We start from the raw sequence: 42,946 nt of genomic DNA, 5'->3' as shown, positions 1-42,946 counted from the left end.
CAATCCAGCCGCTCCGCCTGAGCCCCCCAGAACCCCTCAGGATCGCTCACCGACTGCGCATACATCTCATCATAACGCGACGCGTCAACATGGGCATTCGCCACCATGTCGGATGATGGTGGATAGGTTTTGGACATAGAATTTCCTCCCGAAACAATTGCCCTTAGGGAAAAACGGAAAGGCTCCCGAATGCAAGTCCACTTTGGTCTAGCATAGTCGGGAGCCCGGATTTTTTAGATCAGATGGCCAGGTATTCTGCGCGCAGCTCAGCGTTTTCGAGAACTTCGGCAGCGGATCCGTCAAAAACGATGGAGCCGGTGTCCAGAATGACCGCACGATCGGCCAGTTGCAGCGCGCGCACGGCGTTCTGTTCCACAAGAATGGTCGTCATACCCTGTTCCTTGACGTGGCGCAGGGTCTTTTCGATCTCATCCACGATGACCGGAGCAAGACCTTCGTAGGGTTCGTCCAGCAGCAGCACCTTGATGTCACGCGCCAGGGCGCGAGCGATGGACAGCATTTGCTGTTCGCCACCGGACAGGGTCACACCCTCTTGGTTGCGGCGCTCACCCAGACGCGGGAAGAGGTCATAAAGGCGTTCAATCGACCAGCCGATGGGGGGGGCGATCTGAGCCAGTTTGAGGTTTTCCTCAACGGTCAGGCCGGGGATGATGCAGCGATCTTCGGGCACGAGACCCAATCCCGCCTGCGCGGCCTCGTGGCTTGACATCAAGTGCAGCGGCTGGTGGTCCAGCCAGATCTCACCATGATTGACCTGAGGGTTGTCCATGCGGGCGATAGAGCGCAGCGTGGTGGTTTTGCCCGCCCCGTTACGGCCCAAAAGCGCGAGGATCTCGCCCTCGTGGACGTTAAAGTTGATGCCTTGGACGATATAGCTCTCACCGTAGTAAGAGTGCATGTCCCAGACTGAAAGGAACGCAGGGGCCGTTTCGGCATGGTTGGCGTTCTTGGAAAAATCCGGACGTACGTTCATGTGATGTCCTTTGTCGAGTGGTGGGGTGGAACCCCACCCTACGGAAAATTGCAGATGCAGGGTGGGGTTTGACCCCACCCCCTTTGGATCAGACCTGTTGCGTTTCGCCCAGATAGGCTTCTTGCACTTTCGGGTGGCCTTTGATGTTTTCTGGCGTGTCCTCAACCAGAGGTGTGCCTTGGGCCAACACGGTGATGCGATCCGCGAGCGAGAACACCACATGCATGTCGTGTTCAATGATGGCGATGGTGATGTCGCGCTTTTCTTTGATCTCTTTCAAAAGGTCGATCGTGTTGTTGGTATCGGCCCGCGCCATGCCCGCTGTGGGTTCGTCCAGCAGCAGCAGTTTCGGGTTTTGCACCAGGCACATGGCCATTTCCAAACGCCGCTTGTCACCCCGAGACATCGAGGCGGCATGCATGTCGCGCTTGTCGATCATGTTGACCTCTTCCAGCATCTGATGCGCTTGCTCGATCAGGCTCTTTTCCGAGTCCACCGATTCAATCGCATGCAGACGATAGGCCCCGTCACGCTTGGCAAAAAGCGGGATCATCATGTTTTCCATCACCGTGAGATCGCCAAAGATCTCAGGGGTCTGGAACACACGGGAAATACCCATCTGGTTGATCTCATGCGGCGAGCGGCCCAGCACGGAACTGCCATCAAACATCACCGATCCGGTATCGGGGATCAGTTTGCCAACCAGGCAGTTCAACAGGGTGGATTTACCGGCCCCGTTTGGCCCGATGATGGCGTGGCAGGTCTGCTCTTTGACGCTAAGATTGACATCCCCCAGCGCCTGCAAGCCTCCAAAGCGTTTGCCAACGTCTTTGACTTCAAGAATTCCCATCCGTCTTCTCCTTATTCCGCAGGCTCGGCTTTGGCCGATTTGGTGTTGTCGTCATCCTTTTTGCGGAACATGCCCGAGATGCGCTTGCCCAGCTCGACCAGACCGCCTGGCAGGAAGATGATGACCAGCATAAAGATCACACCGGTGGTGATGTGCCACTGCTTGCCAACAAAGAGGTTGGTCAGGAAGACAAAGGTGTCAGACATGCCATCGGGCATAAAGCTGAACCAGCCTTCCAGAACACCTTTGTTGATCTTGGACAGGATGTTTTCCATGTATTTCAACAGGCCAGCACCCAGAACCGGACCAATCAGCGTGCCGACACCACCCAGGATGGTCATCAGAACAACCTCACCCGAGGCGGTCCATTGCATACGCTCCGCACCGGCCAGCGGGTCCATGGAGGCCATGAGACCACCGGCCAGACCGGCATACATGCCCGAGATCACAAAGGCGGCCAATGTATAGGGGCGTGGGTTCAGACCGGTATAGTTCAGACGCTGCTGGTTCGATTTGATCGCCCGCAGCATCATGCCGAATGGCGAGCGGAAGATGCGGATCGCCAGATAGAAGGACAACAGCATGATGATGGCGCAGAAATAGTAGCCAATGTTGAAGGTGAAAACCCAAGGGCCCACCGCCATTTCAAAGCTTTCGCGCATTTCCAGACCAAACAGGCCCGGCACCGGAATGTTGCCTTCGGGAGTCTGGCTCACACCCAGGATCCGCGGATCGTCCAGCGCCAGTTGCAGACCGGTCTCACCACCGGTGATCGGGGTCAGAACCGAATAGGCCAGGGCAAAGCACATCTGCGCAAAGGCGAGTGTCAGGATCGAGAAGTAGATGCCTGAGCGACGCAAGGACACATAGCCGATGACCAGTGCAAACAAGCCCGAGATGATCACCGCCAGGATGATCGCCGGGATGACGTTCATGCTGAGCAGTTTGAACATCCACACCGCCGCATAAGATCCCACACCCAGAAAGGCTGCGTGACCAAAGGACAGATAGCCGGTCAGACCGAACAGGATGTTGAAACCAATGGCAAAGATGCCAAAGATGGCAAAGCGCTGCATCAGGTCAGGATAGCCCGCGTTGAACTGCGCCATGGCCGACCCTTCGGGGAAAGGGTTCAGGATGAAGGGGGCGAATATCGCCAATGCTGCGACGAACAACAGCAGGTTGGCGTCTTTCTTTTCAAGACCGAACATAGATCAGTCCTCCATCACGCCTTTGCGACCCATAAGGCCACGGGGACGTGTCAACAGAATGATTACGGCGACCAGATAGATGATGACCTGGTTGATGCCGGGGATGATGTCGATGACTTCGCGCATCGAGGCAAAGCTTTCGAGGATGCCAAGCAGGAAACCCGCCAGAACAGCGCCGGGCAGAGAGCCCATGCCGCCCACAACAACCACAACAAAGGACAGAACAAGGAAATCCATACCCATATGGTAGTTTGGCGAGTTGATCGGCGTATACATCACACCCGCTAGGCCCGCGACGGCGGCGGCCAGACCGAACATGATGGTAAAGCGTTTGTCGATATTGATGCCCAGCAGGCCCACGGTCTCGCGATCTGCCATGCCCGCGCGCACAACCATCCCAAAGGTGGTGAACTGCAAAAAGGCAAAGACCGCACCGATGATCAAGCTGGCAAAACCGAAATAGACCAGACGCCAGTAGGGGTAGATGATCGTATTCGCGTCAAAGCCGATGGCCGCGCCGAAATCGAACGAGCCCTTGAAGGCATCAGGTGCCGGGGTCGGGATCGGGTTCGCGCCATAGAAGTACTTGATGATTTCCTGCAAAACGATCGCTAAGCCAAAAGTAACCAAGATTTGGTCAGCATGAGGACGCTTGTAGAAGTGTTTGATCAGCCCGCGCTCCATGATCACGCCAATGGCGATCATGACCGGGATGGCAAAGAAAATGGCCAGCGGCACAGACCAATCAATGATCGCGGCCCCGGCGGCTTCGCCAAATATATCATTCACATAAGGAACCTGCACTTTCAGCGGGTTGCCAAGAAAATCGGTTTTGGTTTCGTCGATAACGACATGGCTGAGCGTCAGCAGCTTGTTCAACGTAACAGCGCAAAAGGCACCGATCATGAACAAAGCCCCGTGGGCAAAGTTCACAACGCCCAATGTGCCGAAGATCAATGTCAGACCAAGCGCGATCAGCGCATAAGCAGAGCCCTTATCGAGCCCGTTCAGGATTTGCAGGATTATTGCATCCATTGTCCCACCCTTGTGTCGGAGTGTGCAAAGAGAAAGCCCTCAAGGGGCTGAAAGAGGGTAGAGCGGAGAGAAAGGGCGCGCGGTGGCCGCGCGCCCTCCGTATTGCTTAGGCGCCCGCGTTGCAGCTGCCCAGCTCGCCGCCAAAGATCGAGGCATCATACTCGACCTGGCCACGTGGTGTGACTTCGACGATTTCGAGAAGGTCGAACTCGGATGTCGGGTTCTCTTTACCCTTCACGACCAGCACGTCTTTGAAGCACTGGTGGTCAGAGCCGCGATACAGCGTCTTGCCGTTGCCCAGACCGTCGAATTCAAAGTCTTCCAGAGCCTCGACAACGCCACATGGGTTGAATGTGCCGGCACGCTCACAGGCATCTGCATAAAGCAGAGTCTGAACGTAGCAGGTATGTGCCGCCTGAGAGGGTGGGAAGCCGTATTTGGTGCCGAAGGACTTAACAAAGGCTTTGGAACCTTCATCCTGCAGCGACCAGTGCCAGTTTGCGGAGCCAAAGATGCCTTTGATGTTCTCACCCGCACCACGTGCCATCAGGCGCGAGAAGAGCGGAACGATGATTTCAAAGTTATGGCCGTTGATCTGCTTTTCACGCAGACCGAACTGAACCGCGTTGGTCAGCGAGTTCACCATGTTGCCGCCGTAGTGGTTCAGTACCAGAACGTCCGCACCAGATTGCAGAACCGGAGCGATGTAGGAGCTGAAGTCGGTCTGTGTCAGCGGTGTTTTCACAGCTGCAACAGTTTCCCAGCCCATGGCCTCGGTGGATGTGCGGACCGCTTCTTCTGTGGTGTAACCCCAGTTGTAGTCGGCGGTCAGGTGATAGGCCTTACGGTCTTTGCCGTAATTGTTGGCCAGGATCGGCGCCAGGGCCGCACCGGACATGTACGAGTTAAAGAAGTGACGGAAACCGTTGGAGCGCTTGTCTTTACCGGTTGTGTCATTCGAGTGGGTCAGGCCCGCCATGAAGATTACGCCGGCCTCTTGGCACAGCGCCTGCACGGCCACAGCCACACCAGAAGACGACCCACCGGTGATCATCACCGCGCCGTCTTTTTCGATCATCGACTTGGCCGAGGCGCGCGCGGCGTCAGACTTGGTCTGCGTGTCGCCGGTTACGAATTCGACCTTTTTGCCCAGAATGCCGTTGCCCTGCAGAGCTTTGGAGCTGAACGTGTTCAGCATACCGCCGTCGCCGCCACCGTTCAGGTGCTCGACAGCAAGCTCATAGGCGCGCAGTTCGTCTGCACCCTCGTCAGCATAGGGGCCGGTTTGTGGAACGTTGAAGCCCAGGGTGACAGAGCCGCCAGTGGGTTCGTTGGTGTAAGCAGCCGCCGAAGAGGCGGTGAAGATTGTCGGCAGAGCGACACCGGCACCGGCCACGGCACCCGACTTGAGCACGCCACGACGTGTCAGGTTGGTCTTGGACATGAAAATCCTCCCATTTGTGAAAATGTGCATTCAGGCTCCTCTTCCCGAATTGCACGCGCACTTTTGTGCAAATTCAGTATGAGGCACGAAAAGAAAATTGCGCAACAAGCGGTTTTGTCGCAACGGTTTTTTTGTCAAGCGGTGAAAAGTAGACTAAGGTATTCTGTAAAGTTTTTTATATTGCGGCGCAGAAAGCCGCTGAAAAGACAGGGGAAACGTGTTGGCCAGAGACACCTTAACAGGAAGCCGCATCCGTGAAAGGCGGGTGGCACAGGGGATCAAGCAGGCTGACCTTGCGCGCGAGGCCGGAATTTCGGCCTCTTACCTGAACTTGATCGAGCATAATCGCCGCAGAATCGGCGGCAAGCTGCTTTTGGACATTGCCGAGGTGCTGAGCGTCGAACCGGCGCTGCTGACCGAAGGGGCCGGGGCGGCCCTGATCGCCAGCCTGCGCGAGACCGCATCGGACATCCCCCAGGCCAATGCGGAACTGGATCGGGTCGATGAATTTGCCGGGCGTTTTCCGGGCTGGGCACAGCTTTTGTCCGATTGCCGCCAGCGCATCACCGCGTTGGAGCGAAATGTCGAAACTTTGACAGATCGCATGACCCATGACCCGCATCTGGCCACATCTCTGCATGAAATGCTGTCGACCGTAACGGCGATCCGCTCGGCGGCCTCGATTCTGGCGGAACCCGGCGAGATTGATCCTGATTGGCAGGCGCGTTTTCACCGCAATATCTATGAGGACAGCGCGCGATTGGCCGAAACCTCGCGGGGTTTGGTGACCTATCTTGAGGCGGATGATGAAACCGCCACCGAAACCGGGGCCCCGCAGGAGGAACTGGATGCGGTGCTTGAGGCGGCGGGCCATCACGTGCCCGAACTGGAACGCGGTGCACCGGAACAGCAGGCCTTGGAGCGATTGGGCAAGGGGCTGTCGGCGGCGGCGCGCGGGCTTTTGCAGGCCTGGCTGCATCGATATGCGGTGGATGCCATGGCCCTGCCGATCGAGCATTTCGCCCCGCTGACCGAACGGTTTGGCAGCGATGTGGCGGTGCTGGCGCGCAGCAGCGGGGCCGAGCCGACCCGCATCATGCGCCGTCTTGCGGCCATGCCAACCGATATCCTGCCCGACCCGGTGGGGCTGGCGATCTGCGATGCCTCTGGGGTGCTGAGCTATCGCAAACCCTTGCCCGATTTTCCCATGCCGCGCTTTGGCGCGGCCTGTCCGCTCTGGCCGCTCTATCGGGCGCTGAACCGGCCCATGGTCATGCTGTCCTTGCCCTTGGTCCAGCAGGGTAGGGCGGGGGTCGGCGTCTGGGCCGAGGCCCTGGCCACACCGATTGGTGGCATTGCCGTCAACAGTGACCCGATCTTTGAGGCGCATATGTTGGTGCGCCCCATGCCCCTGGATCAGGACAACCTGCCTATCCCCGAAGATGTCGGGCTGAATTGCCGGGTTTGTTCGAAACCAGATTGCCATGGTCGGCGTGAACCCTCGATTTTGACCTCGTCAGGGTAATTGTCAGGGCAATTGGCCACAAAACGAACGGATAAAAAGAACAATTGGTCACACCTTATTATAGGACGGGCTTTTGACAGCGGCGGATGAATGGGCTTAGTGTAGGGGAACCTGCGTCAGGACAATCAAAAATCGCGACGCGTCAGGCTATTGGGGGGGATGCATGGCCGGGCATGTGCTTGTGATCGAGGACGAGCCGAATATCATTGAGGCAATCAGCTTTATCCTGTCCCGCGAGGGATGGCATGTGGCAACGCATTCCAACGGAGAGGATGCGGCAGAGATCGTGCGCTCGCGTGCGCCCGATGTTTTGATTCTGGATGTCATGCTGCCGGGCCGCTCGGGCTATGATATTCTGCGCGAATTGCGTGGCGATGCAGCGACCGAGAACCTGCCTGTCCTGATGTTGACCGCCCGCGGGCAAAGCAAAGACCGGGAAATGGCCGAACGCGCCGGGGCCAGCCGGTTCATGACCAAACCCTTTTCCAATGCCGAAGTGCTGGAGGCTGTGCGCGCTCTGGCACCGGCATGAGCGGCGCAGGCAAATCGCAAAACCAGCCCGCCGCTGCGCCGACCCCCAAGTCGGATAAGATCCCGCTTTTTGTTGAACGCCAAACCTATCGCCGCCGCCGTCTGGTGGACGGCGCGCGTGCCTTGCCGGTTTTGGGGTTGGTGCTGTGGCTGGTTCCTTTGCTTTGGGCGGTGCCAGAGTCCAAGACACATGCCTCATCCGGGTTGATCTATATCTTTGTCGTCTGGATTGGTCTGCCCTTGGTGGCGGGTATCCTGATCCAGATCATGAAGATCCGCCCACGTGTGCCGCGCAATGATGAGGGCGAGACATGACGACCCTCAACGCGCTGGCCGCGATTTCGATCCTTTATGTCCTGTTTCTATTTGCCGTGGCGTTCTTTGCCGAGCGTGCCTCGCGCCGGGGGCGGGCCAATTGGTTGCGCGCGCCCATTGTCTACACCCTGTCCCTGTCCATCTATTGCACCGCCTGGACGTTTTATGGCGCGGTTGGATCAGCCGCGCGCAATGGGTTCGAATATCTGACGATCTATCTTGGCCCGTCGCTGGTCTTGATCGGCTGGTGGTGGGTGCTGCGCAAGCTGGTGCGCATCGGGCGCGTGCAACGCATCACCTCGATTGCCGACCTGATTTCTTCGCGCTACGGCAAATCCAACCTGCTTGGGGTTGGGGTGACCCTGTTGGCGGTGATTGGCACCACCCCCTATATTGCCTTGCAACTGCAATCAGTGACCCTGTCTGTCGAAGTGTTCAGCCAGGCCTCGGGTGGAGAGCAAGAGCAGACAACCGCCTTTTGGGTGGCTGTGGGTCTTGCGGTTTTCACCGTGATCTTTGGCACCCGCAATCTGGATGCCAATGAACGCCATCACGGGGTGGTCATGGCCATCGCGGTTGAGGCGATTGTCAAGCTGGCGGCGCTGATGGCGGTGGGGATCTTTGTTGTCTGGGGGATTTCGGGCGGCGTGTCCGAAACGCTGGAGCGCATCGACGCCTCCTCGCTGGGCCATTGGGAGGTCAATGGCGGGCGCTGGGCCGGGCTGATGTTCCTTTCGGCGGCGGCGTTTCTGTGCCTGCCGCGGATGTTCCAGGTCATGGTTGTCGAGAATGACAATGACCAGCAACTGCGCATGGCGGCCTGGGCCTTTCCTCTGTATCTGATGCTGATGAGCCTGTTCATCGTGCCGATCGCGGTTGTCGGGCTCGACGTGCTGCCCGCAGGCTCAAACCCGGATCTGTTCGTTTTGACCGTGCCCTTGGAATATGGCCAGAACGCGCTGGCTTTGCTCAGCTTTCTGGGCGGTTTCAGCTCCGCCACCTCGATGGTCATTGTGGCGGCGATTGCGCTTTCGACCATGGTGTCAAACCATATCGTCATGCCGATCTGGCTGCGGGTGAACGAAAACGTGGTCAGCGTGTCCGGTGATGTGCGCAATGTCGTGCTGCTGTCGCGGCGCTTGTCCATCGGCGGAGTTCTGGCGCTGGGCTACCTTTATTATGCGCAATCGGGCGGCGGCGCGGCGCTGTCCGAAATCGGGCTTGTGGCCTTTATGGGGATTGCGCAGGTTCTGCCGGCGATGCTGGGCGGGATTTTCTGGCGCGGGGCAACGCGTTTTGGCGCTTTGGCTGGTTTGACTGTCGGCTTTTCCATCTGGGTCTATACGCTCTATCTGCCCAGTTTCGGCGCGGCGATTCTGCCGGAAAGCTTCTTTGACGGCGGTCCCTTTGGCCTGATCTGGCTACATCCCCAAGCGCTGTTTGGCATTTCGGGCATTGACCCGCTGCTGCACACGATGATCTGGAGCCTGACCTTTAATGCTGTCGCGTTCTTTGTCGCCTCGCTTTCGAGCTTTCCATCACCTTTGGAACGGCTTCAGGGCGCGCAATTTGTCAATATTCAGCAGGGCACCGGCGGCGCGCGCAGTTGGAGCCAGGGCTCGGCCGAGGCCGAAGACCTGATGGTCATGGCGCAGCGGATCCTTGGCTCGGCGGATGCGCAGCGGCTGTTCCTGCGCGAGGCCCGTCGTCAGGGATCGGACACGCATTTGCCTGCGCCCACCGCCGAATTTCTGCAAATTCTGGAACGCGAGTTGTCGGGGTCGGTCGGGGCGGCCACCGCCCATGCCATGGTCGGGCAAATCGTTGGTGGCATGAGCATTTCCGTCGAAGACCTCATGGCGGTTGCCGATGAAACCGCGCAGATGATGGAGTATTCTGCCACGCTTGAGGCGCAGTCGCAGGAATTGTCACGCACCGCCGCCCAACTGCGCGCCGCCAATGACAAACTGACCCGGTTGTCGGTGCAAAAGGATGCCTTCCTAAGCCAGATCAGCCACGAATTGCGCACGCCCATGACCTCGATCCGGGCGTTTTCGGAAATTCTACGCGATGGCGACGGGATCACCGCCGAAGAGCAAAGCAAATATGCCTCGATCATTCATGACGAGGCGATCCGTTTGACGCGGCTTCTGGATGATTTGCTGGATCTCAGCGTGCTGGAAAACGGGCAGGTCAGTCTGAACCTGGGCGAAGGCATGCTGAGCGATGTGCTGGACCGGGCCGAGGCAGCGGCGCTGGCCCATGATGACAAACGCGGATTGCAGATCAAACGGGATCGCGAGAGCGAGCAGGTCTGGCTGAACACCGACACGGAACGGCTGAGCCAAGTCTTTATCAACCTGATTTCCAATGCGCGCAAATATTGTGACGCCGAATCGCCAGCCCTGGCGATTGTGGTGACCAAGGGAGAGGCGCTGACCGTTGATTTTATTGACAATGGATCAGGCGTGGCCCCCGAAGCGCAGGACGTGATTTTTGAGAAATTTGCCCGTGTGAGTGATCAAAAAGCGGGCGGGGCCGGGCTGGGTTTGGCGATCTCGCGCCAGATCGTTACACGCCTAGGTGGAGAGATTTCCTATCTCTCCGGCCAGTCTGGCGCAGCTTTCCGCGTCATTCTGCCCTTGGAAAAAGCACTGGCCGCGCAATAAATCCTAAGAATTCAATGCGGCAGTAAAGTGCTTGGTAACCAAATCCGTCCATAACGATTGCAAAGACAGTTTACGACGGGTGCATTCTCAATATGGCAGATGGGGCACGACAGGACGTTCTGGGCCAGAAGGCGCAAGCGGCACAACGTGCGTTCGAAGCGCGCGGCATGTCGCCGTCCAAGGCGTTGCGCAGAGCGCTTTCGCGCACGGCCGACGTGTTGTGGGACCTTGCCTTGGTCACGCAGGCTGTTTCTGTCGAAATGCATGATCAGGATGGTGTGATTGATGGCCTTGGGGCCAAGGATCTGCTGGTTCTGCTGGATGGGCCGGATGGCGCATTGGGAATCGCCGCGATCGAACGCGAGGTGATGACCGGCATCATCGAGGTGCAGACCATCATGCAGGTCACGCAAATGCCCATTGATGAGGAACGGGTGCTGACCCCGACCGATGCCGCCATGATGGCCCCATTGCTGGATGGCACGCTGGATCTGTTGGTGCGCAATCTCGAAGATCATCCCATAACCGCCCAGCTTGAAGGGTATCGTTTTGGGGCCATGGTCGAAGATGCGCGCGCTGCGGGCCTGTTGCTGGACGCCTCCAGCTATCGCACCTTCCGCGCCGAAATTGATCTGGCCTTGGGGCGGCGCAAGGGCGCGCTGTCGATCTTTCTGCCAGAACGTGTTCCCACACAAAATACCGGGGCGGGGGCCGACAATCCGAATGCTCCGGGCCCGCATGAGGATGTGCTGGGCAAAATCCCATCGAAACTGGATGCGGTTCTGACCCGCGTCACCATGACCCTGCGCGAGGCTGAACAATTGCAGGCGGGTGACCTGCTGCAATTGCCGCCTGATGTTTTGGATCGGGTCGAGTTGATTGCCGGGCGAAATCAGGTGGTGGCCAAAGGACGGTTGGGCCAGATGCACAATCAGCGCGCGGTCCGTCTGACCTGGCCCGAGGCCGCAGCCCCCGCCATTCCCGATGCCGCGGCGGGCATGATGGGCGGTGATCTGGTCGAAGGGTTCGCCACCGAACCCGAGATGGATAGCCCAGCCCTGCCGGATATCGGTGGCGGCATGGGCGGCGAGGCCGAGCTGCCCGATATTGGCGGCGACTTTGGTGGCGGTTTTGGTGGCGACCTTCCCGATATCGGCATTGGCGACATGAGCACCGAAGATCAGATGTCTGACCTGCCCGATCTCGATTTTGAGGCTGATGCCGCCGCCTTTGACATGGATCTTGCCGCCGAAGGGGGCGAGGGCGAAATGGGCGAAGCTGCCATGGCCGACCTTGGCGATTTCGACTTTGCCTCGGAACCTCTGGAGATTGAGGAAAGCTAAGCTCTGTCCAAGAAAAGAAAAAGCCGGGGCTGTCCCCGGCTTTCCTATTTTTGCTTGGCTGATCCCCGTTACTGCGCGGCAATCGCATCCAAAGTCGGGCGCAGCCCGGCCAGATCATAGCCCGCATTGGCAGCAGTGCTCAGAATCTCGTCACTGGATTTCTGTGCCGCCTGAGACAGCGCCCAAACCACGGTGCAGCGCGTGCCCGAGGCGCAATAGGCCAAAACCGGGCCCTCGGCGCTGGCCAATTCCATCTGACGCGCCACGTTTTCCGGAGTCATGGTCTGGTGTGTCAAAGGCAAGACCTCAAACTCCAGCCCCGCGGCGCGCATGGCCTCCCCCATGGCGTCAGCCTGATGAGAGGGCGGGATCTCTGCATCCGGGCGGTTGCAGATGACGCGAACAAAACCCGCATCCTTGATCGTTTGCGCGTCTTCCGGGGAAATCTGCGGGGACACGAAATAGCTCGGTGTGATCTGGCGAATATCCATGGTTTTGACTTACTCCGCAGGAACAGGCCTGTCCAGCCGGGCGCGCAGGGCTGGGGCGAAAATCATGCCAGCCAGCATGGCTGCCACAAAAACATACAGACCCGGGCCGCCATAGGTCAGCGAAGCAATTGCCGGACCCGGGCACAAGCCCGCCAAGCCCCAACCGATGCCAAACATGATCGAGCCAGTGACCAGCCGCCCGTCAATCTTGGTCGAAGGGGGCGGGGGCAAGGGAGTGCCGACCAGCGACGTGACACGGCGGTTGCGGATCAGCCAGGCGATGGCCATGGGGATCATCGCGCCGCCCATGACAAAGGCCAGCGTCGGATCCCAATTGCCGAACACGTCGAGCCAGCCCTGGACCTTGGTGGTGTCGGTCATGCCCGAGATGAACAGACCGGCGCCGAACAAACCTCCGGCGATGAATGCAATGACAAGATACATCAGATCACTCCCAGAAGATGGCGAAAGATGATGACACCAATGCCGCCTGCCACGATGTAGAACCCGGTGGCGACAAAGCCGCGCAAGGACAGGCGGGACATGCCACAGACCCCGTGGCCAGAGGTGCAGCCATTGGCCAGTCGGGTGCCAATGCCCACCAGCAGGCCAGCGGCGATCAGAACCACGTAGTTATCGGTGACATGGGTGTCGACCGATCCGTAATAGGGCATCAGCAAGACCGGCAGCAGCACGACACCCGCCAGAAAGACCAGCCGTTCCCATTTGGTGTCGAGCCCGGAGCCATCGACCAACCCGCCGATAATTCCCGAAGCGCCCATGATCCGGCCATTGCCCAGCAGATAGACTGCCCCGCCGGTGCCGATCAGCAAGCCGCCGATCAGCCCCCAAATCCAATCCATTTCCATTGTTGCGTTCCCTTTGATCCTTGGGTTGCGCGTCACGCCCCGGTTCGCGGCGGGGTCGTGCTGCGTTTGACGGCGTGACCGCCGTCAGAGTTTGTTGACGGGCACCTTGAGAAAGACATCGCCCTGCTCATCCGGCTCGGGCATCTGCCCGGCGCGCATGTTCACCTGAAGCGAGGGGATGATCAGCTTGGGCATGTCCAGCGAGGCGTCGCGCGTGTCGCGCATCTCGACAAAATCCTCTTTGGATTTGCCCGCGCCCACATGGACATTGGCCGCCTTTTGCTCGCCCACCGTGCTTTCCCAGGCAAAATGATCGCGGCCCGGTGCCTTGTAATCATGACCGACAAAGATGCGGGTTTCATCCGGCAGGGACAGGATCTTCTGCACCGAGTCAAACAGCACCTCAGAGGAGCCGCCGGGGAAGTCGCAGCGCGCCGTGCCGAAATCAGGCATGAACAGGGTGTCGCCAACAAAGGCCGCATCGCCGATCACATAGGTCAGGCAAGCGGGGGTGTGACCCGGCGTGTGCAGCACATCCCCACGCATCTGACCGATCATCAGGCTGTCGCCCTCCTGAAAGAGCTGGTCAAATTGTGACCCGTCGCGCTGAAACTCGGTGCCTTCGTTAAAGACCTTTCCGAAGGTGTCCTGCACAACCGTGATCCGGTCGCCAATGCCGATCTTGCCGCCCACACGCTCCTGAATGTAAGGCGCGGCTGACAGGTGGTCGGCGTGCACATGGCTTTCGAGCAGCCAGTCCACGGTATATCCCTTGTCCTGAACAAAGGCGATGATCGCATCCGCCGACCGTGTATCGGTGCGCCCCGAGGAATAATCAAAATCCAAAACACTGTCGATAATGGCACAAGAGGTGCCATTGGGATCGCGCACGACATAGGAAATCGTATTGGTGGCGTCGTCGAAAAATCCGGTTACTTCAGGGGTCATGATCAACCTCTCTTTCTGTTTCGGAAAACATATACGATAAATAGAATATATTGCAAGACTGCGGTAAGATTTTTGCTGTCTGTTGACCTGTATCAAGGCCCGCATCGGTCCTTTTTGCCAGTATATGGGACGCAATGCGAAAGGATTGTACGAATGTCCCACCACAAAAACAAACTGTCTCTTTTGAACCGTTTGCGGGAACTGGGTGTTCGCCTGAACGGGATTGAGGACGCGTTGGAAGCGCCGCATTCCAAAGATTGGGAAGAGGCGGCCGTGGAGCGCGAAGACGAGGAAGTTCTTGAGCGTCTCGGACAGAGCGGGCAAGCTGAGATTGCGCGTATAAAAAGTGCACTCGCCCGTTTGGAGAGCGGAGATTACGGCATTTGTGTAAAATGCGGTGAAGAAATCTCGGAAAAACGACTTGAGCTTTTGCCGGATGCGGCGGCTTGTGTGAAATGTGCAGGAGGCCAGACTTAGGTCAGGCCCGGGCGCGTAATTGACGGATCCAGAGGAGGGGACCGCCATGATTGAAGACCTGAAAACAAGACTAGACGAGCTACACAGAGACCTGGAAGTGGCCAATGGTGATCAGCGAGAAGAGCTGCTGGACCATCTGGAACAGGTTGTCCTGGCTTTGGAAGACAAAGATGTCGACATTCCGGGTTGGGCCAAGGCCTTGATGGCGTCGCGTGTCGACGAGGCCGTTGAAGATATGTTCGACAATATGCCGGTCTGACCCCGGTCAGGCAGCTTTTGGGGGGCGTACCCCAACCAACACCACGCCGTGGCTGAGCAGCAGGCCAAGACTCGTTACCCGAGTCACTTTGGTCACGCTTTGCCCGGCGTTTTCCACATCTGATTGTGGAAAACTTGCTTTGAGACGCAGTTTGACGTCTAATTCGCCTAAGAAAAGCGCAAAAGCGCAGCGTTGACGGGGGGCACAGGCAGGCCGCATCTCTGTCAGCACAGGGCAGAAAGAGCAGACGCATGACGGATCTTGTCGGTTATGAGACCGTGGATGGCACCGCGATCATCAGCGTGTCACACCCGCCGGTCAACGCTTTGGGACAGCAGGTGCGCGCCGCGCTGATCAGCGTGTTTGCGCGGGCGGATAGCGCGGCGGATGTGCATGAGATTGTGCTGCTGGGTGAGGGCGCGACCTTTCCCGCCGGTGGAGAATTGGCCGAGCTGGACAGCCCGTCCGCCCTGGCCGAACCGCATTTGCGCGATCTTTGCACCCTGGTCGAAAACAGCGAAAAACCCGTTGTCGCGGCGCTGCATGGCACTGTGTTTGGCGGCGGGATGGAGCTGGCTTTGGCGGCGCATTACCGTTTGGCGCAGCGCGGCACGCGGCTGGGATTGCCTGAGCTGAAGCTGGGCTTGGTGCCCGGCGGCGGGGCCACGCAGCGCCTGCCACGTCTGGTTGGCGCGCCGCTGGCCTTTAAGATGTTGCTGGATTGCGCGGTCTTTGTCGTGGACCGCGCCCCGGGGCAGTCCTTGGTTGATGGGCTGTGCGATGGGGATCTGAAACAGGCCGCGCTGCAATTCTGCCAAAAGCTGCGCAAAGAGGCGGCGGGTCCAAGGCGGCTGAGCGATCTGCGCAGCGGGTTTGATGATATGCAGGCCTATCAGGGCGCGGTGGCGGAGCGCCGGGCCGCTGTGAAAGCCGGTGATGAGGCGGCGGGCCGGATCATTGATCTGGTTGAGGCCGCGCCGCTTTTGCCCTTTGAGATCGGGTTGAACATGGAGGAGGAGGCGCATGAAACCAGCCTCTCCTCGGACGCGGCCAAGGCCTTGCGTCACAGTTTCCTTGCCGAACATCGCGCCCGTCGCAGCCCGGCCCCGGTGCCAAATCAGGACGCCACCGCGCCCGAGATCAAGGTAATCGCCGTTCTGGGCGCGGGGCCTTTGGCGATGCAGATCACTGTAACGGCGCTGAACGCAGGGTTGGGCGTGCATTGGGGCGCGCATGAGCAAGGGCCGTTGCAAGAGGGCTGCAAACAGATCCGCGAGATTTTTGAGAATGGCATCAAAAAGGGCGGTTTGACGCGTGAGGTGGCGGATCAACGTCTGGCACGGCTGAAAACGGGTGAGAGCGCCGAGATGGTTGAGGGGGCCGATATGATCCTGCACGCGGCGCGCGGGCAGGGCAATGTGCCTGCACCGCGCCATATGGTGCGCGCGGTCGCTATGGCCGCCCCGGTGGACGCGCTGGGCCTGCGTTTTGCCCCGCCGGTCTTTGCCACGAAGCTGTTGGAGATCGTTCAGGGGCCAAATTGCACGCCGCATCAATTGGCGGCGGCGCAGGCCTTGGCCAAGGTGTTGGGCAAGGTTCCGGTCGTGGTGAGGTCCACGGGCGAGAGCATTGCCGGGCGTCTCAGCGCGGCTTTGCAGCGCGCGGCGGATGGGATGATTGATCTGGGTGCCAACCCCTATGACATCGACGCCGCCACGCTTGCCTGGGGCTGGACCAAACCGCCGTTCCAAACCCGAGACACGCTGGGGCTTGAGGCTCTGGCCACGGCCTCGAGGGGCGAGGGGGCGCAGAACTGGTCGGCGCAACTGGTCGAGCTGGGCCGCAAGGGCTGGGTCTCTGGGGCTGGGTTTTATGATTGGGGCGATGGCGGTGCGGTGCAAAGCGACGCTGTCCCACGCCTTTTGAACGGTACCCGCGCGCCCAAGGATTGGGCGCAGGAGGACCTGCAACACCTGCTTTTGGCGGCGCTGGCCAATGAGGGTACGCGACTGTTGACCGAGGGTATGGCAAGCCGTGCGGCGGATATCGACCTGGTTTCGCTCTTGGCTCTGGACTTCCCCAAGGAACATGGGGGGATCATGAAGACGGCCAGCCAGATCGGATTGTTCAAACTGTTCAAACTGTTGGAACGCGTCCGCCACCCGGACCGCGCCTTTTGGCAGCCTACCGCGCTGTGGCCGGATCTGGTCAAGAACGGGTGCAGTTTCGACGACGTATAAGTAACCCTCAAACACGCCAATGCTTCGCAGCGCTGGAAGTGCGCGGCGGCATTGGTCTTGCTGCTCTGGTCTGAAAAGCGGCGGCCGCCGTAACGGATCGGATCCGGGGCATGTCTAAACCCCGGCCTTTGCAGGGCGTCGCCCTGCCACACGCACGTATCACAGGCCCCAGCAAAGGGGGTGATCCGGATTTCAGTGGTCAACCGAGGGGGAGTTTCAGAGAGTTTGGTTAAGAGGGGCTGAGCGAAACGCGCGGATATAAGGCAACGCCCTGTCGTCGCCCGCGTCTCGGTTTAACCGAGAAAGACGCCAAGAATGACCATCATCAACCCGATGACCGAGAGGAACAGCGCCCCCATGTTCAGCGGAACCATCTTGGCCACCACGGCGCGCAGCTCTTCATCGGGTAGGTTTTGACCACGCGCGCGCCAGACAGACATGATACACCAGACCAGCCCTGCCAATCCGGCAAAGGACAGCACGGCACCTCCCCAAACAAGCCAGTCCATGTTTCCCTCATGTGTCTGATTACGCTGTCTGCGGCGTAAAGCAGCGCAAGGGGCGGCGCAACCCCTTGATGGCGGCGCTTTAGCCCTGTAGCAAAGGCCTGTCCGGTGATCGAGACAGATTTCAGGGCAGCCGTCCCGCGCAGCCGGCCGCGGCAAAAAACAGAACGGCACCCTTGGTGGCAGGCCCGTGTTTCGGGTGAAAACAGGAGATCGAGATGCAGGATTCAGGATCAGACAGCTATGGCGTCGCGGCGGGCGAGCTGAAGCAGTTCATTGAACGCATTGAACGGCTGGAAGAAGAAAAGAAAGAAGTTGCGGAGCAGATCAAAGAGGTCATGGCCGAAGCCAAGGGGCGCGGATATGACACCAAGGTGATCCGCAAGGTTGTGGCGCTGCGCAAGCGCGATGCCGATGATATCGCCGAGGAAGAGGCGGTGCTGGAAATGTACAAGGCCGCGCTGGGCATGGCCTGATCCAGTCTATTTGACGGTTTTATGAGCCGCGCAGGGGGTCCTGCGCGGCTTTTCTTTTGTTAGGCAATGATCTCTGCAGCTGTCTTGCGGGCGGCTTGCAAAAAGGTTTCGGTCTCGACGTTTGGCGGCGACAGGCGCGCCAATGAGACTGCGCCCATAAGATGTGCCAGCAGGGCTTGGGCTTTGGGGGCAGCGGCCGGACCGCCGATCACGGCGGCCAACACGGCCAGAACATGGGCAACCCCGTCTTCAAGCGGTTTTTGCAACTCGGGCGGTTGATGCGCGAGCTCGGATTGCATTGCCGCCAGCGGACAGCCTTGGGCCCGGTTTTGCACATGTTCTGGCGAGAGATAAAGCGCCACATAGCGCCCTAGCGCCGCGCGTTTGTCAGCCGCAGTTTCCGCCTCTGCCATATCTGACACAGCGGCGGTGATGGCATAGGTCAGAGCGGCGGCGACCAACGCATGTTTGGATTTGAAATGTCGGTAGAACCCACCATGGGTCATGCCAGCGGCTTTCATGATTTCAGACAGCCCGGTCGCTTCGATCCCGTTTTCGCGAAACAGCAAAGAGGCTTGGTGCACGATCCGGTCGTGGCTGCGTGATTTTTCCAATGCGGTGGCGCGGGCCATGTCGATCTCGGTTTTCGGGGTGGTTGACTATTTGGATGATAATCATAATCTTATTTAGATGACAAGAATCATCTAAGTGGCGTGCGGGGGAAACCCGCAACCGGGACAGTTCCACAAAGGCAACCATTCGTTGCGCTTAACACCTTGAAAGGAATGAAATTATGTCAGCACTCATGACCTCGACCATCCGTGTCAAAGATCGCGAAAAGCTTCAGGATTACTTGCGGCAAGTCAAAGCCTTGGGCGCGCAATATGGCGCTGAAATGCTGTTCAGCGGGCCAGCGCAAGGTCCAATTGCCGGGGTACAGGACCATGATCTGGTGGTGATCGTGCGCTTTCCCACCACCGAGGATATCGACGCGCTCTTTGGGTCTGAGGCCTATGCGCCGCTCTTGGACCTGCGCGAAGCCGCCGCCGATATGGTGATCCTGAAATATCAGGATGCCGCGTGAATTTGGGGTTTGACGCCTCTTTTGATGCTCTGAAAGGAGACAGCCTGTGTCGATCCTACCCGTCTATACCGCCATCGTCTTTGGCCTCTGCCTGAGCCTGATCACCCGCGCGGCGCGGAGCGAGGCCATCACCCGGACCGAAGCGCGGGCCAGCTATGCGTTGTTTGCCGGTTTCGCGCTCTGGGTCGGGATTGTCACCGTTCTGGGTCTGCAGGGCCTGCATGTGCGCTGGATGCAGGACATTCCGCTGCTATGGCAGGCGCTGGTGCCCATGGTGATCTGGCAGACCGCATTCCTGATATGGCCGCGCCTGCAACAGGGCATCTTGAAATCCGGTGCCGCAACCCCGGCCTGGATGTTGGCCCTGATCCAAACCTTGCGGATCGGGGCATTGGGCGGGATCGCCAAAGGGCTAAGCGGTGACATCCAATCGAGCTACGTCTTTTGGATCGGCATTCCTGATTTTCTCTTTGGCCTGTCCGCACCGCTCATGGCCTGGCTTTTGTGGCGCGGGCAGGTGTCGGCGCGGGCCTTGATCCTTTGGAACCTGATTGGTTTTGGGCTGATCGTGCTGCCAACCTTTGCGGTGATGCTCTATTGGATGCGCGAGCCGGGATTCGCGTTTATCTTTGAATTCCCAATGGTTCTGGCCCCCAGCATCGTGGTTTCCCTGTTTGTCTCGCTAAACCTGCTCCAGGCCTGGCTGGCGTTTCAAAGCCTGCCCAAGGGCGGTACGGAAGCCCCAATCACGGAGAAATGACGTTTACGCCGGGCATGCTGGCCAGCGTATACATGTCGTCATCATAAAGCTCGGTCAGCATATCCACATAGGCACTGTCCCATCCGGGCAGGTCGAGCTCTTCTTCGATCTCGTCCTCAAGCGCATATTTATCCAGAAACGCCGCCATCACCCGGCGTTTCTGCATTTCGTTGATATTGGGGTTTTCCTTTAAAAAGGCACGAAAGCGCTTCATGCCTTCGGGATTGATGATCTGACTAAAGATGTCGAAGGCACCGGTGATCTTGCGGGTCATTTCGATCCCGGCCAATTCGCGGATCACCTGGCCCCAGATCAGCGGGGTATCTTCGTTGCACCATACCGTGATAGGCATGTCGGGCAGGTGATCCCGCAGCCGGCGGATCATGTCGGACCAGCGCAGATGCATCGGGTCGACCCCGGCCATGAATTCGTGAAAATCCGTGTGCGGGGTGATGGCATAGACGGCGGGCAAAAAGGTCGCCGGGTCGCGCAGGCCCAGAAACAACTCAACCTCGTCACGCTCGAAAATCTGTTGCAGCACGCGCAGCCGGGTTTCCGCCTTTCTAAAGGCGAGTCCGCCGGAAAACATCAGTTTGGGCACGGAAAAGAACGTGTTGCTGGACAGCAAAAGCCGATCCACCTGCGTGTGTTCATCGTCCAGAATGGCATCCAGCACAATCTCGCGCGTGTCGTCCGATGTCCCGGAACGGTTGAGACTGTTCACCGCCTCAAGCAGGAATTTGCGGTATTTGGACGGGCCGGGAATCGAGACCCCCTCGTGACGCCAATCATCGGCATTGCGCAAAAGGCATTTGAGGATGCGATCGTCGTCTGTGCAAGGGAGACCGGCGTGTAGAATGACCTGCATGGGATGGTGCGCTCGTTCGGGGGCTTGTGCTGTGGGCTTGGGGGCTTTTTGTTGGCTCTTGGCTGCAGTATAAGCCTTTTCGCGCAGAGGTTAACAGCCCCTGTAACGACCAAGGAAAGGTGTGGCTTATGGCCTCTTCCAGCATGACACGCGGACCCGCAACAACCAAGGCGCGCCTGCGTTTGCCCAGCAAATGGTCGGTTGGGGCCATTGTGATTGCGGTGATCGTGATCGCGCCCATCCTTGCGGTGCTCGGGCTGGCGCTGTTTCCTCGCGAAAACATCTGGCCGCATCTGATCTCGACCACCTTGCCGCGCTATCTGCGCAACACGGCGATCCTGATGTTTGGCGTCGGGATTTTGTCGGCGATGGTGGGGACCGGGGCGGCCTGGCTGATTGCGCGCTATGAATTTCCCGGACGGCGCTGGCTGGAATGGTTGCTGCTGTTGCCGCTGGCGATCCCGGCCTATGTCGGGGCCTATGCGCTGGTGGATTTCCTGGAATATGCCGGGCCGGTGCAGACCGCCTTGCGCGAGGTGTTTGGCTGGAAAACCTCGCGCGATTACTGGTTCCCCGAGATCCGCAGCATGGGTGCCGCCATTCTGGTTCTGGCGGCGGCCATGTACCCCTATGTCTATCTGCTGGCCCGCGCCGCCTTTCGCGAACAAAGCGCCGCATCAGAAGAGGTCGCCCAATCGCTGGGGGCAGGGGCCTGGGGGCGGTTCTGGCGCGTTGGCCTGCCTTTGGCCCGCCCGGCCATCGCCGCCGGCGTCGCCATCGTGATGATGGAAAGCGTCAATGATTTCGGCACGGTTGATTATTTCGCCGTGCAGACCCTGACCACAGGCATCTTTACCGTCTGGCTTGAGGCCAACAATGCCGGCGGCGCGGCGCAGATCGCCTCGGTGGTGTTGATCCTGGTGATCATGCTGGTGGCACTCGAGAAAATCTCGCGCCGTCGCATGCGCTATTTCAACCTCTCAACCCGGCACCGCCCCGTGGCGCGCAAAGAGGTCAGCCGCGGATTGGGCGGGCTCATGCTGCTGGCCTGTTTCATCCCCTTCTTCATGGGCTTTTTACTGCCGGCGGGGGTGATCCTGAGCCATGCTTTGGACAATGCCGAAAACTGGCGTGATCCAGAGCTGTGGGAGGCGGGATTTAACACCCTGACCGTGGGCGGTACAGCCGCTGTGGTGACCGTCGCGGCAGGTGTCTTTCTGGTCTATGGCGTGCGCCTGACCGGGCGCAAATTGCCCCGTCTTCTGCTGCCCGTAACCACGATTGGATATGCGGCTCCGGGCGCTGTCTTGGGGGTTGGTATCCTGATTCCCCTCGCGGTGGTGGATAACGCCGTGGCGGATGGCATTCTGGCGGTCACAGGCGTTGATATCGGGCTGATTCTGACCGGCTCGGCCTTTGCGCTGATTCTGTCCTATTGCGTGCGCTTTTTTGCTATTGCTCAGGGCGCGGCGGATGCGGCCATGGGGCGCGTGTCGCCAAACCTCGCCTTGGCCGCCCGGTCTTTGGGCCGCAATCAGGGCCAGGTGCTTGGCACGGTCTATTACCCGCTGATGCGCGCCTCTGTGGCCTCGGCGCTGCTTTTGGTCTTTGTGGACTGCGTCAAAGAGCTGCCCGCCACGCTTTTGTTGCGCCCCTTCAACTTTGACACATTGGCCACCCGCGTGCACGAACAGGCCTCTCTCGAAGCCCTCGGAGACGCCGCCCCAGCGGCAATTCTGGTGATTTTGACGGGGCTCGCAGCGGTCGGATTACTTGCACGCGCAAATAGGTGATTTTGGGGCTTGCAAAGGGTAGGCGGTTTGTCCTATTTCGACCGAACGGTGCCCCTATAGCTCAGCTGGTAGAGCAACTGATTTGTAATCAGTAGGTCCGCGGTTCGAGTCCGTGTGGGGGCACCACTAAAATCAATCACTTATTCGAAGATTGACGTTTCGACTGTCGGAACGGGCGAGCACGTTTGGAAACTCCCCCAACTTAAGTAAATTCATTTGATACGGTTGCGTAGCGATGGCCCGTGGCTAATTTGCAAACTGTTCAGGGTTCTGCTCAAAAAACGGCCTTTTTGCATGTCTAGAATTCCGGGCTCTGTGCTCAAAGTAAATTAGAAGGGACCTTTCCCCTTGGCCGTTTCGGAACAAGGGAATCAGATGCTCTCACACGTAGTCGGCATTGGAAAGTGTACCCATATTTGTGAAATTCTTGGTTGCGTAGTTTTTTAACTATCTGTATTTGCATGGTTTTTAAAGAAGTTCAGACCAACCTGCTAAGAAAATTCACGTTAACCTTTAGAGGCCAGTTTTTAGGTCCTTTGATTTTGCGTCGGCATGTATGCGCGTCCCAAGATCAAGGTCAAAGGTACCGGAGACCTCAATATGAACCAACCATTAATACTTTTGAACCGCGCGGTAGTTAAGGAGCATTTTGGCGTTTCGAAGCGCTTTCTAGAATTGACTATCATGCGTCAAGATGGTCCGGCATTCATCAAAACTGGTCGCCTTGTTCGTTATCGGCCCGAAGATATCGAGAGCTGGATTGCGCAGCAACGGGTAGCGCCCAACGCGGTCTGATCGCAGCGTTATAACTTCGAAAGGACTGAACCATGCCTGAAAACTCAGACAGGGATTGTGAGTGCTATTCTCAATTTGCCGGCGAACTTGGAGTTGAAAATGCGCTCAGTGAAACGAGGAATCCGCGACAGATTTCGCCAATTCCGTTAGTACGGGCAAAAGTCGCGGCTGAAACTTATCCCAAATGCGCGCTAGGCCCACTTACACCTGCTGTAGATGCAGTCGTGCACCTGACCTCTGCACCCTCTGCACAGAGTATTTTTGCTGCTGCAAGCCTCGCGACTCAGAACTTAGCTGTCGTTGAAACTCTACAATCGGCAAAGCCTGTTTCGGTTTTTTTTTGCTGTCCGTGGCCGAATCCGGGGAACGTAAATCCGAGCGTGATACCCTTGCATTGCAAGGTGTTCGTAAATTTGAACGAGAAAGGCAAGATCAATACGCCCAAGAATTCAGAGCCTACACCCACGATACAGATTTATTCGCAAGTCAACGTCGGTTAACACTAGCAGAAACAAAAGCTAAAGACACAGCGCGAGCTGATTTGGAAGCATTAGGACCGGAGCCCCAGCCTTCTATCGCTCCTGAATTGTTGTTGACTGACCCGACAATTGAAGGGTTGCTCAAACATTATGAAACATCTCAGCCGTCGTTGGGATTGTTCTCGGACGAAGGTGGCCAGTTCTTGGGCGGTTACGGGATGTCATCCGACAACCGTCTCAAAGCCGCAGCAGCGATGTCCAAACTTTGGGACGGGGGCTCTGTCGATCGAACCAGGAGGTCTAGCACAGGACCCTCTCGTACATTTACTGATAAACGCCTGACTAGCCACTTGATGATCCAACCCAGAATTGCAGAAACGTTGTTGGCTGATGAAGAGTTGCGTGATCAAGGCTTGTTCTCTCGGATGTTGATCGCATGGCCGGTCAGCCACATCGGTCAACGCGTGATGTCTTTGACAACCGACAACACCTCGAAAGCTGCGTCACTGAGCCATTTGTCCACCTTTCACTGCCGAATAGAAGACCTGCTGGCGAAAGGTTTACCAAATCCACCTTAGCCCTGACTAATGCAGCGCGCGACTTGCTCATTCAATACTATAATTCAGTTGAAGAGAACCAAGCAGAAGGGCGGGAATTCCAGAAAATACGTGGTTTCGCGTCGAAGGCTGCTGAGCAAACCCTTCGTCTCGCGGGGATTTTGCAACTCTTTGAAGATGAGAGCGCTCAAACATTGTCTTTAGCGCATTTGACCTGCGCGATAGAGCTCATGGATTGGTACTTGTCTGAAAGCAAACGCTTGTTTGAAGCGACATCGGTTCCCGAGCCACTGCAAAAGGCGGAAAAACTGCGCAGATGGTTGTTTGAGAAATGGACCGAATGCTTTGTTGATATTCGTTCAATTGTGCGATTTGGCCCAAATTTCACCCGCAACGCCTCTTCGGCTCGTGAACTGGTCCAGATGCTTGAAAAAATCACTGGCTCCTTTGTCAGGATGGTCCTCAATTGATCAAAGGACAAGTTTCGAACTCAACTTGGCGGTTAAATCGGCCAGATGCGATCACCCAAGTTTGATGTCGCATCCGCCTTGGTTGCTACGCTCCAGCGCATGTCAGCGAAGTCGCAAAAGTCGCAAGCGTTCCCTCTTCAGGAAGAGCGCGGCAGTTAGGTGCAAGCAACCCATCCCCTCGCCGCCGTGCACCAGTCCGCTTTGGATCAAGACGCCTTTGAGGAACGGGCCGCAATTATGGAATTCGAGGCGCAACTTTCCCGGGCTAAAGCTGAAAAGTTGGCTCTTCAGGCGATCCTTGAACGCGGAGGCCTCAGGGGGGGCCTTTCTAGCGTTGCCAAGCATGGGTTTATTTACGCCATGTCTCATCGCCTTTTTTCGGGATGGATCGACAAACGGCCTAGATCTGTAGTTGCGCTATGCGAAATCGTCTTTATCGTGTACGCAACCGTTTCTAGACCCTTCATTGCTGTGACCAAACCGTTTCAAGTCTTTTTCAGTTATGCTACCGACGATTGGAACTCCGCAGTCGATAGTGAAGATCTGCAATTTGTCTTTAATCATCTCGAAGGCGAAACCAACCGGAGCCTCATCGGAAAAAGTTGCGCCCTTTGGCAGGACCGTAACAGGTTAAAATGGGGCGAGGCTTGGCGTAAAGAGCTGCACAAGACGGGCGAGACCTCGGCCTTTTTCATTCCGCTTGTATCGCATGCCTGGCTGTCCTCAGACTACTGTCTTTGGGAGTTTGAGATATTTAGAAATGCGACGAAATCCTGTGAAGGCCCGGGGCGCATTCTGCCGCTTTTGCTGAAACCGATGTCTGACGCGGATGTCGCTGCCATGAGTGACGAACAAAAAACCGCTTACGAGGCCCTTCGCGCCATCCAAATGCAGGTCTGGCCGGACTTGAAAAGCCTTCTGGACAGTGGCCCTAAACCGTTGCTCGCAAAACTCTCAAGGGAATTGAAAGACCGGATCATGATCCTGGATGCGACGCCAACCACGCTGCGTGAAACCAACGAGTCAAACCCAACTGCGCCACAACCCGCGCCGGTCAGCGCCATCAGCGTGGAAACGGTGCCGCCGATTTCGGGGGCGATCGATTATGGGCGCGATCAGGACAATGGCGTGCTGATGGAACTGGCGACAACGGGATATGCCAAGGCTCGCTTTGACGGTGGCGAAGTGTTGTTCCACCTGTCCGGCTTTTTCCTCAAGGTTGAGGCGACAGGGGGCACACCGACAAACCCGAATGCTAACTTCCTGCATGGTTGGTCAGGGCCTCTGGCGCAAGTTCATCAAGTCGGCGCGCTGCATTGCTATACTCTGATGGTCGAGGCGAACAAGACCCCCATGGCGGGGGCACCGCTGGCCGATCCCGATATGGGGCCGGTCACCCGCCTGTTTGATCTGGAACCGCATGAGGGCGAAGAGGTCTCCATCTCGGTCAAAGCTGTGCTGGAATGGGAATGCGTTCAGATCGCGACACCAGAGGTGGATTTGCCCAAGCCGGTGCAAGACATGCAGCGCAAGGTTGTGGATTTGCTCATGCGCAAACAGCGCGAAGACACGCCGCTAAAGGGGTGGTCAGATGCCAAGTGACAGCAAACTTAGCGCCGTTTCCATGCCGCTGCCCGAGGCAACGCAAAAGGCGATTGAACGCGTCACGACGATTGACACAACCGATTTTCTCGCCATGGCAAAGGCCGCGGGGTTGGACCCGGCCAGGGATTTTCGCGGCCAGGATCTGCGCGGGCTTGATTTTGCCGGCTCGGATCTGGACGGGTTTGATTTTTCCGGCGCGGATCTGCGTGGGGCCAGCTTTGCCGGTGCGCGCTTATCGGGGGTGACGTTTACAGGGGCCGATCTAAGGGCGGCGACAGGCTTTCGCGGAAAAAAAGGGGCTAAGTACAAAACCGCGCGTCTCAAGCCACAAAAACCACGTTTTCTTGAGATGTCCGGGCATGAGCACGATGTGAATAGCGTCGCGTTTAGCCCCGATGGCCGCCGCGTGGTCTCTGGCAGCAATGACGCGACCACGCGGCTGTGGGATGTGGAGAGCGGAACTCAGATCGCCTTGCTTTCCGGTCATAAGAGATTGGTATATGGCGTCGCGTTTAGCCCCGATGGCCATCGCGTGGTCTCTGGCAGTGCCTACAATACTCTGCAAGTGTGGGATGTGGAGAGCGGGGCAGAGATCGCCGTGCTCTCCGGGCATGAAGATTGGGTGAACTGCGTCGCGTTTAGCCCCGATGGTCGCCACGTCGTCTCTGGCAGCGATGACAAGACGTTGCGGTTGTGGGATGTGGAGAGCGGGGCAGAGATTGCTGTGCTGACCGGGCATGAGCACGATGTGAATAGCGTCGCGTTTAGCCCCGATGGCCGCAGTGTGGTCTCTGGCAGCGATGACAAGACGCTGCGGTTGTGGGATGTGCAGAGTGGCGCAGAACCTGTCGTGCTGTCTAGGCAAAAGGACTTGGTGTTTAGCGTCGCGTTTAGCCCCGATGGCCGTCACGTGGTTTCTGATAGCGATGGCAGGACGTTGCGGCTGTGGGATGTGACAAGCGGGGCTGAGATTGCTGTGCTGTCCGGGCATGAGGGCTTTGTGAGCAGCGTCGCGTTCAGCCCCGATGGCCGCCGCATGGTCTCTGGCAGCAGGGACTGCACGCTGCGGCTTTGGGATGTGGAGAGCGGGGCAGAGATTGCTGTGCTGTCCGGGCATAAGAGCTTGGTGAACAGCGTCGCGTTTAGCCCCGATGGCCGCAGTGTGGTCTCTGGCAGCGATGACAACACGCTGCGGTTGTGGTGGATCGATGAGGATCTGATCGCCGCGCAGAGCAAGCCATGACTGCGCAGCTCTTTCTCAGCCAAGCAGGCAGCGATAGCGCGGCTGCGCAGGCCCTGGCGCAGCGATTGCGCCAGACGCCACAAGGTCAAAGCGGGGCGCTCTCGGTCTGGCTGGATTTTGATGCGCTAGAGGCCTGACGCCCCTGGCAGCCGCAGCTTGAACAGGCCTTGCGCGGGGCCAGCGCCGGTGCGATCCTGGTGGGCAGTCGCGGCCTTGCCAATTGGATGCGGGCCGAGTTTGATGTGCTCAACAGCCGCGCGGTGTCAGAGCCGGGCTTTCGCCTTATCCCCATCCTGATGGGCGGGGCTGACACACAAACGCTGTCACCCTTTGCCAAACGTTTTCAGGCCATCCGCGATCCGCTGAACGACCCGGCGGAATTCGCGCGTCTGGTGGATGCCATCCTGGGAGTGGACAATGGGGCAGGGCGCGCGGCCCTGACCAAGCATCCTTTCCCCGGGCTATACGCCATGACCGAGGCGTGGAATGATCGCTTTTTTGGTCGCCGCCCCGAGACTGACCTGCTGCTTAAAGAATTGCAGCACAAGCCGATCTATTCCATCGTCGCCGATAGCGGCGCGGGCAAATCCTCGCTGGCGATGGCGGGTCTCGGGGCGGCCTGGCGTGGCGGTGCCTTTGACACGCGCAACCCTAGGCAAGACGCGCCGGTCTTTTGGAATGTTATCACGATGCGTCCGCGAAGCGACCCGCTCGAAGGATTGCGGCTGGGGCTGACCGAAGCGACGCAGGCCATGGGCCTAGAGCCGGACCAGCAAAGCGCGCTGCGCAAGCAGATCGATTTGGGGAACGCGAGTGAGAGCCTTTATGCGCTCGAATGTGGATTGCCCGCAGGACGAGTTCAAACCTTGCTGATCATCGACCAGGCCGAAGAGTTGGTGACAGCCACCCGTGATCGTGATCTGCGCCATGCCTTTGGCCGTCTCATCGCCGACATGCTAAAGATCGGAGCCAAAGACGCGCGGCTGCGGGTTGTGACGACGGTTCGGGCTGACTATGCGCGGCTGGTCGGCACGGTGCCCGGGCTCGGTGCGCATCTCAAAGCCGAAGACACTGTGCTCAAGCTCAATGTACCAAAAGGCGACGATTTGCGTGCCATGGTCGAAGGACCTTTACAGCTCGCACGTTTTGACGATGTCGCCCAGATTGACGCCTTGGCTGACCGCATCCAAGAGGATCTGTCCGATAGGGCCGGTGACGTCGCCCTCGCGCAGATGGCGCTGTCATTGGTCTGGCGTGACCGCGCGCAGTATGGCGGGAACCTGGTGACGGCCTATCAATCGCTTGGCCGGGTTTACGGCGCGCTTGGGCAAGAGGCCGAGCGGGTGGCCGAGCATGAGTTGACAGAACCAGAGCGCGACGCTTTGCTGCCCGTCTTTCTGCGGTTGTTGCAGTTGGGCGATACAGCGGGGGCCACCCGACGGATCGCATTCAAGTCGGAGTTCTCGCAAGACCAGCAACAGTTGATTGACCGGCTGGCGGGTGAGGAATGGGGCAGGCTGTTGCAAACGACGGGTGAGACCGTCGAAATCGCCCATGAATCGCTCTTTTCGCAATGGCCCGAGCTGCACCAATATGTGCAAGATCACGAAGCGGACGCGCGCAGCATGGGGCGGCTTATGGCGGCGACCGACCGCTGGATAAAAGGCGGGCAAGGCCGCGGGTTCTTGGCGCGGCAGGTCGATATCAAAGACTTTGCCCCTGTGGCCGCAAGACACCCTGAATGGCTATCCGAGCCGGAACGCACATTTCTGCACCGCTCGCGCCGCTTGCTAGCCACGGTTCGAGCCACCATTGCCGCGACGGTGTGTTTGGTCGTCGGGCTTTTGGGCTTTAGCCTGTACTATTTTTCAGAGGCTGTGGTTGCCCAAGCCAGCGCCAATCTTGAGCGCGAGGCAGGTGAACAGGCGCGGGGCGTTGCAATGACGGTGCTGGCCCGCACCCGGGCCCAAACAGATCCGTCCTCGGCTTTGAAACTGGTGATGAGCGCCTGGCCGGACGAACCGCCACTGGACAGCGCATTGGTATCGAACGCCAGACAAGCGATGGTGACGGCCTTTGCGCACACGAGTAGAAGTGTGGTGCTGTCCGGGCATGAGGGCAGGGTGACCAGCGTCGCGTTTAGCCCGGATGGCCGCGGCGTGGTCTCTGGCAGCTGGGACGGTACGCTGCGTTTGTGGGATGTGGAGAGCGGGGCCGAGATCGCTGTGCTGTCCGGGCATGAGAGCGGGGTGACCAGCGTCGCGTTCAGCCCCGATGGCCGCGGCGTGGTCTCTGGCAGCCATGACAATACGCTGAGGCTGTGGGATGTGGAGAGCGGGGAAGAGATCGCCGTGCTGTCCGGGCATGAGGGCGGGGTGGAGAGCGTCGCGTTTAGCCCGGATGGCGGCCACTTTGTCTCTGGCAGCCATGACAATACGCTGCGGCTGTGGGATGTGGAGAGCGGGGCAGAGATTGCTGTGCTGACCGGGCATGAGGGCTCGGTGACAAGCGTTGCGTTTAGCCCCGATGGTCGCCGAGTGGTCTCTGGTAGCTATGACAAGACATTGCGGCTGTGGGATGTAGAGAGCGGGGCAGAGATCGCCCTGCTTTCCGGGCATGAAAGCGAAGTGACAAGCGTCGCGTTTAGCCCCGATGGTCGCCAAGTGGTCTCTGGCAGCGACGGCGGTTCGCTGCGGCTGTGGAATGCAGAGAACGGTGCTGAGATCGCGACTTTAAATGAGCTGGATGAAAAAGTGACCTTAGTTTCATTTCACTCCGCCCCCTACCATGTGGTCTTTAGTAAATTGAACGGGGGAGTTCTGCAGTGGGATGGAACCTCTGAATCTGAGGCTGTTGCCCTGCTTGGCAACGAAGGCTCTGTACTAAGTTTCGCGTTTAGTTCCGACGGCAGCAGGGCGACCACTGGTAGCTTCGACACTAATTTATGGTTGTGGGATGCTGGGAGCCGTACAGAGATTGCTGTGCTTCCCGGGCATGAAGGTGATGTGGCCAGCGTCGCATTTAGTCCCGACGGCAGCAGAGTGATTTCTGGTAGCGGTGACGGAACGTTGCGGTTGTGGGAGGTGGAGAGTGGTGTAACGTTAGCTGTTATGTCCGGGCATGAGAGAGAGGTCACCAGTGTCGCGTTTAGTCTCGATGGTCGCCGCGTCGCGTCCGGTGGCCGTGACGGAACCGTGCGGCTTTGGTCTCAGCTTTTGATAGAAGGCAACGCGCTGCAAATTGCCTGTCAGTTGTTGCCGATCAGGAACGGAGCGCGCGATCTGTCGACCGATGACATTGCCGCAGAGCTGGGCCTGCCCGATCCGGAACCGCTGACCCCCTGTGACGATTACGATCCACCCATGCCGTTTCCCATCGTTTCAGACTGACTCAGGACAACGCCCCATGACCAACCTCAAAACACTGCTGTCGCAAGACCTCGAGTATCGAAACCTCACCGCCGAACGCGCCCGCAAAGCCAAATCCGCACGGCGCGTGAAAATCGCGTTTCGCTGGTGCCGATCTGGCTTTTTGCTGTCGACCCTGTGCGCCTCGCTCATCGGCGGTGGGTTGCTATTTGTGTCCGGTGCGAACAGTGCTGGGGGGACAGCCCTGTCAGACGAAACGCTCAGCCTAGTTTTGATCATTCAGGCCGTTCTGCTTGGCGTGGCAGGGCTTTACGCCTTCAATCTAAGTGCCCGAGATTATTATGGCACGGCGACCGAGGCACGGCTAAAGGCCGAGGAGTTGCGTTGGGAACTGCAGTATTTCGCGCTCAAACTAAGCGACGCGCTTTCCATTCTGCCGCAATTTGAAGCCAGGTTTCTGACCTTCCTTGACAATCAAATCAGGCATTTAGAAGGCTGCACAACCCGTCACAGGGCGTCGCTGCGATGGATCATATGGTTTGGTGCAGCCGCTACCGGGGTAACGGCGCTTGTCCAGGGATTGTCGGCAATTGCGTCTTTTTCGACCGTGCTGGTGGTCGCCGTGCTAAGCGCCTGTTTGCCCGGTCTGACGGTGTTTCTTGATGGTTGGACGGACCAACGCGAAGGCAAACTGCGCGCGAAACTCCACGATGACTCCTGCGCGGGACTAAAGCGGCTGCGTGCGAAAAGTGGACGCCTTAGCACCGCTATCCAAGCAAAAGATCTGGAAACGGCCAAGGCCTATGTTGATGATGTCATTGCCCTGCTGCGCTAAGACGCGGTTGGCTTTGCCACTGCGCGCGGTGAGGCAACTTCCTAAGGATTTGGGATCAGCAAAGTTAACTAAAGGTTGAGGGCCGCAGCAAAATCAATATCCTCCCCTTGAGTTTTCCGGAGCAAGCCCTTTTGACTGAACGCTTTACTGCCGTCTTGTCCTACGCACGGGTAGATGTGCGCGCACCCGCCGACCGCGAGGCTGTTCTGTCGGTCATCGAAGGCTTGGAGAGACAGGTTCATGCTGAAATGGGGTCCTCTGTCTTTGAGTTGTGGCGAGATATTGAGGATATCGATACGGGTGATGCATGGCGACCTGCGCTATATGAAGCGATTGAGCGCGCGCAGATCCTGATCATCTTGCTGTCGCGGGGCTGGCTGAGCTCTGACGAATGCTGGAAAGAGTTTGAGACGTTTTGCACGCGTCCAGAATTTGGCAAAGGTTTGATCAAGGTCTATCCGGCGGAGTTGCGTCCGGTGAACCATCACCGCCTTAACCAGCAGCAAAGCCAGCGGTTACAAGAGGTAAAGGCGCTGCAATTGGTCGATTGGACAGACTTGCTGCATGAACGCAGCGCTGTTCGTCATGAGGCGACCTTACGCGTGCTCAAACAGACCGCCCGTGACATCGAAGACACTCTGGCAAAACAAGAAGTCGCGGCCAAACAAGAGGTGGCGCAGGAACGAATGCGGCAAGGGGCGCGTGAAGAGGAGTTGAGTAAGCGCACAGCAGATGAGGAAGGTCGCGCTCTGTTTCAGAAAATGGTGCAGAACCGCAACGCAGTTCAGTCTCCGCCCAACGCTTCACCTAGTGTCAGCGCGATCGTGACTAAGGAACGCGTGTCTGCCTCCGAGGCCGAAGAGCCCAAAGAGAACCTGAACAGACGCCTTGCTTTCATGAGCCTTCTGGGCCTTGTAGGGAGCGCGGCAACGGTTTGGGGATACCGGGAATTTGGCTTAGCAGACCCCAAACCACAATTGAGCATTATCAATCTAAGCCAGGCTGCCGTGCTGTCCGGGCATGAGGGCTGGGTGACCAGCGTCGCGTTCAGCCCCGATGGCCGCCGCGTGGTCTCTAGCAGCGGGGACAAGACGCTGCGGCTTTGGGATGTGGAGAACGGGGCAGAAATTGCTGTGCTGACCGAGCATGAGACCTGGGTGTTCAGCGTCGCGTTTAGCCCAGATGGCCGCCTTGTGATCTCTGGCGGCCGGGACAAGACGCTGGGGTTGTGGGATGTGGAGAGCCGGGCTGAGATTGCCGCGCTGTCCGGGCATGAAAGCTTTGTGTACGGCGTCGCGTTTAGCCCCGATGGCCGCCGTGTGGCCTCTGGCGGCGGGGACAAGACGCTGCGGCTGTGGGATGTGGAAAGTGGGGCAGAGATCGCCGTGCTGTCCGGGCATGAGAGCTTGGTGACCAGCGTCGCGTTTAGCCCCGATGGCCTCCGCCTGGTCTCTAGCAGCTATGACAACACGCTGCGGCTATGGGATGTGGAGAGCGGGGCGGAGATCGCCGTGTTGCCTGGGCATGAGGGGTGGGTGAACAGCGTCGCGTTTAGCCCCGATGGCCGCCGCGTGGTCTCTGGCAGCGATGACAAGACGCTGCGGTTGTGGGATGTGGAAAGCGGGGCAGAACCTGTCGTGCTGTCCGGGCATAAGGATTGGGTGAGGAGCGTCGCGTTTAGCCCCGATGGCCGCCGCGTGGTCTCTGGTAGCGGGGACACCACGCTGCGGCTGTGGGATGTGGAGAGTGGGGCAGAAATTGCAGCGATGTCCGGGCATACAGATTCGGTGAACGGCGTGGCGTTTAGCCCTGATGGTCGCCGTGTGGTCTCTGGCAGCGATGACAAGACGCTGCGGCTTTGGAATGTTGTCTATTCGTCTGACCGGTCTTGAGTGGCCTGGTGTGTGACATGACTTCAGAAGATCAACGCGCCTTTATCTCCTACGCGCGCAGCGATGGCTCCGACGCTGCCACACGTTTTCTGACCTGGCTGTCGTCCCACGGCTTCAGCGGTTGGCAAGACCTGCGCGAGATTGGCTCAGACGAAACGGTTTGGCCGCAGATCGAAACCGCGCTCAAGAAAAGCGATGTTCTGGTCGTTATCGTGACCTGCGCCGCCCTGGCCTCGGAGTATATCCGCCGTGAATGGCGCGCGGCGCGTCGCTATGGTGCGACGATCATTCCCGTCCTCGGCGAAGAGATATCGCGCAGCACGCTGCCACGCTGGTTGCGCCGCGAAGAGGTCTACCGGCTGGACGATCCGCACCGCGAGGCGGTTTTCCTTGCCATCGTGCAAGCGCCGCGCCGACGGTTAAGCGCGGTTTGGGATGATGGCCTTGCCCTTGCTGCGATGGTCCCGAGACCGGGAAAACTGAGTGAGGCAAAAACCGCTTTGCTTGCGGATGATGGCGGGCCGGTGGCCTTGTCTTCGGTTCTGGCGGGGCGTGGTGGGTTTGGCAAAACCACCCTGGCGGCCTATGTGGCGCAAGATCCCGACATCAGGGATGCCTTTCTGGATGGCGTGTTTTGGGTCGCCATTGGCCGCCAGTCACACACTGTTCTAACACAAATCGAAGAGATCATTCGCAAGATCAGCGGCGCGCGGCTTGGCACCACGGATGAAGACCAAGCCGCACAAGAGCTCAAGAACCTGCTGGATCACCGGGATGTGTTGATCATCGTGGACGATGTTTGGCGCGAAGCGCAACTGCGCCCCTTTGTCACCGCCACTGAAAACGCAGCCCTTTTGGTCACCACGCGGAACAAGGAAATTGCAGGCCCGGACACCGATTACCTTGATGTTGAGGCGATGTCGGAGGGCGAAGCGCTTGAGCTATTGTCGCGTGATTTGCCTGGACACCGGACGACGTCGTTCAGCTGAAAGCCTTTGCAGAACGCTATTGGCGTTGGGCCCAGTTGCTTGCAATCTGTAACCGGGGTCTTGTTCGTTGCTTTCGGCGTGGGCGAAGCCTGCTGCAAGCGCTGAGCGATCTCGACGCGGCCTTGGTTCAGGGCACGCTAGAGCAACCTGATGACTGGGATCTAACCCTCACCGCCGCTCTGGACCTGAGCTATGAAGAGCTGAGCCCGAAACATCAACAGCGGCTCAACACCTTCGCTGCCCTGGCCGAAGATACCGCCATGCCCATCACAGTTCTTGCGCGGGCTTGGGGCGTTGATAGCTTCACCACGGAAGAGTGTATCATGGATCTCGAGATGGGGTGTTGGCTGCAACCTTTTGAGTTTGGCGCACCCGTAGCGCTTCGCGACAATGTCCTGTGGTATCTGCAGAACAAACTACAGGTCGAGACGCAGAAAGCGGCACTTCAGAGCATCCTGGATGGAAACAAGCCAGACAGCGGCCACTGGCAAGACCTGACTAGCGATGAAACTTACCTTTGGACGCAGCAGTTGTGGCACATGCGGCAAGCGGGCAGGCAGGCCGAGGCGGACGCGCTGTCGCAGGATCTGCCCTGGCTCTCGGCCAAGCTCGGGGCTGTCGGCGCGCATGAGCTGTATCGCGGCTTTGACTCCCAGCATGCCGATCCCGGGCTTAGATGGGTGCATCGCGCTGCCGATTTTGTCGGAACGGCCTGATCAATCGGCCTGGGTCATTGACGGCACGGTCCCTCAGCAAAACGCGCCTGAGACCCTGATGACCCAAGCGCAGAGAGCAATACAGCTGCCAAGGCGATGGGGGGGCATTCCAAAGGGTCGGAGCCGAAACCATGCGACTGTCCGGGCATAAGATCTGGGTAACCAGCGCGGCGTTTAGCCCCGATGGCCGCCGCGCGGTCTCTGGCAGCAATGACATGACGCTGCGGCTGCGGAATGTTGAAAGCGGTTGTGAGATCTTTCTCCGCAGTTTTGGCAGCGCTGTCCTCTCACTTGATTGGTCCGAATTTGGCCTTGTGGTTGGTATGAGCAACGGTGACTTGGTGTGTTTAGCTCCCGATCTGTAGCCTAAGGGGCAATTTGGCGTTTGGTGCTGGCTAAATGGGTTTCGGCTTGTGTGCCGCGAGTTGAGCTCCGATCACTGCGGCAGACCGATGCTGCACCTCATCTGCCAGATGTGCGAATCAGGCGGTCGTCGGCGTCGAACTGTGTCCCAGCAACTCTCCGACTTGTGGCAGCGACATGCCGACGCTTGCATAGCTATGACGCAAGTCGTGTAACCGAACATCAGCAATATCAGCTGCTTTACGAATGACATCCCAGGTCTTTTTGACGTCTATTGGCGGTTTTTCCGGCTTGGCCCCGGGAAAGACAAAGGCCCCGACGCGGAATTGTGCTGCCGTCTTCTACACCGCCAATGCGCCATCGTCAAAGTAGAGACGGCGCGCGCCGGTCTTGCTGTCGGGCAACTCGGCGAAACCACCATGTTGATTGATCCAGTCCCATTCGAGCCCCAAGATTTCGGATTTCCGCGCACCGGATTGTACCAAGAGCCGAATAGCAGCACAGGCCACTGGCGAAAGAAGGGAACCTTTCGGCGTTACAAGGTCGCCGGACACCGCCGCATCCAAGGTTTGGAATAGCGAGGCATATTCGTCCGTGGAAAGAAAGCGTTTGCGTTTCTCTTCCTTGAATTTTGTGACGCCTGGACATGGGTTAGTGCCCGTTTCACGAAGCCCCCTGATTTCAGTGAGGCTCAAAGCTTTGGACAAGCAAGCGAGTGCCCGATTGGCTCGGTACGGGGTTTTGGATAGTTTGGCGTGCCATTTCGCGATGTCACCTCTTGAAATGTCTTTGACCTTTGTCCGCCCGAAAGTTGGTTCCAAGAGCGCAGCGATTAGGTTGCGATCTTCATATACGCTCCGTGCTTTTTTGTGCTTTTCAGCGTGGTCTGAGAGATAGCGCTCGAAAAGCTCTTTCAAGGTTGGGTTTGCGAGGCGCGACGTTCAGCGGAGGGATCTTTTCCCATCGTTATCTGGGCAGCCCAGGTTTTTGCTATCTTCCTGGCCTGATCAGGTGACAGATTGCCGTCTTGGCCGATGACCGGCTCGTGCGACCTTCCAGCGCGACCACCGGCGGTGCGGTATTTGAAAACAAATGTTTTTCGCCCTGAAGGCAGGACCTTGACGCCAAATCCTACCATGCTGGTGTCCCATGCATAGTATTTTGAGTCTTTGATAGAGAGCGCGTCGATTGTTCGACGCGACAATTTGATTTTATTCATTGGCCACCATTTACCGCGTTTTGTTTGCTCGCTGAAACTAATTGGGCGAGCATCAGGCGAGCACGCTTGATGAAATTCGACGATACCCAAAGAAGCTAGTTTGAGGAAGGTCTTTATACCAGAAGATCTTACGATGTAAGGTGAATGAGGGGGAAACCACAAGAAGATTGGTTTAGCTGATTTGTAATCAGTAGGTCCGCACCATTAAAATCCGAAAACTCTAGTAATAACAGATGCGTTGCGTCGTTTGGTGGTTTTCTATCCATATTTAAATCCACACTAGGTGGTTTTCGCCTCCTGCAGAAGCGTCCAGGCTGGCACGTCGAGCGCCACAGCAATCTTGTAGATGTTGTCCAGAGAAATGTTCTGCTCGGAACGTTCGACCGCGCTCAGATAAGTTCTGTTTACACCCGCTTCGGCAGCAAGAAACTCCTGCGACCAGCCCCGCTCGGCACGCAGCAATCTCATATTGCGCGCAAGGATGTCTCGCAGGGGGCTTTTGACTGTTGTCTTCACGTCGCAAGAATTGCGGTTTTACCTGTTTTAAATCGACCGGTTTTAACATACATTCGTGCGTGTAATGTGGATTGATTGAAAAGGGATCTCCACATGATCAAGAAATTTGCCGCTATTGGCGTCGCAACTTTGTTCGCCTTCGCAGTTGAGGCGGCTCCCTTGGAGCGCGGAGCAATCTATAAGGATGATTGGGGAGAGGCGAAGGCGCAACAAATCGCCAATGAGCTCAGCCAGTTGGTGCGGTTGCGAGGGTGGAAGTGCGACACCGTTTCCAGCGTTCAGCTTTGGGTCTTTTCGCCCGGCTTCGATCTGGTTTGTAACGCCTTCCGCTAGTCCTTCGAGATAGAGGACAGGGGCGGGAGATGGACGGTCAGAATAATATGAAACGCGCCAGCCTGTTTTCTAAACGCGTGGTTTTCAGCTCCTTCATGATGCTTGCAAGGACGGTTGCCCCTAGTCCCACAATGGCCGAAACCATCACCTGTACTGTTTTCGCAAAAGAGCCGATCCACTCACGAACGCATCGCAGGATGAGAGTGTTTGTCGCAACCGAAAACCCAGACCCATCTAAAGCGCTGGAATTGGGCCAAACTCTGGCAACTGACTTGTTTGCAAGCAACAGTCTGGATTTTGTCGTGGTCTACGTGACCCGGATCGAAGACGGGCTTGATCGGAATGACCACTCGGCAATGACAGCGCTTGCTGAGATCAACTTTAACCCAGGGGTCACACCGGTCGTCAAAGGCCGCTTGCAGGGGAAAGTAGTTGCGCACCCGGTGCGCGGAAATGGCGAACTGGCCACTCTTGTCGCCAAGCGAAAAGCCGTGTCGGCAGCAGAAATATCATCGCACTACATTTCAGCAAGGGAAGAGGGCACCCAATTTACTTGTGTCGAGTAGAGAAACGGCTATGGGCCTCCGTATCAAAGGACTGCGCCAAGAACGGCCCATACCTGCCCTCCAGCTACCTCCCCGGTTTCTGCAGTCGCAGCCTTTTTTCTGCCGTTCGCTGCCAAGGAATAACTGATAGACGTTGCAGGTCAGGCTGACACGCCGAAATGGATGACCACCTAGCTGCGCAGAAATAGTCGCGGGCTCCGGTATTGCTTCGTGGCAACTTAAATAGCGCTAGCTGAGTTAGATTGACGCCGCTGATGAACGCGCTTGGGCGATTCTCCAAATTGCGTTTGAGCCTTGCGTCGATTACGTCATGAATGAATTCTGATCGGACGTCATAGAACTTTTTGATTGCAGCTCGTATATCGTGCTTACGGGTTTCATTAACTTCCAGCAATTCGACCAACTAGTACTGGAGCTTTCGACTGATCCCATCGCCTTTCGGCCTAAACATCAGTTCCTACGATTGCGAAAGGTCAGGTATTCTCTCGGAAAACAAAAATAGATTCGGGGAGTTTCGCCCATGCGAGGCTCAAGCATAGACTGGAGCAGCCCTGTATTTAAGGCGTCATTGCAGTATTCCTTGAGGGTCAGAAACAAACTTTGCCCTTGCACTGCCAATTTCACCGAAGCCGGCAGGGTGTTTACCGTCAGATGCCACCAATCGGAATACGTCATAGTTTATTTCTTCATTCACAAATGTCAATGGGGCAACATTTCTTGATGATTGAAATCGATACTGGATACACTCTTTTTTCAAAGTATCTCCGGGTGTTTAGGCGTTCCGTTCTACATTAAGTAATCTGGGCTAGCGAATACCACAAGCTGCAACGGCGAAATAAAGCGGATGGCTACCATTTTTTGCATACTGCGGTCTCCAAGTCGGAAGCGTGCGTGCAACTCATCGCCAAGAATTTCAGAGACTGTGGGGCCACTTCAATTCTTGTTCTAGGGATCTGTTAAACAGTTGGTGCACTTGCTACCAAAGACCGAATGCTTGAACACGCTCTACTAAATGAACCTTGACGATGCGCGGGCAAAAATAGAGAATTGGCGAAACGATTGCACGAATTGCAACTCCACAGCGCAAGTGGGAACAAAGTAACGATATCTCCATTATGTCGCTCAATGATCGAAGAACCGCACTAAGATACCTGTTCCCGCGAAGGTCTTCGGCCGGGCGGCCTATCTCTAGGAAGCAGTTTAGTCACTTGCGATGACCCGCACCATCTTCATCTCGTCGACCTTCCACGACATGCAACACGAAAGGGATTTGTTGGCGCGGCGGGTATTCCCGAACCTGCGCAGCAGGTTTGAGACCCCCGCAGCACCGATCCGCGAGCGGGATTTGCGCTGGGGCGTGACCCAGACTATGGCCCAAGATGGCGGCGCGGTGGGCGTGTGCCTGAACGGGGTTGCCGATTGTTTTCCCTACTTTCTGGGCATTGTCGGCCATCGCTGCGGATGGCAGCCCGAACCGGCGGCCGTTGCGGCCTACCAGGCGCTGCTTCCGTGCGATTTGCCTCACGAGTTCGGTCTGACCGGACTAGAGATCGCTGCGGCTGCCAAGCTGGCGCAGGGGCAAGCGCGCACTTTTCCGGTCTTGTTGAGGGATCTCGCATTGTCAGAAGAGCTCGGCCACGCGGTGGAAGAGATGGGGCTGTTCAAGGACTGGATGCTTTCGCACCCGAACCTGCGCGTGATCCCTTACCACTCACTCGAAGAGTTTGCCGAGCTTGCCTTCGAGGCAATGGCAACGCAGCTATCCGAGGGAACTGCCCAACCGCAAGGGCTGGCGTGCTCCGCCGCCCTCCCAAGGTGCCAGGTGCTGCAGACGTTAAATACGGCCTCCAAACCCGGGGCGTCGCTGATTCTGACAGGGCCAGAGGGTTGCGGTCTGTCATGGATCGCGCAGGTGTGGGCGCGCCAAGCCGGGGCGCAGCGCGTCCTGGATGGGCGCCGCCTGTCTCTTGAGGCCAACAAGGTGCCTGTCCTCCCGCTCCAGACCGGGCTTTGGCACCGAATAATCCGGTGGCTTCGCACGCTTTTTGCCAGAGGCAGGCCACGATCGGCCTGGTCCCGCACGGTCTATGATCACTTTGAGGCCGGTTTCCGCACTGAGGCCCACGCAAGCCTTGCCGCTATTGCGGGCGTTCCCAAGATTCACGAGACCCGCCTCGTCGTGACGCGCAACGCAAGGTTGCTTCAAGAGGCGCAAAGCGCGGGGTGGCGAATTGTCAATGCCCGCAGCCCAAACCGGGATGAGATCCTCGCGTTCAGCGCGGCGTATCTGGCAGGCTTTGGCAAACGCCTGGAGACCTCACAGGTCAATCTACTGGCCTGCGCGCCGTGGTTACCGGATATCCGCCTCACCCGAATTGTCTTGGACGAACTGCGCCGCTTTGGATCGATGGAGACGCTGAGCGAACGGCTTGAAAGCTTGGTCGCTCTACCCTCGCACCACGCGGTGCTGGGCGACATCATGGCCAGTTTCAAATCCGTGCTGCCCGCCGCCTGGGCTCCCTCAATCGAGCCGATGTTGCTGGCGATGAGTTACAGCCTGCGCGGACTCTCAGAGCTAGACTGCCGCGCGATTGCGGCACTGTCGGTGGACCAGCCAGAGGCAGATCTGTTACCGTCGCATTTGTGGACCTCATTCCGACAGGCATTTGGCGCTGCTATCAGCGATCAAAACGGGCGCGTTGATATTGGCTCGGATGGGGCCAAGGACTACACCAGCCACCTAGCCGAGACCTCGCCCGAGCTACGCATCCGAGCCGAAGCCGCTTTTACTGCTTGGCTGCAAACCGCACTGCCGGAGCAGCAGGCGCTTGAAACGCCGCGTTTTGCCTTGAGAACAGGCAGTGCAAAGGCGCTGGCACATTGCCTGCAGGACAACCAGATGGTGGGGTTGATCCTCGACCAGGGCGAGGTCTTCTTAGAAGGCTGGCTTGAGACCTTGCCCGCAGACCTTCAACAACAGACGTTGATCATTTGGGAGACCTCCCATGCCCAATTCATGCCTCAGCAAGCCTTGCCGCTAGGTCTCATGTGCCTTCGGGTGTCGGAAAATACCGTAGGGGCCGCCTTGCTGCAGCGCGCCGCGACGGCGGATGCAACGCGTCCCATGGCAGAGCTAACCCTGGCCCTGCTGAACAAGGACACAGAAGCGTTGAGCCGGACCGCAAGTGCCATAGATTGGAGCACCCAGTACCCTAAACCAGAAGACACCTCTGCCGCGCTCTTTGTGTTGACCGCCATCGCAGAGGATCTATTGGAGATCGAAACAACCGATCTGAAGCGCGTGCAAAAAGCAATCCCGCTCTGGGCACGGCGATCCGCGCCAGAAGTCGCTGCCCAGCTCTGGCAACTCTTGGGGCAGATCTCCTTGACATTCGCTGCTTGGCGCGATGCTGCGCGTTTTTTTGAAAGGGCCGAGGGCCTCTGCCGGCAAACAGGTAATGCTTCGGCGCTGATCGTCGCGCTCGAGCGGCGTAGCACCGCTTGCATGGAGTTCAATTCCTTCAAGCAGGCGCGCCGCAGCGCGCAAGACGCGAAAGGTCTTGCCCGGCAGATGGGGCTCTTGCGGCTGGAAGGCCTGGCCATAGAGCGGCTGATTGAGATCGAAATCGCGACGGCCCGGTTTCCAGAGGCCGACCAGCTGGCGCTCGAATATCTAGAGCGCTCGCGTGACGGGGTTGGGTCAGCGGCCAGGGCACGGGAACTGAATGAAAAAATCTTGGTGGCGAGTTCAGGGAGCAATTGAAGCCCCTCGGCCTGAGGCGAGTGATTTTGACTCAAACTCCAATTATAGTAGAGTTCTCCTATCCTTTGAGTCGTTTTTTTCGTTTGGGTTTAGAGATGTCATTTAGCATTGATAGCCATATTGTTGTGATGATCTGCATAAGTGTTGGGCTTTGGCTTCTGACGCGTTTTGTCTTCGAAAAGCGAATCCTGAATGTGCTGCGACAGGCAGAGGCCGCAGATTACCCCAAATACGCCAGTCGCTTGGCGCTGAACGCGGCGCTGCGCCACATTTCGGGCTGCGTAGTTCTTGCGGGCGCTGTTGTCATAGCAACCTGGGTGACACTGAACATCTTGGTGCCGAATGTTCCCGACTCTGATGACGGCCTAAGCACACTGGTAAGCTTGCGCGCAGGGATCGAAGAGGTCTTGGAACATGCCCGCGCCTTCACCTTGGGGACCTGGGTCTTCCTGCTTGGCTTCCTGGCGGCGCTTTGGCTGTTTCTGAGCTTCCGCAGCACCAAAACAAAGTGGTCCAGCGCCATTGAGGCGCAGCACCAGGCGGTGGTCT

42 protein-coding genes, 1 tRNA gene and 1 pseudogene (1 of these 44 running past the window's edge) are annotated in these 42,946 nt (G+C 58.0%); 28 read left to right on the top strand and 16 right to left on the bottom strand.

From position 1 onward, the window contains the following. From CLV87_RS18040 to CLV87_RS18015, 6 genes are all read right to left on the bottom strand, one after another. A partial coding sequence (locus CLV87_RS18040; RefSeq protein ID WP_133840840.1) for an acetyl-coenzyme A synthetase N-terminal domain-containing protein occupies positions 1-137 on the bottom strand: 137 nt, incomplete at its 3' end. A 101-nt stretch (positions 138-238) separates the two neighbouring features. Continuing rightward, the gene (locus CLV87_RS18035) at positions 239-994 is read right to left on the bottom strand and encodes an ABC transporter ATP-binding protein (RefSeq protein ID WP_099247640.1); all 756 of its coding nucleotides are present in this window, start codon (positions 992-994) and stop codon (positions 239-241) included. An 88-nt stretch (positions 995-1,082) separates the two neighbouring features. After that, positions 1,083-1,844 (bottom strand): ABC transporter ATP-binding protein, encoded by a 762-nt coding sequence (locus CLV87_RS18030; protein WP_099247638.1) that lies wholly within the window; start codon positions 1,842-1,844, stop codon positions 1,083-1,085. A gap of 11 nt (positions 1,845-1,855) precedes the next feature. Next, the gene (locus CLV87_RS18025) at positions 1,856-3,055 is read right to left on the bottom strand and encodes a branched-chain amino acid ABC transporter permease (RefSeq protein WP_099247636.1); all 1,200 of its coding nucleotides are present in this window, start codon (positions 3,053-3,055) and stop codon (positions 1,856-1,858) included. Positions 3,056-3,058: 3 nt separating this feature from the next. After that, positions 3,059-4,090, bottom strand: a complete 1,032-nt coding sequence (locus CLV87_RS18020; RefSeq protein WP_099247634.1) for a branched-chain amino acid ABC transporter permease — start codon at positions 4,088-4,090, stop codon at positions 3,059-3,061. 106 nt (positions 4,091-4,196) lie between these two features. Continuing rightward, positions 4,197-5,534 (bottom strand): substrate-binding protein, encoded by a 1,338-nt coding sequence (locus tag CLV87_RS18015; protein WP_099247632.1) that lies wholly within the window; start codon positions 5,532-5,534, stop codon positions 4,197-4,199. A 220-nt stretch (positions 5,535-5,754) separates the two neighbouring features. On the opposite strand from CLV87_RS18015, the gene CLV87_RS18010 reads away from it, so the two are divergent. The 5 genes from CLV87_RS18010 to CLV87_RS17990 all read left to right on the top strand — a co-directional run bounded on the left by CLV87_RS18010 (position 5,755) and on the right by CLV87_RS17990 (position 11,917). Then, positions 5,755-7,059 (top strand): helix-turn-helix domain-containing protein, encoded by a 1,305-nt coding sequence (locus tag CLV87_RS18010; protein ID WP_099247949.1) that lies wholly within the window; start codon positions 5,755-5,757, stop codon positions 7,057-7,059. Between the two features lie 163 nt (positions 7,060-7,222). Next, complete coding sequence (locus CLV87_RS18005) at positions 7,223-7,591, top strand: response regulator transcription factor (RefSeq protein WP_099247630.1); 369 nt, start codon at positions 7,223-7,225, stop codon at positions 7,589-7,591. Continuing rightward, a complete protein-coding gene (locus CLV87_RS18000) occupies positions 7,588-7,905 on the top strand; it encodes a hypothetical protein (RefSeq protein ID WP_235871974.1) in 318 nt (105 codons plus the stop codon). The genes CLV87_RS18005 and CLV87_RS18000 overlap by 4 nt, the downstream gene beginning before the upstream one ends. After that, positions 7,902-10,574 carry an ATP-binding protein gene (locus CLV87_RS17995; RefSeq protein ID WP_099247628.1) on the top strand — a complete coding sequence of 891 codons (2,673 nt, stop codon included), beginning with the start codon at positions 7,902-7,904 and terminating at the stop codon, positions 10,572-10,574. The genes CLV87_RS18000 and CLV87_RS17995 overlap by 4 nt, the downstream gene beginning before the upstream one ends. A 92-nt stretch (positions 10,575-10,666) precedes the next feature. After that, positions 10,667-11,917: a FliM/FliN family flagellar motor switch protein gene (locus tag CLV87_RS17990; RefSeq protein ID WP_099247626.1), complete on the top strand. Its 1,251-nt coding sequence runs from the start codon at positions 10,667-10,669 to the stop codon at positions 11,915-11,917. A 68-nt stretch (positions 11,918-11,985) separates the two neighbouring features. Here the strand turns inward: CLV87_RS17990 and CLV87_RS17985 are convergent, their stop codons facing one another. The 4 genes from CLV87_RS17985 to CLV87_RS17970 all read right to left on the bottom strand — a co-directional run bounded on the left by CLV87_RS17985 (position 11,986) and on the right by CLV87_RS17970 (position 14,225). Next, on the bottom strand, positions 11,986-12,408 hold the full coding sequence (locus CLV87_RS17985) for a TIGR01244 family sulfur transferase (RefSeq protein ID WP_099247624.1): 423 nt from the start codon (positions 12,406-12,408) through the stop codon (positions 11,986-11,988). Positions 12,409-12,417: 9 nt separating this feature from the next. Next, positions 12,418-12,852 carry a DUF6691 family protein gene (locus CLV87_RS17980; protein WP_166652790.1) on the bottom strand — a complete coding sequence of 145 codons (435 nt, stop codon included), beginning with the start codon at positions 12,850-12,852 and terminating at the stop codon, positions 12,418-12,420. Continuing rightward, on the bottom strand, positions 12,852-13,277 hold the full coding sequence (locus CLV87_RS17975; protein ID WP_099247620.1) for a YeeE/YedE family protein: 426 nt from the start codon (positions 13,275-13,277) through the stop codon (positions 12,852-12,854). The genes CLV87_RS17980 and CLV87_RS17975 overlap by 1 nt, the downstream gene beginning before the upstream one ends. 84 nt (positions 13,278-13,361) lie before the next feature. Continuing rightward, positions 13,362-14,225 (bottom strand): MBL fold metallo-hydrolase, encoded by an 864-nt coding sequence (locus tag CLV87_RS17970; RefSeq protein WP_099247618.1) that lies wholly within the window; start codon positions 14,223-14,225, stop codon positions 13,362-13,364. Between the two features lie 153 nt (positions 14,226-14,378). Between CLV87_RS17970 and CLV87_RS17965 the strand changes: the two genes are divergently transcribed. From CLV87_RS17965 to CLV87_RS17955, 3 genes are all read left to right on the top strand, one after another. Then, positions 14,379-14,702: a TraR/DksA family transcriptional regulator gene (locus tag CLV87_RS17965; RefSeq protein ID WP_099247616.1), complete on the top strand. Its 324-nt coding sequence runs from the start codon at positions 14,379-14,381 to the stop codon at positions 14,700-14,702. 46 nt (positions 14,703-14,748) lie between these two features. Further along, positions 14,749-14,961, top strand: coding sequence for a hypothetical protein (locus CLV87_RS17960; protein ID WP_099247614.1), 213 nt, complete (start codon positions 14,749-14,751; stop codon positions 14,959-14,961). Positions 14,962-15,212: 251 nt separating this feature from the next. Beyond that, positions 15,213-17,201 (top strand): enoyl-CoA hydratase-related protein, encoded by a 1,989-nt coding sequence (locus CLV87_RS17955; RefSeq protein WP_099247612.1) that lies wholly within the window; start codon positions 15,213-15,215, stop codon positions 17,199-17,201. 293 nt (positions 17,202-17,494) lie between these two features. Here the strand turns inward: CLV87_RS17955 and CLV87_RS17950 are convergent, their stop codons facing one another. Continuing rightward, a complete protein-coding gene (locus tag CLV87_RS17950; RefSeq protein WP_099247610.1) occupies positions 17,495-17,710 on the bottom strand; it encodes a hypothetical protein in 216 nt (71 codons plus the stop codon). Positions 17,711-17,925: 215 nt separating this feature from the next. Between CLV87_RS17950 and CLV87_RS17945 the strand changes: the two genes are divergently transcribed. Beyond that, positions 17,926-18,183: a DUF2312 domain-containing protein gene (locus CLV87_RS17945; protein WP_099247608.1), complete on the top strand. Its 258-nt coding sequence runs from the start codon at positions 17,926-17,928 to the stop codon at positions 18,181-18,183. 59 nt (positions 18,184-18,242) lie between these two features. Here the strand turns inward: CLV87_RS17945 and CLV87_RS17940 are convergent, their stop codons facing one another. Next, positions 18,243-18,815: a TetR/AcrR family transcriptional regulator gene (locus CLV87_RS17940; protein WP_099247607.1), complete on the bottom strand. Its 573-nt coding sequence runs from the start codon at positions 18,813-18,815 to the stop codon at positions 18,243-18,245. Between the two features lie 161 nt (positions 18,816-18,976). Here CLV87_RS17940 and CLV87_RS17935 point away from each other — a divergent pair, with 161 nt between their 5' ends. Together CLV87_RS17935 and CLV87_RS17930 are read left to right on the top strand one after the other, a co-directional pair. Beyond that, positions 18,977-19,267, top strand: coding sequence for a DUF1330 domain-containing protein (locus CLV87_RS17935; protein WP_099247606.1), 291 nt, complete (start codon positions 18,977-18,979; stop codon positions 19,265-19,267). 46 nt (positions 19,268-19,313) lie between these two features. Continuing rightward, positions 19,314-20,027, top strand: coding sequence for a hypothetical protein (locus CLV87_RS17930; protein WP_099247605.1), 714 nt, complete (start codon positions 19,314-19,316; stop codon positions 20,025-20,027). Here CLV87_RS17930 and CLV87_RS17925 read toward each other — a convergent pair. Further along, positions 20,014-20,895: a hypothetical protein gene (locus CLV87_RS17925; RefSeq protein ID WP_099247604.1), complete on the bottom strand. Its 882-nt coding sequence runs from the start codon at positions 20,893-20,895 to the stop codon at positions 20,014-20,016. The genes CLV87_RS17930 and CLV87_RS17925 overlap by 14 nt on opposite strands. 128 nt (positions 20,896-21,023) lie before the next feature. Here CLV87_RS17925 and CLV87_RS17920 point away from each other — a divergent pair, with 128 nt between their 5' ends. The 13 genes and pseudogenes from CLV87_RS17920 (at position 21,024) to CLV87_RS17860 (ending at position 36,002) form a co-directional block, all read left to right on the top strand. Beyond that, entirely contained in the window at positions 21,024-22,688 is a 1,665-nt protein-coding gene (locus CLV87_RS17920; protein WP_235871973.1) for an ABC transporter permease, read from the top strand. A 50-nt stretch (positions 22,689-22,738) separates the two neighbouring features. After that, a tRNA-Thr gene (locus tag CLV87_RS17915) sits at positions 22,739-22,814 on the top strand. Positions 22,815-23,288: 474 nt separating this feature from the next. Continuing rightward, positions 23,289-23,483 (top strand): helix-turn-helix transcriptional regulator, encoded by a 195-nt coding sequence (locus CLV87_RS17910; protein WP_099247945.1) that lies wholly within the window; start codon positions 23,289-23,291, stop codon positions 23,481-23,483. A gap of 349 nt (positions 23,484-23,832) precedes the next feature. Then, positions 23,833-24,989 (top strand): annotated as a pseudogene (locus CLV87_RS24380) (YfjI family protein). 471 nt (positions 24,990-25,460) lie between these two features. Next, positions 25,461-26,591, top strand: coding sequence for a toll/interleukin-1 receptor domain-containing protein (locus CLV87_RS17895; protein WP_176556044.1), 1,131 nt, complete (start codon positions 25,461-25,463; stop codon positions 26,589-26,591). After that, on the top strand, positions 26,581-27,837 hold the full coding sequence (locus tag CLV87_RS17890; protein ID WP_099247599.1) for a WD40 repeat domain-containing protein: 1,257 nt from the start codon (positions 26,581-26,583) through the stop codon (positions 27,835-27,837). Before CLV87_RS17895 ends, CLV87_RS17890 begins: the two co-directional genes overlap by 11 nt. Further along, the gene (locus CLV87_RS23950; protein ID WP_166652787.1) at positions 27,834-27,974 is read left to right on the top strand and encodes a hypothetical protein; all 141 of its coding nucleotides are present in this window, start codon (positions 27,834-27,836) and stop codon (positions 27,972-27,974) included. The genes CLV87_RS17890 and CLV87_RS23950 overlap by 4 nt, the downstream gene beginning before the upstream one ends. A 30-nt stretch (positions 27,975-28,004) precedes the next feature. Further along, on the top strand, positions 28,005-31,226 hold the full coding sequence (locus tag CLV87_RS17885; RefSeq protein ID WP_099247598.1) for a WD40 repeat domain-containing protein: 3,222 nt from the start codon (positions 28,005-28,007) through the stop codon (positions 31,224-31,226). A 16-nt stretch (positions 31,227-31,242) separates the two neighbouring features. After that, positions 31,243-32,040, top strand: coding sequence for a hypothetical protein (locus tag CLV87_RS17880; RefSeq protein WP_099247597.1), 798 nt, complete (start codon positions 31,243-31,245; stop codon positions 32,038-32,040). Between the two features lie 131 nt (positions 32,041-32,171). Further along, entirely contained in the window at positions 32,172-33,932 is a 1,761-nt protein-coding gene (locus CLV87_RS17875; protein WP_133840838.1) for a TIR domain-containing protein, read from the top strand. Positions 33,933-33,949: 17 nt separating this feature from the next. Next, a complete protein-coding gene (locus CLV87_RS17870; protein ID WP_099247595.1) occupies positions 33,950-34,921 on the top strand; it encodes a toll/interleukin-1 receptor domain-containing protein in 972 nt (323 codons plus the stop codon). A gap of 35 nt (positions 34,922-34,956) precedes the next feature. Then, entirely contained in the window at positions 34,957-35,637 is a 681-nt protein-coding gene (locus CLV87_RS17865) for a hypothetical protein (protein WP_099247593.1), read from the top strand. Positions 35,638-35,768: 131 nt separating this feature from the next. Continuing rightward, positions 35,769-36,002 (top strand): WD40 repeat domain-containing protein, encoded by a 234-nt coding sequence (locus CLV87_RS17860; protein ID WP_099247591.1) that lies wholly within the window; start codon positions 35,769-35,771, stop codon positions 36,000-36,002. Positions 36,003-36,341: 339 nt separating this feature from the next. Here the strand turns inward: CLV87_RS17860 and CLV87_RS17850 are convergent, their stop codons facing one another. From CLV87_RS17850 to CLV87_RS17840, 3 genes are all read right to left on the bottom strand, one after another. Next, positions 36,342-36,917, bottom strand: coding sequence for a tyrosine-type recombinase/integrase (locus tag CLV87_RS17850; RefSeq protein ID WP_099247589.1), 576 nt, complete (start codon positions 36,915-36,917; stop codon positions 36,342-36,344). Beyond that, a complete protein-coding gene (locus CLV87_RS17845; RefSeq protein ID WP_099247587.1) occupies positions 36,914-37,219 on the bottom strand; it encodes an Arm DNA-binding domain-containing protein in 306 nt (101 codons plus the stop codon). The genes CLV87_RS17850 and CLV87_RS17845 overlap by 4 nt, the downstream gene beginning before the upstream one ends. 279 nt (positions 37,220-37,498) lie before the next feature. After that, complete coding sequence (locus CLV87_RS17840; RefSeq protein ID WP_166652792.1) at positions 37,499-37,687, bottom strand: helix-turn-helix domain-containing protein; 189 nt, start codon at positions 37,685-37,687, stop codon at positions 37,499-37,501. A gap of 141 nt (positions 37,688-37,828) precedes the next feature. On the opposite strand from CLV87_RS17840, the gene CLV87_RS17835 reads away from it, so the two are divergent. The 4 genes from CLV87_RS17835 to CLV87_RS17820 all read left to right on the top strand — a co-directional run. Beyond that, positions 37,829-38,068, top strand: coding sequence for a hypothetical protein (locus tag CLV87_RS17835; protein WP_099247583.1), 240 nt, complete (start codon positions 37,829-37,831; stop codon positions 38,066-38,068). Positions 38,069-38,097: 29 nt separating this feature from the next. Further along, positions 38,098-38,634, top strand: a complete 537-nt coding sequence (locus CLV87_RS17830; RefSeq protein WP_099247581.1) for a hypothetical protein — start codon at positions 38,098-38,100, stop codon at positions 38,632-38,634. A 1,213-nt stretch (positions 38,635-39,847) separates the two neighbouring features. After that, the gene (locus CLV87_RS17825; protein WP_099247579.1) at positions 39,848-42,397 is read left to right on the top strand and encodes a DUF4062 domain-containing protein; all 2,550 of its coding nucleotides are present in this window, start codon (positions 39,848-39,850) and stop codon (positions 42,395-42,397) included. A gap of 65 nt (positions 42,398-42,462) precedes the next feature. Then, on the top strand, positions 42,463-42,946 hold the 5' end (the start) of the coding sequence (locus CLV87_RS17820; protein WP_133840837.1) for a hypothetical protein. 2,996 nt of this gene lie beyond the right edge of the window; 484 of the gene's 3,480 nt are visible here — the first part of the coding sequence; its start codon is at positions 42,463-42,465; its stop codon lies beyond the right edge, outside the window.

It is taken from the genome of Pelagimonas phthalicica, assembly GCF_004364805.1.
In the GTDB taxonomy this organism is placed as follows: Bacteria; Pseudomonadota; Alphaproteobacteria; order Rhodobacterales; family Rhodobacteraceae; genus Pelagimonas; species Pelagimonas phthalicica.
Note: the sequence above shows the minus strand (reverse complement) of the source record. Positions and strands in the feature narration are given on the sequence as shown.

Excerpts from the sequence above, each read along its gene's own strand:
- CLV87_RS18035 (WP_099247640.1), bottom strand. The coding sequence starts at position 994 with ATGAACGTACGTCCGGATTTTTCCAAGAACGCCAACCATGCCGAAACG.
- CLV87_RS18030 (WP_099247638.1), bottom strand. The coding sequence starts at position 1,844 with ATGGGAATTCTTGAAGTCAAAGACGTTGGCAAACGCTTTGGAGGCTTG.
- CLV87_RS18025 (WP_099247636.1), bottom strand. The coding sequence starts at position 3,055 with ATGTTCGGTCTTGAAAAGAAAGACGCCAACCTGCTGTTGTTCGTCGCA.
- CLV87_RS18020 (WP_099247634.1), bottom strand. The coding sequence starts at position 4,090 with ATGGATGCAATAATCCTGCAAATCCTGAACGGGCTCGATAAGGGCTCT.
- CLV87_RS18015 (WP_099247632.1), bottom strand. The coding sequence starts at position 5,534 with ATGTCCAAGACCAACCTGACACGTCGTGGCGTGCTCAAGTCGGGTGCC.
- CLV87_RS18005 (WP_099247630.1), top strand. The coding sequence starts at position 7,223 with ATGGCCGGGCATGTGCTTGTGATCGAGGACGAGCCGAATATCATTGAG.
- CLV87_RS18000 (WP_235871974.1), top strand. The coding sequence starts at position 7,588 with ATGAGCGGCGCAGGCAAATCGCAAAACCAGCCCGCCGCTGCGCCGACC.
- CLV87_RS17995 (WP_099247628.1), top strand. The coding sequence starts at position 7,902 with ATGACGACCCTCAACGCGCTGGCCGCGATTTCGATCCTTTATGTCCTG.
- CLV87_RS17990 (WP_099247626.1), top strand. The coding sequence starts at position 10,667 with ATGGCAGATGGGGCACGACAGGACGTTCTGGGCCAGAAGGCGCAAGCG.
- CLV87_RS17985 (WP_099247624.1), bottom strand. The coding sequence starts at position 12,408 with ATGGATATTCGCCAGATCACACCGAGCTATTTCGTGTCCCCGCAGATT.
- CLV87_RS17980 (WP_166652790.1), bottom strand. The coding sequence starts at position 12,852 with ATGTATCTTGTCATTGCATTCATCGCCGGAGGTTTGTTCGGCGCCGGT.
- CLV87_RS17975 (WP_099247620.1), bottom strand. The coding sequence starts at position 13,277 with ATGGAAATGGATTGGATTTGGGGGCTGATCGGCGGCTTGCTGATCGGC.
- CLV87_RS17970 (WP_099247618.1), bottom strand. The coding sequence starts at position 14,225 with ATGACCCCTGAAGTAACCGGATTTTTCGACGACGCCACCAATACGATT.
- CLV87_RS17965 (WP_099247616.1), top strand. The coding sequence starts at position 14,379 with ATGTCCCACCACAAAAACAAACTGTCTCTTTTGAACCGTTTGCGGGAA.
- CLV87_RS17960 (WP_099247614.1), top strand. The coding sequence starts at position 14,749 with ATGATTGAAGACCTGAAAACAAGACTAGACGAGCTACACAGAGACCTG.
- CLV87_RS17955 (WP_099247612.1), top strand. The coding sequence starts at position 15,213 with ATGACGGATCTTGTCGGTTATGAGACCGTGGATGGCACCGCGATCATC.
- CLV87_RS17950 (WP_099247610.1), bottom strand. The coding sequence starts at position 17,710 with ATGGACTGGCTTGTTTGGGGAGGTGCCGTGCTGTCCTTTGCCGGATTG.
- CLV87_RS17945 (WP_099247608.1), top strand. The coding sequence starts at position 17,926 with ATGCAGGATTCAGGATCAGACAGCTATGGCGTCGCGGCGGGCGAGCTG.
- CLV87_RS17940 (WP_099247607.1), bottom strand. The coding sequence starts at position 18,815 with ATGGCCCGCGCCACCGCATTGGAAAAATCACGCAGCCACGACCGGATC.
- CLV87_RS17935 (WP_099247606.1), top strand. The coding sequence starts at position 18,977 with ATGTCAGCACTCATGACCTCGACCATCCGTGTCAAAGATCGCGAAAAG.
- CLV87_RS17925 (WP_099247604.1), bottom strand. The coding sequence starts at position 20,895 with ATGCAGGTCATTCTACACGCCGGTCTCCCTTGCACAGACGACGATCGC.
- CLV87_RS17920 (WP_235871973.1), top strand. The coding sequence starts at position 21,024 with ATGGCCTCTTCCAGCATGACACGCGGACCCGCAACAACCAAGGCGCGC.
- CLV87_RS17910 (WP_099247945.1), top strand. The coding sequence starts at position 23,289 with ATGAACCAACCATTAATACTTTTGAACCGCGCGGTAGTTAAGGAGCAT.
- CLV87_RS17890 (WP_099247599.1), top strand. The coding sequence starts at position 26,581 with ATGCCAAGTGACAGCAAACTTAGCGCCGTTTCCATGCCGCTGCCCGAG.
- CLV87_RS23950 (WP_166652787.1), top strand. The coding sequence starts at position 27,834 with ATGACTGCGCAGCTCTTTCTCAGCCAAGCAGGCAGCGATAGCGCGGCT.
- CLV87_RS17880 (WP_099247597.1), top strand. The coding sequence starts at position 31,243 with ATGACCAACCTCAAAACACTGCTGTCGCAAGACCTCGAGTATCGAAAC.
- CLV87_RS17870 (WP_099247595.1), top strand. The coding sequence starts at position 33,950 with ATGACTTCAGAAGATCAACGCGCCTTTATCTCCTACGCGCGCAGCGAT.
- CLV87_RS17860 (WP_099247591.1), top strand. The coding sequence starts at position 35,769 with ATGCGACTGTCCGGGCATAAGATCTGGGTAACCAGCGCGGCGTTTAGC.
- CLV87_RS17845 (WP_099247587.1), bottom strand. The coding sequence starts at position 37,219 with ATGAATAAAATCAAATTGTCGCGTCGAACAATCGACGCGCTCTCTATC.
- CLV87_RS17840 (WP_166652792.1), bottom strand. The coding sequence starts at position 37,687 with ATGAGATTGCTGCGTGCCGAGCGGGGCTGGTCGCAGGAGTTTCTTGCT.
- CLV87_RS17835 (WP_099247583.1), top strand. The coding sequence starts at position 37,829 with ATGATCAAGAAATTTGCCGCTATTGGCGTCGCAACTTTGTTCGCCTTC.
- CLV87_RS17830 (WP_099247581.1), top strand. The coding sequence starts at position 38,098 with ATGGACGGTCAGAATAATATGAAACGCGCCAGCCTGTTTTCTAAACGC.
- CLV87_RS17825 (WP_099247579.1), top strand. The coding sequence starts at position 39,848 with ATGACCCGCACCATCTTCATCTCGTCGACCTTCCACGACATGCAACAC.